The following is a 56,600-nucleotide window of genomic DNA, read 5'->3' on the forward strand; positions in this document are numbered from 1 at the left end:
GTAGGTGCTGTCGTAGTCGCTGTCACTGTCGCTGTCGGCGGTCGTCGCGGCCCAGATGATCAGACCGAGGATCGCGGCGCCGACGACGATGCCGACGGAGCCGAGGATGACTCCGGCGAGCGCCATCCCCCGGTTGGTGGCCTCGCCGCGCTTGGCCCGGCCGAGGCCGATGATGCCGAAGATCAGCGCGAGGATGCCGAGGATGATGTTGAGGCCGTAGAGACAGAAGCCGACCACCGAGATGATGCCGATCACCATCGCGGCCGTGCCCAGTCCGTTGTTGGGCGCGGGAGCCCAGCCGACCGGCCCCGCTCCGTAGGCGCCGTAGCCCGGGTAGCCGCCGTACGGCTGCGGGGGCGGAGCCGGGTAGCCGTAGTGCGCGGCGGGCGGCGGGGCCGCGTGGCCGGGGCCGTTCGGGCCGATCGGCGGCGGCGGCACGTCCGACGGCGCGGGCCCGAAGCCTCCGGCCTGGGGTATCGGCCCGGTGCCGCCCCCCGCGGCGGGTCCCGCGCTCGGCATGGACGTCACGGTCTGCTGGTCGTGGACCGCGGGCGGCGGGGTGTGCGCCCCCGGCTTGCCCAGTTCCACCTTGCTGTCCGGCGGTGCCCACGGATCGCGTGGCGCGGCCCCGCCCCCGGGCTGCTCTGTGTTGTCTGACATGGGCCTCCCCCATCGTGGTCCCGTCATGCTACGGCCAGGCCTCGGCGCCCCGGACCCCGCCTGCGATGATCGGTGGGGCCGGTACGCCCGGCCGACGTCACGCCGAACGGGAGATTTCCGATGACCGATCCGCATCCCTTCATCGCCGGGCTGCCCAAGGCCGAGCTCCATGTCCACCATGTCGGGTCGGCCTCGCCCCGGATCGTCGCCGAGCTGGCCGCCCGGCACCCGGACTCCAAGGTCCCCACGGACCCGGAGGCGCTGGTCGACTACTTCACCTTCACCGATTTCGCGCACTTCATCGAGGTCTACCTGTCGGTGGTGGACCTGGTCCGCACCCCCGAGGACGTCCGGCTGCTCACCTTCGAGGTGGCGCGGGACATGGCCCGGCAGAACATCCGGTACGCGGAGCTGACCGTGACCCCGTTCAGCTCGACCAACCGGGGCATCCCCGAGGTCGGGTTCATGGAGGCCATCGAGGACGCCCGCAAGGCCGCGGAGGCCGAGCTGGGCGTCGTCCTGCGCTGGTGCTTCGACATTCCGGGCGAGGCCGGTCTCCAGTCGGCGGAGGAGACCGTCCGGCTCGCGGTGGAGCACCGGCCCGAGGGACTCGTCTCCTTCGGCCTCGGCGGACCGGAGATCGGAGTGGACCGCCCCCAGTTCAAGCCGTACTTCGACCGGGCCATCGCCGCCGGCCTGCACTCGGTGCCGCACGCCGGGGAGACCACGGGACCGCAGACGATCTGGGACGCCCTGACCGCGCTGCGCGCCGAGCGCATCGGGCACGGCACCAGCTCCGTCCAGGACCCCCGGCTGCTGGAGCACCTCGCCGAGCACCGCATCGCGCTGGAGGTCTGCCCGACGTCGAACATCGCCACCCGCGCGGTCACCGACATCGAGCTGCACCCGATCCGGGAGATGGTGGCGGCGGGGGTTCTGGTGACCGTCAACAGCGACGACCCGCCGATGTTCGGCACCGACCTCAACAACGAGTACGCGGTGGCCGCACGGCTGCTGGAGCTCGACGAGCGGGGCATCGCGGGGCTCGCGAAGAACGCCGTGGAGGCCTCGTTCCTCGACCCGGCGGGCAAGCGGAGGCTGGCCGAGGAGATCGACACGTACACGGCGAACTGGCTCCGGACGCCGGGCCGCTGACCCGGTCGTCGACAATGGCCCCATGGCCACCACCGTCACCGGCGTCACCGCGGTAGGACACCGCGGCGACCCCTACGTCGCCCGTGAGAACACTCTGCCCTCGATCCGCTCCGCCCTCGAACGGGGGGCGGACGCGGTCGAGATCGACGTCCGCGTGACCCGCGACGGGGTGCCCGTCCTGCTGCACGACGCGACGCTGGAGCGGCTGTGGGGCCATGACCGGCGGTTGGACCGGCTGGACCACGCGGAGCTGGAGGAGCTGACGGGCGGCGGGGTGCCCACGCTCCGCGAGGCGCTGCTCGCCGTCGGGGCGCACCGGGTGATGCTGGACCTGCCCGGCTCCACGGACGCCTCGGTGAAGAGGATCGTGGGCACGGTCCGGGAGTGCGGGGCGGGCGACCGGGCGTACTACTGCGCGAGCGCGGACGCGATGCTGCGGGTGCGTGCCGCCGATCCGGCCGCGGAGATCGCCCTGACCTGGACCACGCTCGCCCCGCCGCGTCCGGAGCTGCTGGCCGCGGTGAAGCCGCGCTGGCTGAACTACCGCTTCGGCCTGGTGAGCCGGGAGCTGGCGGACCGGGCCCACCGGGACGGGCTGCTCGTCTCCGCGTGGACCGCCGACACCAGGCGCACGATGCGCCGGCTGATCGAGCGGGGCGTCGACTCGATCACCACCAACCGGATCGACACGCTGCACGGTCTGCTGGCCAACTCGCCCGGCCGCGGCGGTTCTTGATCGGTCCGGCATGATGGGAGGTCCCGCACCGCCCGCCGCCGCTCCGGGGCGCCGGGCCCTTGGGCATCGAGGAGCAGCTGTGATGGACCCCCGACCGCAGGCGGCCACCGCCCGGATACGTTCCGACGTCGCGCACAACGCCCGGGTGTGGAACTACTGGCTGGGCGGCAAGGACAACTACCCGGTGGACCGGGCGGTGGGCGACCGGGTGACCGGGATGTACCCGAGCATCGGTGAGGTGGCGCGCGCGGACCGGGCGTTCCTGGGCCGGGCGGTGCGCCATCTGGCGGGCGATGTGGGCGTCGACCAGTTCCTCGACATCGGCACCGGGCTGCCGACCGTGAACAACACCCATGAGATCGCCCAGCACACCGCGCCGCACGCCCGCATCGTGTACGTGGACAACGATCCGATCGTGCTGGCCCACGCCCGTGCCCTGCTCACCAGTTCGCTGGAGGGCGCGACCGAGTACGTCGACGCGGACGCGCACCGCCCGGAGCAGATCCTGCGGGCCGCCGAGCCCACCCTGGACCTGGGGCGGCCGGTCGCGGTGATGATGCTCGGCATCCTGAACTTCGTGCTGGACGGGGACGAGGCGCGGTCCATCGTGCGGACGCTGATGGCGGCCGTGCCGTCGGGCAGTCACCTGGTGCTGACGCACCCGACGCTGGAGCTGGGCGGCGAGGGCAACGAGGCGGCGATGCGTTTCTGGAACGAGAACGCCACCCCGCCGATCACGGCCCGCAGCCGCGAGGAGTTCGCCTCGTTCCTGGAGGGTCTGGAGATCCTGGAGCCGGGGATCGTCTCCTGCTCCCGCTGGCGGACGAGCCCGCGGGAGCCGGAGGTCGCCCAGTTCGGGGTGGTGGCCCGGAAGCCCTGATCCGTGCCGCTGCCGGCTCGGGCGCCCGGGGTACGGGCGCCTCGGGCCTCGGCGTGCGCCCGCTCCGGTGCCGTTCGGCGCTGGACCGGGCGGCGGGCGACCGGCCGGGCGGCGGCGCCGGGGTTTCCCTTCGCGGGCTTCACAGGCCGACGATGGCGTTCCACTTCTTGGCGAACCCCATGCGCTCCTCGGAGGTGATGTCGCGTGCGATGGCGAGCCGTTCCCGCATCGCGTCGTCGGGGAAGATCAGCGGGTCCTCGGCGAGCGCGGCCGTCTCCTCGTCCTTGGCGGAGGCCAGGACGTCCCGGGCGGCGGGCACGGGGCAGACGTAGTTGACCCAGGCGGCCAGTTCGGCGGCGACCTCGGGTTCGTAGTAGTGGTCGATCAGCTTCTCGGCGTTGCGCTTGTGGCGGGCGAGGTTGGGGATCATCAGGGACTCCGCCCACAGCTCGGCGCCCTCCTCGGGGACGACGAACTCGATGTCGGGGTTGTCGGCCTGGAGTTGGATGACGTCGCCGGAGTACGCCTGGCAGGCGAGCACGTCGCCGGTGGCGAGGTCCTTGATGTAGTCGTTGCCGGTGAAGCGGCGGATGTGCTTCGAGCGGACCCGCTTCTCGACCTGTTCGCACATCGTGTGGAAGTCGTCGGCCGTCCAGCGGGTGATGTCGACTCCGTTGCCCTGCATCAGCAGCGCGAACGACTCGTCGAGCCCGGAGAGCAGGGTGACCCGGCCGCGCAGGTCGTCGGCCCACAGGTCGCCCGTGGACCGGATCTCGCGGCCGAGCTTCTTGCGGTTGTACGCGATGCCGGTGATGCCGGACTGCCAGGGGACGCTGTGGCGGCGCCCCTCGTCGAAGGCGGGGGTGCGCAGTTGGGGGTCGAGGTACGTGGCGACGTTGGGCTGTTTCGCCCGGTCCATCTCCTGGACCCAGCCGAGCCGGACGAAGCGGGCGGCCATCCAGTCGCTGATGACGATGAGGTCCCGGCCGGTCTGCTGGTGGTTCATCAGCGCGGGGCTGATCTTCCCGAAGAACTCGTCGTTGTCGTTGATCTCCTCGGTGTACGTGACGGAGATCCCGGTCCGTTTCGAGAAGGCGTCCAGGGTGGGGCGCTTCGACTCGTTCTCGTCGTCGGTGTCGATGTAGAGCGGCCAGTTGGCGAAGTGCAGGGTGTGGTCGGTGGCCGAACTGTCGTGTCCGGCGCGGTCCCCCGGCTCGACGAAGGCGGCGGGCACCCCGCAGCCCGCCAGAGTGGCGCCGGCCGCTCCCGCCCCGAGGGCGCGCAGCAGGGAACGGCGGGACATGGGGTTCTTCCTGATCGCTCGCACCCGCGCAGAATGCCGGTCGGCGCTCGCGCGGACAATGGACCAAGCGTCCAGCGGGGCGGGTCCGCCCCGCACACCTTGTCCAGCGGCCACGGGCACGGAAACGGCCCCGGGCCGGAGCCCGGGGCCGTACGGCACGGCGACGATCCGTGGATCAGTCCTCGATGGACGTCATGACGTGCTTGATGCGGGTGTAGTCCTCGAAGCCGTACGCGGAGAGGTCCTTGCCGTAGCCGGACTTCTTGAACCCGCCGTGCGGCATCTCGGCGACCAGCGGGATGTGGGTGTTGATCCACACGCAGCCGAAGTCGAGGTTCTTGGACATGCGCATGGCGCGGGAGTGGTTCTGCGTCCAGACCGAGGAGGCGAGCGCGTACTCGACGCCGTTGGCGTAGGCGACGGCCTGGTCCTCGTCGGTGAAGGACTGGACGGTGATGACGGGTCCGAAGACCTCGTTCTGGATGATCTCGTCGTCCTGCTTCAGGCCGGAGACGACGGTCGGGGCGTAGAAGTAGCCCTTGTCGCCGACCCGGTGGCCGCCCGCCTCGACCTTGGCGTGGGCGGGAAGCCGCTCGATGAAGCCGCTGACCTGCTTCAGCTGGTTGGCGTTGTTGAGCGGGCCGTACGCCACGTCCTCGTCGTCCGGCTGCCCGGTCTTCGTGTCGGCGGCGGCCTTGGCGAGCTCGGTGACGAAGGCGTCGTGGATCGACTCGTGGACCAGGACGCGGGTGGCGGCCGTACAGTCCTGGCCCGCGTTGAAGAAGCCCGCCTCGGAGACGCCGGCGACGGTCTTGGCGATGTCGGCGTCCTCGAAGACCACGACGGGCGCCTTGCCGCCGAGCTCCAGGTGGACCCGCTTGACGTCCTTGGCCGCGGACTCGGCGACCTGCATGCCGGCCCGTACCGAACCGGTGATGGAGGCCATCGCCGGGGTCGGGTGCTCGACCATGGCGCGGCCGGTGTCCCGGTCGCCGCACAGGACGTTGAAGACGCCCTTGGGGAGGATCTGCCCGATGATCTCGGCCATGAGGACCGTCGACGCCGGGGTGGTGTCGGACGGCTTGATGACGACCGTGTTGCCCGCGGCGAGCGCCGGGGCGAACTTCCAGACGGCCATCATCATCGGGTAGTTCCACGGCGCGACCTGGGCGCAGACGCCGACCGGCTCACGGCGGATGATGGAGGTCAGCCCCTCCATGTACTCGCCGGCCGAGCGGCCCTCCAGCAGCCGGGCGGCCCCCGCGAAGAAGCGGATCTGGTCCACCATCGGCGGGATCTCTTCGCTGCGGGTGAGGCCCAGCGGCTTGCCGGTGTTCTCCGACTCGGCGGCGATCAGGTCCTCGGCCCGCTCCTCGAAGGCGTCCGCGATCTTCAGCAGGGCCTTCTGCCGCTCGGCGGGCGTGGTGTCGCGCCAGGCGGGGAAGGCCGCGGCGGCGGCCTCCATGGCGGCATCGACGTCGGCCTGACCGGAGAGCGGCGAGGTCGCGTAGACCTCTTCCGTCACCGGGCTGACCACATCGATGGTCCGCCCGTCCGCGGCGTCCCGGAACTCTCCGTTGATGTAGTTGCGCAGACGGCGCACCTCGGTGGTCACAACCACCCCTCCTGTCGGCTGTCCGATGGGTGAGATGTCCACCCTAATCGGTCCGGTGACGCTTTCGACATACCCACCCGCCCCCAACTTCGGATTCAGTCAGATCCGGGCACTCAGACAACGAATTTCATCGATCCGGGGTTGCGAGACAGACGAGGAGCGGTGCATGGTGGGGATGTGGCCAGTCGCAGCGCAGACTCCAGGACCGGGAACGGATCGCCGCCCGCGGTCGATGCCGTCTCCCTCGCAATCATCGAGCAGCTCCAGGAGGACGGACGGCGTCCGTACGCCGCGATCGGCAAGGCCGTGGGCCTCTCCGAGGCGGCTGTGCGCCAGCGCGTCCAGAAGCTGCTCGACCAGGGCGTGATGCAGATCGTCGCCGTCACGGACCCGCTCACCGTGGGGTTCCGGCGCCAGGCGATGGTCGGCATCAATGTCGAGGGCGACCTCGATCCGGTGGCCGAAGCCCTGTCGGCCATGGCCGAGTGCGAGTACGTGGTCATGACCGCGGGCTCCTTCGACCTGATGGTGGAGATCGTCTGCGAGGACGACGACCACCTGCTGGAGACGATCAACAAACGCATCCGGACCCTTCCCGGAGTGCGCTCCACCGAGAGCTTTGTTTACCTCAAGCTCAAGAAGCAGACCTATATGTGGGGAACCCGATAGCCGTGAGCAAGGACCTCAGCCGAACCGCGTACGACCACCTGTGGATGCACTTCACCCGCATGTCGGACTACGAGAACGCGCCCGTTCCCACCATCGTGCGTGGCGAGGGAACGTACATCTTCGACGACAAGGGCAAGCGCTACCTGGACGGTCTCTCCGGCCTGTTCGTGGTCAACGCCGGTCACGGTCGTCACGAGCTCGCCGAGACGGCCTACAAGCAGGGCCAGGAGCTCGCCTTCTTCCCGGTGTGGTCCTACGCCCACCCGAAGGCCGTCGAGCTGGCCGAGCGGCTCGCCGACCACGCCCCGGGCGACCTCAACAAGGTCTTCTTCACCACCGGCGGCGGCGAGGCCGTCGAGACCGCCTGGAAGCTGGCCAAGCAGTACTTCAAGCTCAAGGGCCAGCCGACCAAGTACAAGGTCATCTCGCGTGCCGTCGCCTACCACGGCACCCCGCAGGGCGCGCTCTCCATCACCGGCCTCCCGGCCCTGAAGGCCCCCTTCGAGCCGCTGGTCCCCGGCGCGCACAAGGTGCCGAACACCAACATCTACCGCGCCCCGCTGTTCGGCGACGACCCGGAGGCCTTCGGCCGCTGGGCCGCCGACCAGATCGAGCAGGAGATCCTCTTCGAGGGCCCCGAGACCGTCGCGGCCGTCTTCCTGGAGCCCGTGCAGAACGCGGGCGGCTGCTTCCCGCCGCCGCCCGGCTACTTCCAGCGGGTCCGCGAGATCTGCGACCAGTACGACGTGCTGCTCGTCTCCGACGAGGTCATCTGCGCCTTCGGCCGGCTCGGCACGATCTTCGCGTGCGACAAGTTCGGCTACGTCCCGGACATGATCACCTGCGCCAAGGGCATGACCTCGGGCTACTCCCCGATCGGCGCCTGCATCGTCTCGGACCGGATCGCGGAGCCGTTCTACCAGGGCGGCAACACCTTCCTGCACGGCTACACCTTCGGCGGCCACCCGGTCTCCGCGGCCGTGGGCCTCGCCAACCTCGACATCTTCGAGCGCGAGAACCTCACCCAGCACGTCCTCGACAACGAGAACGCCTTCCTCACCACGCTCCAGAAGCTGCACGACCTGCCGATCGTCGGCGACGTCCGCGGCAACGGCTACTTCTACGGCATCGAGCTGGTGAAGGACAAGGCCACCAAGGAGACGTTCACCGACGAGGAGACCGAGCGCGTCCTGTACGGCTTCCTCTCCAAGGCGCTGTTCGAGAACGGTCTGTACTGCCGGGCCGACGACCGGGGCGACCCGGTCATCCAGCTCGCCCCGCCGCTGATCTCCGACCAGTCCACGTTCGACGAGATCGAGGGCATCCTGCGGACCGTCCTCACGGAGGCGTGGTCGAAGCTCTGACCGCCACCAGGTCCCCCGGCCGATGACCGCCCGGCGGTCATTTCATCGGTCCACACGGCCCGGATACGCCCCTTCGAGTGAGAAGGGGGTGTCCGGGCCGCGTGCCGTGCGCCCGCACCGGTCCGACTATCTACGGTGCCGAGTGACCGATCGGCCGCGTCTTCGTTCCCCCGTACGGGGGAACGGGAAATCTGACCTGAACCGAGGTGTACGCCATGGTGGCCCCGCCGGACAACGACGTGATCTGGGCGCGTTCCCTGCACCACTCCCACAACGGATCGCCCGGTCTCGGCGGTGTCTCCCTCGGTGTCCGGGACGCCGAGATCCTCGCTGTCACCGGACCGCGCGGCAGCGGGAAGACCACGCTGCTGCACTGCCTCTCCGGCCGGCTGACGCCCCAGGAGGGCGAGGTCTGGTTCAACAGCGTCCCCGTCCACACCATGGCCCCCCGGGTCCGCGAACGGCTGCGCCGGGAACGCTTCGGCTGGATCGCCTCCGACCCGGAGCTGGTCCCGGAGCTCACCGTCTGGGAGAACGCCGCGCTGCCCCTGCTGCTGCGCGGCGTCTCGCACCGGGCCGCCCGGAAGACCGCCGTCGAGTGGCTGGAGCGCCTGGACATCGCCGCCTTCGCGCGGAAACGGCCGCACGCCCTGCTCCAGGCGCAGCGCCAGCGGATCTCCGTGGCGCGGGCCCTGGCCGCGCAGCCGACCGTGATCTTCGCCGACGAGCCCACCGCGACCCTGCACCGCGCCGACGGCACCCAGGTGCTGCGCACCCTCACCACGGCGGCCCGCTCGCACGGCATCACCGTCGTGCTGGCCACGCACGACGCCGAGGTCGCGGCCCTGGCCGACCGGACCGTCCCCCTGCTGGACGGCCGCTGCGTCGCCACCGTCACCCTGCCCGCGAAACCGGAAGCGGAGGGCCGCGCGGCGTGCTCGCTCTCCGTCTAGCCCGCGGTTCCCATCCCCTCGTCCTGGTCCGGCGGCTGCTGGTGGCCGCCGCTTCGGCGGGCGTCGGGTTCCTCCTCCTGTGCGCCCTCGGGTACGCCGCCGCGCACCCGGCCTCCGCCGGTTCGGTGCTGCGGCTGCTGTGGTGCTTCGTCCCGCTGGCCGCCACCGTGCAGTTCGCCGTGGCGGTGGCCCGGACCGACCCGAGCACCCGGCCCCGGCCGGGCCTCTCCTCCGTCGGCCTGGGCCCGGTCCGGCTGTCCGCGCTGGCCGCGGTCTCCACCGCCGTCTCCACCACGCTCGGCTCCATGGTGGCCCTGCTCTTCTTCCTGCACCTGCGCGGCGATCTGACCGGGATGCCGTTCGACGGCGGCGCGGCGGAGTTCCTCGGCGCGGACACTCCGCTGCCGTTGGCCGCCGCCCTGATGCTGCTGGCGCTCGTGCCGGTGGCCGCTTCGGCGGCGAGCGCGCTGGCGCTGCGGTCGCGGCCCGACCCCGTCCCGGACGCCTCCGGCTCCGAGGAGCTGCCGGAGCCCGCGCCGGCCCCGGCCGGACTCCCCTGGGGCGTGGCGCTGGTCGCGGCCGGACTCGCCGTCGAGGCGATCGCCTCCCGCGGCGCGTCGGGGAGCGCGTTCCCGCTGCCCGGACGGTACGACTCCACGCCGGTAGCGGTCCTGATCGGATGGACGCTCACCGCGGTCGGCCTGGCGACGGCGGGGCCGAGCCTGACCCATCTGTGCGGGCGGGTACTGCAGGCCGTGCGCCCCGGAGCCGTACGGCTGCTGGCGGGGCGGGTCCTGATGAACGAGGCGCGCCGGATCGGCCGCCCGCTCGGGGTGGTCTGCGCGGTGCTGTCCGCCGCGATCGCCGCCTCGGCGCTGTACGGGGGCGACGAGCGCCCCTACGGCCCGCTCACCGCACTCGGCGCGGTGCTGGTCCTCGGCTGCACGGCGGCCACGCTGCTGACCTCGGCGCTGGAGGCCAGGCACGCCCGCGCCCACACGGTCGAGGCCTTGTTGAGGATGGGCGCTCCGGCCGCCACGCTGCGCCGGGCGACGGCGCTGCGGGCGGGCGCGCTGCTGGCCCTGTTCGCCCCGCTGACCTGGGTGATCGCGCAGTTGGCGGCGCTTCCCCTGACGAAGTGAACTGGCGGGGTGCCCGGGGTGCGGGTGCCCGGGAGCCCCGGCGGTGTCAGGGGTGGGTGGCGAGCCGGGCGGCCAGCGCGTCGAAGAAGGCCTCCCAGCCGTCCTCCGCCGCCGCGTACTGCTCGGGGGTGAGGTGGCCGCCGCGCTGCTGGAAGGCCAGCTCGGTGGTCCCGTCGCCGAGGTCGCTGAAGGTGACGGTGACGGTCTCGCCCTCGGCGTCCTCGGGGGCGGAGCCGTCCTTCAGCGTGAAGACGAGCCCGTCGGGTTCGCTGACCTCGCGGTAGACCCCGTGGAAGGGCATCTCGACGCCCGGCATCACGATGACCAGGCGCCACGAGCCCCCGGGCCGGACGTCCATCGCGACCCGGTCCAGGGGGACGTCCGCCTCGCCCCCGTACCAGGCGGCGAAGTCCTCCGGCGACGTCCAGGCGGCGAAGACCCGCTGCTGCGGGGCGTCGAGGACGCGGGTGAGGTCGATGCCCTCGCGGGTGCCGGTCATGGTTCACGGTCCTTGTCGCTGTCGGTGCCCTGCGGCGTACGGGTACGGGGTCCGGACCTCCAGCTTGCCGGGCCCGGGGCGCGCTGTCGCGGCGTACGGCACGCGCCCCGGCTCCCCGGTCAGGGCCGCAGCAGTCCGGCGAGGGTGGCGTACGCGCTCTCCCACCCCCACGCCTCGCGGACCCACGCCCGGCCCTTCTCCCCCATGGCCGCGGCCGCCGCCCGGTCCCGCAGCAGCGCGACGAGCCGCTCCGCGACGGCGGCCGTGTCCCGCCCGTCGACCAGGTGGCCGGTCTCCCCGTCCCGTACGGTGTCCGGCGCGCCGCCCGAGTCGCCGACGAGGACCGGCAGCCCGGCGGCCGCCGCCTCCAGGAAGACGATCCCGAGCCCCTCCACCTCCAGGCCGCCTCTGCGGGTGCGGCAGGGCATGGCGAAGACGTCGGCCGCCGCGTAGTGCTCCGGCATCTCCGGGTGCGGGCGTCCGCCGGCGAGGACCACGGCGTCCGCGACCCCGGTGTCGGCGGCGAGCCGGCGCAGGGTCCGGGCGTACGGTCCGTCGCCGGTCAGCAGGAGTACGGCGTCGGGCACCGAGCGCAGGACGGCGGGGAGGGCGCGGATCAGGGTGTCCTGCCCCTTGCGCGGGACGAGCCGCGCCGCGCACAGGATCACCGGCCGCGCACCGAGCCCGTACCGCTCGCGGACACGGTTGCGCGTCCCGGGCTGTGCCCCGTCGCACGCCCGTTCCCGTACGGCTTCGCGCGCTCCCGGCCGTACGGCGAAGGCCTCCGGGTCCACGCCCGGTGCCAGCCGCACCATGCGGCGGGCGGCGGCCGGGCCCAGCGCGGCGGCGATGGGGGCGCGGGTGGCCGCGCCCAGGTAGGTCACCGCGTCCGTACGCTCCCCGATCCTCCGCAGCAGGGCCCGGGCGCCCGGGGTGCGGGCCCACCACACCTCGTGCCCGTGCGTCGTGGCGACGGCCCGCCGCACCCCGCTCTCCCGGCGCAGCCGGCCCGCCATCAGCCCGAGCGGGGCGGCGGCCCCGAACCAGACGCTGTCGCAGCCGTGGCGGCGGGCGAGTCCGGCGGCGCGGGCGGTGACGCGGGGGACGGGGAGCAGCGTCCGGGCCGGGTCGCGGACCACGGGGTAGGGCAGGGCCGCGTCATGGGCGGCTGCCCCGGGTTCGGCGGAAGTGTACACGACGACGGAGTCCGCGGGGAACCGGTCGGTCATCGCCCGGACGAAGGTCTCGATGCCGCCCTGGCGCGGCGGGAAGTCGTTGGTCACCACGAGGGTGCGGCGGCCGGTCATCGGGACACCTGCTTCCCCACGCGGACGAGCAAGGGGTGGCCGGGGGTCTGCCGGGCCGCCGCCCACACCGCGAGGACCAGCGGGTGCACCAGATAGCCGAACCGGCTCGCGGGCATGAACGCGATGGCCAAAAGCAGCCCGAGCGCGAGCCGCGCCGCCGCGTCCGACGCCGTCGCCGGGGGCCTGAGGAGAAGGGAGAGGGCGACGAGGAGCGCGCTCACCCCGAGCAGCAGGAGCGCGAGCGTGCGGCCGCCGGGGACGTGGGTGGCCAGCAGATGGCCGGGGAGCGGGCTCGCGGCGGACGAGACCGCGTCGGTCAGCCCGAGCGGGAAGTCGACGACATGGGCCCGGAAGGCTCCCGGGTCGCGCAGCGCGGCGGGCAGGACGAGGGCGGCGGCGGTGAGCAGCGCGACGAGCCCGCAGCGTGCGGCGGCGCGGTCCGCCGGCCGGCGGCTCCCCCCGAGGCCCTCCCGGCGGACCGCCGGGCGGCGGCTGTCCCCGCGGCCCTCCCGGCGGACCGCCGGGCGGCGGCTGTCCCCGCGGCCCTCTCCCCCGTCCGCCGGGCGGCCCGCGGACGTGGACCGGGAGGCCGCCGCCAGCAGCGCCAGGGCCACCGGAATCGCGGGCCAGGCCGTCCACTTGAGGGCGGCTGCCGCGCCGAGCGCCAGTCCGGCGGCGCCCGCTCTCCCCCGGCCGGCCAGCGCGAGCCCGAGGCACATCAGCCCGGCCACCGGCAGATCGACGCCCCCCACCGCGAGCGGCAGCGCGACCAGCGGGCAGGCGGCGATCCACCGCAGCGGCGCGCTCCGGTCCCCCGCCGGGAGGGCGAACGCGAGCGCGCCGAGGAACGCCGCGCCCATCCACAGCCGTGGGTCGGTGAACGGCCCCGGCCCGGCCAGGGCCTCCGGCAGACCGAAGACGGCCATGCCCGGGAGGTACGGGTTGAAGTCCTCGGGCGCCACGGGGTGTTGGAGGTACGGCGTCCCCTCGGCGAGCAGCAGCCCGGCCGACCGCGCGACCACCCGCGCCTCCAGCTGCGCCAGGTCCACGGCGAGAAGCCACAGCAGGGGCAGCGGCACCGCCCCGGCGAGGGCGACCGCGCCCGCGATACGGGGACTCCGGCCGCGTGCGGTGAGCAGCGCGGCGGCCAGGTAGCCGAGCGCGGCGGCGGCTCCCCAGACGCGGTGCGGGCCGAGCGCGGAGAAGACCGCGAGCCCCAGCGCGGCGGTCGCGCACAGCGCCCACCAGAGGGCGCCACCGAGCCGCGGTGGCGGCTCGCGGTGCTGGTCAGGAGGGGTGAGGGGCGTGGTCGTTGCCATGGATCCGAGGCTAGGAACGGGCCGTTCACGGATCGTCACACCACCGTCCGGTCCTCGGGGTCAACCCGTGGCATGAGCCGGCGCCGGGAATTCAACCCCTGCTCCGATGCGCCCGGACCCGGCGGTGACGAAGAATCTCCGTATGACGCGCACCATCACGCCGGACCGCCCGGCCGCCGCTCCCGAAGCCCCGCCGCCGGCCCGCGGGGTGCGGCGACGGCTGCGGCACTGGGCGGCGTCCCCCTCCTACGCCTGGCTGACCGCGGCGGGGCTGACGCTGTTCGCGGTCGTGGAGCTGGCCGTCGTACCGGGTTCGGGGGTCACGGCGTTCGGGGTGCTGGTCTGCACGGCCTCGCTGGCCCTGCGGGCGACGCGTCCCGCCGTGGGGTTCGTGACCGTGGGCGCGGCTCTGCTGAGCTTCGCGACCGACGGCAACATGGCGTACGCGACCATCGCCGGGTCCCTGATCGGCTGCTACACCCTGGGGCGGCACCGGGTCCAGCATCCGGCGATCCTCGTACTGGCCGGTTCGCTGGCGGCGCTGACGGTCAATCTGGTGCACATCGACCGGTGGGCCCGGGACGGCTCCCCCGGGCTGCCGGCGCTCCAGGGGACCGACCGGTTCAGTCTGGGCCTGTACGCCGAGACACTGGTGCTGACGGTGATGATCCTGGGCGCGGTGAGCACGGGCGACGCGGTGCGGGCGCGCGAGGAGACCCGGCACACCCGGGCCGCCGCGCAGTCCCGGCTGCTGGCGATGGAGCGGCGGCAGGCCGCCGAGGCGGAGCGTGCGGCGATCGCACGGGAGTTGCACGACATGATCGCGCACTCGGTGTCGGTGATCGCGGTGCGCGCCGAGAGCGCCACGTACACCACCCCGGACCTCTCGCCCCCGGCACGGGACGCCTTCCAGGAGATCGCGGGCACGGCCCGGGCCTCGATGGCGGAGCTGCGGCGGCTGCTCGGGGTGCTGCGGACGGGCGACGGCCCCGCGACGGCCCCGCTCACCGCCCCGCAGCCCTCGCTGGCCGGTCTCGGCGACCTCCTCGATCAGCACCGGGCGGTGGGCGGCTCGGCGGAACTCCGGGTCACCGGTGACCGGGCGCCGCTGCCCGCGTCCTGGGAGCTGTCGGCGTACCGGATCGTCCAGGAGGCCCTGACGAACGCCCGCCGGCACGCCCCGGGCGCGCACACGGTCGTGGAACTCCACCACCGACCGGGCCTGTTGACGGTCCGCGCGACGGACGACGGGCCGGGCCCCGGCCCCTCCGGCACCGTCGACGGCTCCGACGGCTCCGGGCGGCGGGGGCACGGTCTGGTGGGCATGGCCGAACGGGCCGCCCTGCTAGGCGGGCGGCTCACCGCCGGCCGGGGCCCGGCCGGCGGCTTCCTCGTGGAGGCGGAACTGCCGTGGTGATCCGGGTGCTGGTGGCCGACGACCAGGCGGTCGTGCGGACGGCGTTCTCCGGTCTGCTGAACACCCAGGACGACATCGAGGTGGTCGGGGAGGCGGAGGACGGCGAGCAGGCCGTGCTCCGAGCGGCCGAACTGCGGCCCGATGTGGCGTTGCTGGACATCCGCATGCCCAGGCTCAGCGGCATCGACGCGGCGCGTGGCATCGTCGCGGAGTCGGGCGGGGCGACGAGGGCGCTGATGCTGACGACGTTCGGGCTGGACGAGTACGTGTACGACGCCCTGACCGCCGGGGCCAGCGGATTCCTCCTCAAGGACGCCACCTTCCCCGAACTGCTGCACGCGGTACGGGTGGTGGCGGGCGGCCACGCCCTGCTGGCCCCCGAGATCACCGGGCGGCTCATCGCGGAGTTCACCCGGCAGCGGGTCAGCGCTCCCCCGCCGCGCTCGGTCGACGGGCTGACCGCGCGCGAGGTGGAGGTGCTCGTTCTGATCGCGCGGGGCCTGTCCAACGCGGACATCGCCGACCGGCTGACCATCACCGACCACACGGTGAAGACCCACATCAACCGGCTGTTCGCGAAGATGGGACTGCGGGACCGGGCGCAGGCGGTGATCCTGGCGTACGAACGCGGGCTGGTGGCGGCGGGGACGCGGCCTCCCTGAGCCCTCAGGAGGCGTGGGTCCCGGCCGCCAGCACCACCGTCTCCGCCGCGTCGAAGCGGACGCCCACGACCGCGCCCTCCTCCGGGGTGTCTCGCAGGGCGCACTCCGCCTCCAGCACCGGCGCGTTCTCCGGCACCAGCCGCACGGTCACATGGTTGCCCCGGAAGGTGCGGACGCCGACCGTGCAGCGCAGGCCGTCCTCGGGAGCCCCGATCAGGACGCCGGCGGGCCGGACCAGCAGATCCACCTCGCCCTGCGGGGAGCCCCCGGGAACCGGGACCTTGCCCCAGGCGGTGGCGGCGGCCTCTCCGGTGACGGTCGCCCCGGTCACGTTGTCGAAGCCGAGGAACCGGGCGACGAACGCGGAGGCGGGGCGCTGCCAGACGTCCAGCGGGCCGCCCTCCTGCGCGATCCGGCCGTCCCGCATCACGACGACCCGGTCGGCGAGCGCGAACGCCTCGCCCTGGTCGTGCGTGACGGCCAGCACGGTGGTGCCCAACTCCTGGAAGAGGGTGCGCAGCTCGACGACGAGCCGTTCGCGCAGGCTGCGGTCGAGCTGACCGAGCGGCTCGTCCAGCATCAGGAGCCTGGGCCGCGGGGCCAGGGCGCGGGCCAGGGCGACGCGCTGCTGCTCACCGCCGGACAGCGCGGAGACCGCGCGGCGTTCGGCCCCGGGGAGTCCGACCAGCTCCAGCAGCTCGCGCACCCGGCGCCCGGCCTCGGCCCGTCCGACACCGTGCATCCGGAGCCCGAAGGCGACGTTGGCGCCGACGTCCCGGTGCGGAAAGAGCTGGTGGTCCTGGAACATCAGGCCGAGGCCGCGCCGGTGCACCGGGACGCCGCTCTGGTCCTGCCCGGCCAGCAGGACCCGGCCGCCGTCCATGGGCTGGAGCCCGGCGACGGCCCGGAGCAGCGTGGACTTCCCGCTGCCGCTGGGACCGAGCAGGCAGACGATCCGGTGGTCGGCGACCTCCAGGTCGACCGCGTCCAGGGCCGTACGCTTCCCGAACCGCACGGTGGCTTCCCGCAAGCTCAGCATGTCGTTCAGAACTCCCCGGATCGGTCGGTGCGGATACGTTCGAGGAGCAGCAGCGAGACCGCGCACACCAGCATGAGAAGGGTGCTGAGGGCCATCGCCTGCCCGTAGTTGAGCTCTCCCGAGCGGCCCAGCAGCCGGGCGACGGCGACCGGCAGGGTCGGGTTGTCGGGCCGCGCGATGAAGACCGTCGCGCCGAACTCCCCGAGGGAGACGGCGAAGGCGAAGCCGGCCGCGACCAGCACGGCCCGCCGCACCAGCGGCAGGTCGACCTCCCGCCAGGCCCGCAGCGGAGAGGCTCCCAGCACGGCGGCGGCCTCCCTCAGCCGGTCGTCGACGGCCCGCAGCACGGGCAGCATGGTCCGCACGACGAAGGGGACGCCGACGAGCGCCTGGGCCAGCGGGACCAGGATCCAGGAGGTCCGCAGGTCGAGCGGCGGCTCGTCCAGGGTGATCAGGAAGCCGAAGCCCACGGTGACGGCGGACACCCCGAGCGGCAGCATCAGCAACGCGTCGAAGCCCCGGACCAGCGGCCCGGCCCGCCGGGTCAGGGCCGCCGCCGCGAGCCCGCCGACGACGAGCGCGATGAGCGTCGCGACGAGCGCGTACCGCAGGGAGTTGCCGACGGCCTCCAGCGGCGGGACCAGGAAGGTGGACGAGCCGCCGGAACCGGCCGACTGGAGGGCCCGGTAGTAGCCGAATCCGTAACCCCCGGGACCGTCGAAGGAGCGCTCCACCAGCACGCCGAGCGGCACCAGGATCAGCAGGAGCGCGGTGAGCAGGACCCCGCCGAGCAGCGCCCACTGCCCGGGGCCGCGCGGCCGGCGGGAGGTCCCGGCGGGGTCGACCAGCTTCAGCGCCCGCTCCCGGCGGCGTACGGTCGCGGCGTGGACGGCGAGGATCGCGCCGACCGCGGCGAACTGCACCAGGGTCAGCACGGCGGCCGTCGGCAGGTCCAGGAGCTGCGCGGTCTGCCGGTAGACCTCCACCTCCAGGGTGGAGTACGCCGGTCCGCCGAGGATCTGCACGACGCCGAAGGAGGTGAAGGTGAAGAGGAAGACCATCAGCGCGGCGGCGGCGACGGCCGGGGCGAGCGCGGGCAGCGTCACCCGGCGGAAGGCGGCGAACCGTCCGGCGCCGAGCACCCGGGCGGCCTCCTCCTGGCGCGGGTCCAGCTGGGCCCAGAGCCCGCCCACCGTCCGTACGACCACGGCGTAGTTGAAGAAGACGTGGGCCAGGAGGATCGCCCACACGGTGGTGTCGAGGCGGACGCCCCACAGTTCGTCGAGGAGCCCACCGCGCCCGAGCAGGGCCAGGAACGCGGTGCCGACGACGACCGTGGGCAGCACGAACGGCACGGTGACGACGGCCCGCAGCACCTGCTTGCCGGGGAAGTCGAAGCGGGCGAAGACAAAGGCTCCGGGCAGGGCGATCAGCAGGGTGAGCGCGGTCGAGGCGAGGGCCTGCCAGGTGGTGAACCAGAGGACGTCGAGGATGTCCGGGCGGCCGAGCACCTCGCCGATCCGCCCGAACTGCCAGTCGCCGCCCGTCCTGAGGCCGCGGCCGACGATCGCGGTCACGGGATAGGCGAAGAACAGCGCGAAGAACGCGACGGGCACGGCCATCAGGCCGAGCCGCAGCGCGGCCCCGCGCCGCCCGGACCCGCGTCGGTCCCGGGCGGCCTCGGCGGTCTTCGCCGCGGGCTCTACTTCAGGACCAGCGACTGCCACGACTGGATCCACTGCTCACGGTTGGCGGTGATCTTCTCGGGCGCGACGGTGGGAGGCGTGTCGATCTTCTCGCCGAACTTCGTGAACAGCTCGGGCAGGGTCGCGTCCTTCACGACCGGGTTCACGAACATGTTCAGCGGCATGTCCTCCTGGAACGTCTTGCCGATCATGAAGTCCAGCAGCGCCTTGCCGCCCGCCTCGTTCTTCGCGCCGGTCAGCAGCCCCGCGTACTCGGTCTGCCGGAAGCAGGTGCCGGTGGCGACCCCGGTGGGGGCCTCCTTGGGCTGCGGGTCGGCGTAGAGGACCTCGACGGGCGGGCTGGAGGCGTAGGAGACGACGAGCGGGCGGTCCGCCTTGGCCTTCTTGCCGCCGGCCGAGCCGGAGAACTCCTCGTTGTACGCCTGCTCCCAGCCGTCGACGACCTTGACGCCGTTGGCCTTCAGCTTCTTCCAGTACGCCTCGTAGCCGTCCTCGCCCTCGGCGGCGATGGTGCCGAGGAGGAATCCGAGGCCGGGCGAGGAACTGGCCGCGTTCTCGGTGACGAGGAGGTTCTTGTACGCGGGCTTCAGCAGGTCCGCGAAGGTCTTCGGCGGGGCGAGCTTCTTGTCGGCGAAGTACTTCTTGTCGTAGTTGACGCAGATGTCACCGGTGTCGACGGGGGTGACGCGGTGCTTCTCGTCCGTCTGTGTGTCCGGCGCGACGCCGTCCAGGCCCTTGGCCTCGTACGCGGTGAACAGACCGTTGTCGAGGGCCCGGGAGAGGAGGGTGTTGTCGACGCCGAAGAAGACGTCGCCGCGCGGCGATCCCTTGGTCAGGATCTCCTGGTTGAGCGCGGCCCCGGCGTCGCCGCTCTTGAGGATCTCGACCGTGTAGCCGGTCTCCTCCGTGAACGCCTTCAGCACCTTGTCCGAGACGTTGAAGGAGTCGTGGCTGACCAGGGTCACGGTCTTGGAGCCGGAGCCCTTGGACGCCCCGGAGCCCGCGGAGCCGTCGTCGCTGCCGCAGCCCGCGAGCACGGTGACGCCGAGCGCGGCGGCGAGCACGGTCGTCGCGTACTTCGTGGTGGTGTTCATGTGATTCCTCCTGGAGATGACCAGGAAGAGACGCGGCCCCGACCGCGGTCCGGCGAACCGGAAGCGGGCAGGGCGCAACAGCTTGAGTAAGGTCCGAACTTCCTACCCGGAATGACCCGGGCGAGGTTCAGAGGGTCTGCGGCCAACCTGTCCTCGGTGCCGCACTCTCAGCGCTGTGGCGCTCCCCTGTCGGAATATGAAGTTGATTTCGAGCCCAGGCTACACCGGTGGATTCCGGCCGCCCGGGGGAGGCCGGGTGCGGTCCCCGGAGCGGCGGCCCCACGGAGGCCACCGCTCCGGGGAAATAGGCCGGGGAGTGTCCGCAGCCACTCCGGCGCCTTGCGATCGCACGCACCAGGCGCCGCCCGGCCGCCCTTCGGGCGACGACGGCAGTGTGACGACAGGCCCTAGCGCTCGGCCGCCGCCAGCTGCCCGCAGGCCCCGTCGATCTCCTGGCCACGGGTGTCCCGGACGGTGACGGGCACCCCGTGGGCAGCGACGGCCTCGACGAACGCCTTCTCGTCCTCGGGCCGCGAGGCGGTCCACTTCGAGCCCGGCGTGGGGTTCAGCGGGATCAGGTTGACGTGCACCCGCTTGCCCTTGAGCAGCCGGCCGAGCCGGTCGCCGCGCCAGGCCTGGTCGTTGATGTCGCGGATCAGGGCGTACTCGATGGAGATCCGGCGGCCGGACTTGTCGGCGTACTCCCACGCGGCGTCCAGCACCTCGCGGACGTTCCACCGGGTGTTGACGGGGACCAGGGTGTCGCGCAGCTCGTCGTCCGGGGCGTGCAGCGAGACGGCGAGGCGGCACTTGAAGCCCTCGTCGGCGAAGCGCAGCATGGCCGGGACGAGGCCCACGGTGGAGACGGTGATCCCGCGCTGCGAGAGGCCGAGGCCGTCCGGCTCCGGGTCGGTGAGGCGGCGGATCGCACCGACCACGCGGTTGTAGTTGGCGAGCGGCTCGCCCATGCCCATGAAGACGATGTTCGACAGCCGCGCGGGCCCGCCGGGCACCTCGCCGTCGCGCAGGGCGCGCATCCCGTCGACGATCTGGTGCACGATCTCGGCGGTCGACAGATTGCGGTCGAGGCCGGCCTGCCCGGTGGCGCAGAAGGGGCAGTTCATGCCGCAGCCCGCCTGCGAGGAGATGCACATCGTGACGCGGTCCGGGTAGCGCATCAGGACGGACTCGACGAGCGTCCCGTCGTGCAGCTTCCACAGCGTCTTGCGCGTGGTGTCGTCGTCGCAGCTGATGTGACGCATCACGGACATCAGATCGGGGAACAGCGCCTCGGCGAGCTTCTCCCGCGATCCGGCCGGGATGTTCGTCCACTCGGCCGGGTCGTGCGCGTACCGCGCGAAGTAGTGCTGCGAGAGCTGCTGCGCGCGGAACGGCTTCTCACCGGTCGCGGCGACCGCTTCCTTGCGCTCGGCGGGCGTGAGGTCGGCGATGTGCCGCGGCGGCTTCTTGGCTCCGCGGGGCGCGACGAAAGTGAGTTCTCCGGGCTTAGGCATGGTTCATCCAGTGTCGCAGACAGACGAGCAAGGGCCCGCCGCCCTGTGGACGACGGACCCTTGCTCGCGAAACGTGCAGGTGGGACAGGGTGCCGGGGTGACGAGGCGGTCAGCCGGAGCCGACGAACAGCACCAGCAGCAGCCAGACGACCGGAGCGGTCGGCAGGAGCGAGTCCAGCCGGTCCATGATGCCGCCGTGACCCGGGAGCAAGGTGCCCATGTCCTTGATCCCGAGGTCCCGCTTGATCATGGACTCGCCCAGGTCGCCGAGGGTGGCGCTGGCCGCGACCGCGAGGCCGAGCAGCAGGCCCTGCCACCAGGCGCCGCCGTCGATCAGGAACTCCATGCAGAGCGCGCCGGCGACCATCGCGAACGCGACCGCTCCGAGCAGGCCCTCGCGGGTCTTGCCGGGGCTGATGCGCGGAGCGAGCTTGTGCGTGCCGAAGCGCCAGCCGACCGCGTACGCCCCCGTGTCGCTGACCACGGTGAGGATCAGGAAGGTCAGGACCCGCCACGACCCGTCGTCCGCCGTCAGCATCAGGGCGACGAAGGTGGCCAGGAAGGGTACGTAGAACGCCGCGAAGACCCCGGCCGTGACGTCCTTGAGATAGCCGTCCGGCGGCTCGGTCATCCGCCAGACCAGCACCGCGAGGGCGGTCAGGGCCATCGCGATCCAGGCGCCCTCGGGGCCGCGCGCGTAACCCGCGACGACCATCGCGGCTCCGCCGACCGCCAACGGCACCAGGGGCGCCTTGATGCCCTTGCGCTCCTGGAGCCGGGAGGTCAGCTCCCAGAGGCCGACGACGACGGCGGCCACTATCACGCCGATGAAAGCGGCCTTCACGATGAACAGCGAGACGCCGATGACGGCGCCGAGACCCACGCCCACCCCTATGGCGGCGCGCAGATCACGCCCCGCGCGCTTCTTCTGCGGCGGGGGCGGCAGCGGGGTGGACATGGGCTCCTGCGGCTTCTCGTCACGGAACAGGGGGCCGCTGACGTGAGCGGCTTCTCTGTCCCGGTCGTCGCGGCTCTGTGCGTCTCTACCTGCGTCGGGAACGTCCGGCACGATGGGCATGGGCCGAGTCTGCTGGGCGTCATGCACATCGTGGGCAGGACCCGCCGGGGCGGCCCTCATCTCGGGCGTGCCCCAGTAACCGGCTCCTTGCGGGGCACCCCAGGAAGAGTCGTTCATCAGACTTCGAGCAGCTCGGCTTCCTTGTGCTTGAGCAGCTCGTCCACCTGCGCGACGTACTTCGCGGTGGTGTCGTCGAGCTCCTTCTCGGCGCGGCGCACCTCGTCCTCGCCGGACTCCTTGTCCTTGACGAGCTTGTCGAGGGTCTCCTTGGCCTTGCGGCGGATGGAGCGGATCGAGATCTTGGAGTCCTCGGCCTTGGTCTTCGCGACCTTGATGTACTCCTTGCGGCGGTCCTGGGTGAGCTCGGGGAAGGTCACCCGGATGATGTTGCCGTCGTTGCTCGGGTTGACGCCGAGGTCGGAGTCGCGGATCGCCTGCTCGATGTTGCGCAGCGCGCTCTTGTCGAACGGCGTCACGACGGCCATCCGCGCCTCGGGGACCGAGAACGAGGCCAGCTGGTTGATCGGGGTCAGCGCGCCGTAGTAGTCGGCGACGATCTTGTTGAACATCGCCGGGTGCGCGCGGCCGGTACGGATCGCGGCGAAGTCCTCTTTCGCGACGACAACGGCCTTCTCCATCTTCTCCTCGGCCTCGAGGAGGATTTCTTCGATCACCACGTGCTCCTGCGTGTCTTGGGCGGGCCAGGCGTCGTCATCGCCAGGCCCTGCGGGTCCTGCGTCGCGTCCTCACCTGCACGGTGTCCGACCGGCAGGCCGTTGTCCATCCTGGGGGGCCGTCAGGCCCGGGTGCTCACGTCGCTCACGAGCGTGCCGATCTTCTCACCCTTGACCGCGCGAGCGATATTGCCCTCGGTGGTCAGCTCGAAGACGAGGATCGGGAGCTGGTTGTCACGGCAGAGCGTGATGGCGGTGGCGTCGGCGATCTTCAGATTGCGGGTGATCACCTCGCCGTACTCCAGCGCGTCGAACTTCACCGCGTCGGGGTTGGCCTTCGGGTCGGAGTCGTAGACCCCGTCCACGCCGTTCTTCCCCATGAGCAGCGCCTCGGCGTCGATCTCCAGGGCGCGCTGCGCGGCGGTGGTGTCGGTGGAGAAGTACGGCATGCCCATACCGGCGCCGAAGATCACCACGCGCCCCTTCTCCAGGTGCCGTACGGCGCGGAGCGGGATGTACGGCTCGGCGACCTGGCCCATGGTGATGGCGGTCTGGACGCGCGAGTCGATGCCCTCCTTCTCCAGGAAGTCCTGGAGCGCCAGGCAGTTCATGACGGTGCCGAGCATGCCCATGTAGTCGGACCGGGCCCGGTCCATGCCGCGCTGCTGGAGCTCGGCGCCGCGGAAGAAGTTGCCCCCTCCGATGACCACCGCGATCTGGGCGCCGTCGCGGACGACGGCGGCGATCTCGCGGGCGATGGTGTGCACGACGTCGGGGTCGACGCCGAGACCGCCGCCGCCGGCGAATGCCTCACCGGAGAGCTTCAGCATGAAGCGTCCGGAACCCTTGTCGTCGTCGCGCTTGTCGTCGGCCTGAATGGCGTCCGCGCCCTTGTCCATGGAAATTCTCCTCGTGCACATACGAAGAAGGCCATTGCCGGTGGGTCTGGTGTCCCTACAGCGGCAATGGCCTCCTCGTCAGATCTGCGGTCGTCCGGCGTGGGTGCGGCCGTCGACTGCGTCAGACCCTATCGGGTCCGACGCTGTTCGCCCGGACGGACTCAGATGCCGACCTTGATGCGCGAGAAGCGCTTCAGGGTGACACCGGCCTCGTCCAGGACCTTCTGGACCGACTTCTTGGCGTCCAGCGCGTACGGCTGGCCGAGGAGGGTGGCCTCCTTGAAGAAGCCGTTGACCCGACCCTCGACGATCTTCGGGAGCGCGGCCTCGGGCTTGCCCTCGGCGCGCGTGGTCTCCTCGGCGACGCGGCGCTCGGCCTCGACGACCTCGGCCGGGACGTCCTCGCGGGACAGGTACTTCGGGGCGAAGGCGGCGATGTGCTGCGCGATGCCCTTGGCCAGCTCGGCGTCGGCCTTGTCCAGCTCGACCAGAACACCGATCTGCGGGGGCAGGTCGGGCATGGTGCGGTGCATGTACACACCGACGTAGGCGCCGGTGAACTGGGCGAAGCGGTCCAGGACGATCTTCTCGCCGAGGTTGGCGTTGGCCTCGTCGACGTACGCCTGGACGGTCTTGCCGGCCTCGATCTCGGAGGCGAGGAGCGCCTCGATGTCGGCCGGGGAGGTGGCGGCGACGTGAGCGGCGAGGGTGTTGGCGACGGCCTGGAACTTGTCGCCCTTGGCGACGAAGTCCGTCTCGCACTTCAGCTCGAGGAGGACGCCGGACGTCTGGTCCTCGGAGATGAGGGAGACGACGGCACCGTTCTCGGCAGAACGGCCCTCGCGCTTGGCGACGCCCTTCTGGCCCTTGATACGGAGCGCCTCGACGGCCTTGTCGACGTTGCCGTCGGCCTCGTCGAGCGCCTTCTTGCAGTCCATCATGCCGGCGCCGGTGAGCTCGCGGAGCTTCTTGACGTCAGCGGCGGTGTAGTTCGCCATGAGTCTGTATGTCTCTCTCGAAGTCTGAAAGATCTACGGGTGAACGGCGGGGGCGACGCTTGTGGCGTCGGCCCCCGCCGTCAGCAGCCGTGACGGGTGTCAGGCCTGCTCGGCGTCCGCGTCGGCGGCCGGAGCCTCGGCCTCGGCCTCGGCGACGGCCTCGGCCGGCTTCTCGGCGTCGGCGACCTTCTCGGTCTCGGCGGAGGTCTGGACCTCGGCGGCGGCCGCGGTCTCGTCCTTCTTGTCGCCCTCGAGCAGGTCGCGCTCCCACTCGGCGAGGGGCTCGCCGGCGGCCTTCTCGCCCGGCTTCGAGTCACCGGTGGCGGCACCGGAGCGGGCGATGAGGCCCTCGGCGACGGCGTCGGCGATCACGCGGGTGAGCAGGGTGACGGAGCGGATCGCGTCGTCGTTGCCCGGAATCTTGTAGTCGACCTCGTCGGGGTCGCAGTTGGTGTCGAGGATCGCGACGACCGGGATGTGGAGCTTGCGCGCCTCACCGACGGCGATGTGCTCCTTCTTGGTGTCGACGATCCAGACGGCGCTGGGCACCTTCTGCATCTCGCGGATACCACCGAGGGTCTTCTCCAGCTTGGCCTTCTCGCGCGAGAGGACCAGGAGCTCCTTCTTGGTGAGGCCGGAGGCGGCCACGTCCTCGAAGTCGATGAGCTCCAGCTCCTTCAGGCGCTGGAGGCGCTTGTAGACGGTGGAGAAGTTGGTGAGCATGCCGCCGAGCCAACGCTGGTTGACGTACGGCATGCCGACGCGCGTCGCCTGCTCGGCGATGGCCTCCTGGGCCTGCTTCTTCGTACCCACGAACATGATGGAGCCGCCGTGGGCGACGGTCTCCTTGACGAACTCGTAGGCGCGGTCGATGTACGACAGCGACTGGAGCAGGTCGATGATGTAGATGCCGTTGCGCTCGGTGAAGATGAAGCGCTTCATCTTCGGGTTCCAGCGACGGGTCTGGTGACCGAAGTGGACGCCGCTTTCCAGCAGCTCCCGCATCGTGACGACGGCCATGGCCGTACTCCTTGAGGTACTCGGTTATCGCGACCGCAGGTTTGCGTTCGCGCCTGACGCCCCGACGCGCCGTGCCACGAGGGACCGAGGAGCGCGGCCATCTCCACGAAGAGGGAGGTGGCGGGGCGTGCGAAGTCGACCCGGTGACCCGGATCGCCGTAAGAAGTGTACGGGACCGGTCGGGTGCCTGGTGACGGCGCTGTCCACAACCGGGTGACGGTGGTGCCCGAGCCGGGTGGCGGCGACGTCCACGGCCGGGTGGCGGCGATATCCACAACCGGCGGGTAGTCCACAGGAACGGTCCCCTGATCCCCGGAACCCCGGCCTCCGGGCCATCGTGGCGTCATGCGCCTCCAGCCCGGCCCACGCCGCCCCTCCGCCCGCCGCCGCCCACCTCAGCTGCCCCTGGTGTTCCCGGTACTCCTGGTGCTCGTGGTGTACGTGCTGATCCCGGTGGGCCCCAGCGCCCCGGGTGGGTCCTCCCTCGCACCGGCCGGCGCCCTGGCGTCCGCACCGGCAGCGGACGCCGAGCCGACCCCCCGTGCGGGCGCCGCCGGGGACGGCGGCACGGCCGACGACAGGGACGGGGTCACGACCGGGGACGGGGACGGCGGCACGACCGGGGCCGGGGACGGGGACGGCGGCACGGCGGGCCACACCGGTGCCGACACGGGCACCGGCATCGACAGCGGCGCCCGGAGCTGGCCGTTGGCGGGGAGGCCCGCGGTGTTACGGGGGTGGGAGCCGCCCGCCGGTCCGTACGGGCCCGGCCATCGCGGCGTGGACCTCGCGGCGGGGCCGGGCGCCCGGGTGCTGGCGGCCGCCGACGGCCGGGTGTCGTTCGCGGGGCGGGTGGCGGGACGCGGGGTGGTCGCCGTCGAGGTGGCCGGCAGCGGTTCGCCACCGCTGCGCACCACGTACGAGCCGGTGCGGGCGCTGGTCGAGGAGGGCGTGAGCGTGCGGGCCGGGCAGCCGGTCGGGGTGCTGGAAGATGGGCCGTTCCACTGCGACGAGGGCTGTCTGCACTGGGGGCTCCGACGCGGGGACGCCTATCTGGACCCGCTCTCGCTGCTGCCGCCCGCCCTGCTGCGGAAGGGCCCCTCGCGGCTGCTGCCGGTGTTCGGGGTGCCGGAGCCGGTCGCCGTCCGGGTCAGCCGCGCACACCGCGCAGGACCATCGCGACGACGGTGTCCGCGATGACGCCCGGCTCCTCCGCGACACCCAGTTCGATACGGCGCACCGCGGCGTCGACCGAACCCTGCATGAGCATGGCGGCCAGCCTCGGCTGGGCGTGGCCGAGGTCGCCCAGCGCTTCGACGATCATGGCGATCAGCCCGCCGTGCGCGGCCCGGATCTTCTCCCGGGCCCCCGCGTCCAGCTCGCTCGCCGAGATCGCGACGACCGCGCGGTGGCGACGGTCCCCGACGAGGTCGAGCTGCCGGCGCACATACGCCTCGATCTTCGCCTCGGGCGTCTCGGCGCCCTGCATGGCGTTCTCGACCTCGGCCGCCCAGACGGGGAAGTCGACGGCGCACAGCTCCTCGACGACGGCGGCCCGGGAGCGGAAGTACTCGTACACGGAGGAGCGCGCGAGGCCCGTGCGCTCGGCGAGCGCGGGGAAGGTCAGCGCCTCCGTACCACCCTCGGACAGCAGGGAGCGCGCGGCGTCCAGGAGGGCGCCGCGCTGCATGGTCCGGTGCTCGGCCACGGAGGCCGCTCGAATCCTGGGCACGCCTCCACTCTACGGCGGCGGGCGTGCGGGGGAAGGGCACGGCCGCCGATCGGATGGCCGGAGAGTGCCGGGAAGAGGGCGTCAGCGGCCCGCGTCGGCCAGTTTCGCCCGGAGCTGGAGCACGGACTTGGTGTGGATCTGGCTCACGCGGCTCTCGGTCACCCCGAGGACGTTGCCGATCTCCGCGAGGGTGAGGCCCTCGTAGTAGTAGAGGGTCACCACGGTCTTCTCGCGGTCGGGGAGCGTGTTGATGGCCCGCGCGAGGAGTCTTCGCAGCTCACGGTCCTCGGCGACCTCCACCGGATTGTCGGCGGCGGTGTCCTCCAGGGTGTCCATCAGGCTCAGCCGGTCGCCGCCCTCGCCGCCGACGTGCAGCAACTCCTCCAGGGCGACCACGTTCGCCAGCGACAACTGGCTGAAAACAGCGTGCAGTTCCTCCAGCGCGATGCCCATCTCCGAGGCGACCTCGGCCTCCGACGGGGTACGCCGGAACTGCGCCTCCAGCGTGGCGTACGCGCGCTCCACGTTCCGCGCCTTCTGCCGCACGGACCGCGGGATCCAGTCCAGGGCTCGGAGTTCGTCGATCATCGCGCCGCGGATCCTGGTGATCGCGTACGTCTCGAACTTGATGGCCCGTTCGATGTCGAACTTCTCGATGGCGTCGATCAGCCCGAAGACTCCGGAGGAGACGAAGTCGGCCTGCTCGACGTTGGACGGCAGCCCCACGCTCACCCGGCCCGCGACGTACTTCACGAGCGGCGAGTAGTGCAGGATCAGCTGCTCCCGCAGTCGCTCGTCGCCCGTGGTCTTGTAGGAGCGCCACAACTCGTCGAGGGAGGAGGGGGCGGGAGGGCGCACGGTGCCACGCGCAACCGGTGGTACTGCCGCGCGGTCAGACCCGGAGGTGTGCTGGGGCATGTGGTGCCTTGAGCCGTTCTGCCGTGAAGTGCTGGGGGACTTGTGTCTGGGGCGGAATCCTTGTGAGCGTAGCGTGACTGTGACGTCGCGGTCCGCGCAGGAAAGGACATCCCTGCCGCCGGATCGCGTTCCGCCGTTCACGCCGCCCGCGCCCGTCGGAGGCCGGGACCGCCGCCGTGGACGCGGGCCGTGAACAGGTCACCGATCGATCGTGCGAGGTCACCGGCCTTACCTTTTCACCCGAATGCTCCAGGTCAAGTACCGCCTCGCCGCGCGTCGTCGTTGCGTGCCGGCGGAGGCGTCAATCGCCAGTCGTCGCCCTCGCGTTCGACGAACCCCAGTGAGTGCAGTTCGTACAGACGACCGAGTGTTTCGTCGGCGGACGTCCCCGCGGTGCGGGCGAGGTCACGGGGGTGGGCGACACCGTGGTAAGGGAGCGCGTCGAGGACCCGTGCGGTGACCGCGTCCAGGTGGTCCCTGGGCAGCACCGGGCCGCGGCGGACCGGCGGGAGGTCACCGATGTCCCCGACCAGCTCGACGACTTCGTCCGCGTCGGTGACGAGCAAGCCCTCGCCGCGCAACAGCTCGTGGACCCCGGCCGAGAGTCCGCTGGTGGCGGGGCCGGGCACCCCCATCGCGAAGCGGCCGAGCCGCTGGGCCCGGCGGGCGGTGACCAGCGAACCGCTGCGGTACTCGGCTTCCACCACGACCGTCCCCCTGGTCAGCGCGGCGATCACCCGGTTGCGCAGGACGAATCGGCTGCGGGTGGGGTGTGAGGACGGGGGCAACTCGGCCACGATGAGGCCCTGTTGCGCCAGCCGTCCGAGCAACTCGGCGTGCCCGCGCGGATAGGCGACGTCGACTCCGCAGGCCAGCACCGCCGTCGTCGCCCCGCCCGCGGCCAGTGCGCCGCGGTGCGCGGCCCCGTCCACCCCGAACGCCGCGCCCGACACCACCACCCAGCCCCGCTCGGCGAGCCCGGAACCGAGGGCCGCCGCCATGTGCGCCCCGTACGGGGTGCAGGCCCGCGCGCCGACCACCGCGACCGAGCGCAGGGACCACAGCCTCAGGTCGGGCCGCCCCCGCACCCAGAGCCCGACGGGGCGGGCGTCGCCCAGGTCGTCCAGTTGGCTCGGCCACTCCCGGTCCCCCGGGCAGACGAAGCGCCCGCCCACCGCGGCGACCGCGGCCAGGTCCCGGCCCGGCTCCGCCCCGGCGGCCCGCAGCCGGTAGCCCCCGAGCCGGGCGGCGGTCATCCCCGGCAGCCTCTCGGCGGAGCCGTCATCGACGGTGAGCCTCCGCATCAGCTCGACCGGGCCGGTCCGCCGGAGCCAGCGCCCCGCGCGCTCGTCCCCCGGCTCCAGCACCCTGGTCAGCGCGGCCCTGGCCAGCCGCTCCGCCTCCCGGCCCCGGTCCGAGCCCCGGCTCCGGTCCGGGTCCCGGCCGCCGCCCAGGTCCGGGTCCGGCTCCCGGTCAGCGTTCCGGTCCGGGGCCTGGCCATTCCCCAGATCCGGGTCCGCCTCCCGGCCACCGTCCCGGCCCGGGGCCGCCTCCCCCGTCCGCCCGGTCACCGCTGCCCCACCCCCATCGGCACCCCGCGCTGGATGCCCGTACGCAGTTCCAGGGCGACCGCCACGTCGGAGGCGTCCGGGCGGTCGGCGCCCCGCAGGTCCGCCACCGTCCACGCCACTCTCAGCACCCGGTCCAGCCCCCGGGCCGTGAGGGTCCCGCGCTCCAGATCCCGTTCCGCGGCGGCCAGGGCTCCCGGGGCCACGAGCAGCCGGGTCCGCAGCTCGTGGCCGGGCACCTCGCTGTTGGTGGTCCACGGGGTCCCGGCCAGCCGCTCGGCCGCGCGCGCCCTGGCGTCCCGCACCCGTGCGGCGACGACCTCCGTCGACTCGCCCCGGCCACCCCGCCCCAGGAGGTCCGCACGGTCGACCGGCTCCACCTCGACCCGCAGATCCACCCGGTCGAGGAGCGGCCCGGACAGCCTCGCCTGATAGCGGCGGACGACCGAGGGCGGGCACTCGCACCCCGCGCCGATGAGCGAGTGCCGGCCGCAGGGGCACGGGTTGGCGGCCAGCACCATCAGGAAGCGGGCCGGCAGCCGCACCACCCCCGCGGCCCGCGCGACCACCACATGACCCGACTCCAGCGGCTGCCGCAGCGCATCGAGGGCCTTGCCCGAGAACTCGGGGGCCTCGTCCAGGAAGAGCACCCCGCGATGGGCGAGGGACACCGCCCCGGGCCTCGGCATCCCGTTGCCCCCGCCGACCAGGGACTGCATGGTCGCCGAGTGGTGCGGCGCGCAGTAGGGCGCCCGGGAGACGAGCGGTTCACCCGGGGGGAGGAGGCCGGCCACGGAGTGGACCGCCGTCACTTCGAGGGATTCCTGCCGGGTCAGCGGCGGCAGGACCGCCGACAGCCGCTCGGCCAGCATGGTCTTGCCGGCCCCCGGCGGGCCGGAGAGCAGCAGGTGGTGTCCCCCGGCCGCGGCGACCTCCAGGGCCTGGCGCGGGCGGGGCTGGCCCGCGACGTCCGCCAGGTCGGGCCGGGGCCCGTCCCCCCGCCCGGCAGCCGGGGCGAGCCCCGTGCCGAGTCCCGTGCCCGGGATCATCAGCCCGGCCGGCAGGGCGTCGGGGCGTCCCCGCCCGTCGTCCGGCTCCTCGGGCACGGGTTCGTCGCACAGGACGGCGATGAGCTGGCGCAGGCTCCGGACGCCGAGGACCGAGACCCCCGGCACCAGGGCCGCCTCCCCGGCCGTCTGTTCGGGGACGACCACCTGCTCGTACCCGGCTTCGGCAGCCGCGAGGACGGCGGGCAGCACGCCCCGTACCGGACGGACCCGGCCGTCCAGACCCAGCTCGCCGATCATCACCACGTCGGCGATCGTGGCCGGGTCGATCCGCTCCGCCGCCCCGAGGACCGCACACGCGACAGCCAGGTCGAAACCCGAACCGCCCTTCGGCACGGAGGCCGGGGAGAGGCCGACGGTGAGCTTCTTCTGCGGCCACTCGGCACCGGAATTCACCCATTCCCTGATGATCTGATGTGTTCAAGCGCATCAGAAGGGGATCCCGTTGAACGAGTGGCATGTGGTGTGGGTACCGGATCAGGAGCGGTGGGGAACGCTGCCGGCTGAGGACGTCCTGGGGGGACAGGGCCTGCCGGAGGCAGTGGCCCGAATAGGTCTGCTGCCGGGCGACCCGGTGTACATCAGGCCGGACGGAACGGTGGACAGGGGTCTCCTGGATTTCGTACGGTCCGACGCATTCCGGAAACTGGAAAGGGAAACGAAGAGGAATTACGGAACGGATTATCGAACGCTACTGAACTCTCTCTTCTTGCGCGGGCTGTCGTGGCAACAGGCGACGCGTCAGGACCTGGCGGATTACCGGAACTGGCGATGTGACGCTCCGGGGAACCCTGAGCGGATCAGCGGGACGAAGTGGAACCGCGAGGCGGCGGCGTTCACGAAGCTGTTCAAGTGGGGGAAGGTCTACCCGCTGCCGGTGGACGTCTCCCAACGGGAGGACCGAGCTGCGGATTCGGTCAGTGCACGGGTGTCGTGGTTGACGCCACGAACCTGGGGTCTGTGGTCGGACGTCGGACTGCGTGGCCACACCCTCGCCCGGGTCGCGTCTCCGAGCTGGGAGTCGCGTACGGAGCTGCGGAACACCGCCTTCGTGCAGTTGCTGCTCAGTTCAGGGTTGCGTCGCCAGGAAGGCGGAGGCCTGCTGCTGTTCGAGTTGCCGACTCAGCGGTTGCGCCGCGGGCGGTACATGCACGGTCGTCTCGCGGGTGCGCTGACGAGGTCAAAGAACAGCCGAACGTACTACACCTCGGTGGACGCGGTGGGCCAGACCGAGGCTTACGTCCAGTCCGAGCGGGCCTGGGCGGTCCAGCGGGCCCAGGAGACGGGCCGCTACGAGCGACCCGCGGTGATGCAGCAGATGCTGCTGATCACCAAGGTGACTCACGGTTTGAAGCCGGAGGTGGAGTGGGTCGACCGCAACGGCGTGGTCAGCTCACAGGAGCTGAGCAGTCTGAAGTGGCGTATTCGGCAGTGGCTGTTCCTGGAGGGCCCCGACGGACCGGAGCCGGCATGGTTGTGGCTGACCGAGGAGGGCCTTCCGATGCTCCCGGACCGGTGGAACGGCGTGTTCAGGACGGCGAACCTGCGGTGTGAGCAGGTGCTACTCGGCGAGGAAGCTCGGAAGGCCACCCGGGACCTGCGGTTGGGGGAAGTGCAGAGCAAGAGTCCGTATGCCACCCCGCACTCGGCCCGGCACTCGTTCGCGCTCTTCATGCTGGTTCTGCTGAACGACCTGTATGAGAAGCGATACGGGCTCACCGCCAAGGACCGACGGGACTTCGCCCTTCTGTTCGGCGATCCTTGGTGGCTGGTGAAGACGCTGCTAGGGCACGCAGACGTGGAGACGACAAAACGGCACTATTTGGCTCCTGTGGCTCACCTGCAGCTGGAGTCGATCCTCGCCGCTGCGGACACCACCGATGAAGGCGAGGACATTGAGGACTTGAATGGGGTGTTCGCCCGGCTGGCCCGGGAGACGGCCGGCATCCAGGACATCGACGTAATCCTCGGGAAGACATCGTGAGCGGGCGGGGACGCAAGGCCGTCCTGCCGCCACCCAATCACCACGTCGATCTGCCGGTGGTCCCGGACGGCCTCGTGGTTACGGTCACGAACAAGGCCGGCTATATGAAGGACTGGGACTTCGCCGAACTGCCGTTGGCCGAGCCGATGCAGCGGTCGCTCGCTGCGTCGTTCGCCGTCCGGTCCCTCGGCTGGACCAGCCACAGCACGGCTAGGACCTGCTTCACCGGCCTTGAAATGTTCGCGAAGTTCGTCGCCGGTCTGGACAGTCCACCGGATGATCTCGACGGGCTCACCGTGACCGCCCTGCAGAGTTGGCGGGATCTACATATCAACACCAACAGCGGTAAGACCACACTGCGTGTCGTCCGAGGCATTCTGCAGGGGGACGCTCGGCTGGATGGCGGGCCTGTGGCAGACGAACTGGCGCGACGGATTCCGAAGCCGGTGCCGAGCAAACAGTCCTACGGGGACAGCGAGCGGGACCGGGTGGTACTGACGGCTCAGCGTCAGTTCCGGTCGGCTTGGCTGCGGATCACCGAGAATTCGCGGCTGCTGAACAGATGGCGTGCGGGCGACCTCGCCGAGGACAGCCGGGAGTGGAGGATCGGGCAGGTCCTCGACCACATCGCCCGTACCGGAGATGTTCCCCGCACAGTCCTGCCGGGCGGTCTGCGGCACGTGACACATCGCAAGTTGCTGGGCGGCTCGAGTCTGGAGAAGACCTGGGGGCGGTTGTTTCTGACCCATTCCGAGCTCACCGCACTGGCCGTGCTGCTGACTGACCGGTTCGCATGGAACCTGTCGGTCTACGACCGGATTCCGACGCCGACGACGAGCCCGTCGGTCGGCGAGACAGCCTCGGTGACCTATCAAGTCCAGGTCGAGAAGCGCAGAACCGGCTGGGGACGGTGGTTCTCCACGGAGAACGTCACGGACTCCGGGGCCGACTCTCCGGGGCGGCTGATATCTCAGGCCATGGAAGCCACCGCTCACGCACGCATGCTCGCCAACGAGCTGAAGCCGGGGACCAACCTCTTCATGGCGGCTCGCGACTATCACCTGGAGCCGGAGCACACGGATCTGGACCGTCCCGCCCCGGTGGGCCCCATATCCTTCGGCATTTCCATCGGGATGGCTCAGTACTGGGCCGAGAAGCATGGACTGGGCGGGTCGCCGTTCGGGCGGGTCCGCCGGACCACGGTGACTGATGAGGGCCGCCCCCTGCAGCACACCCAGGGCACACACGAGAGCGTCTATGTACTGCCGGACAAGCGGGTCCAGCGTGCTTCCCGGGACGTGTTCGCGGACGGTGCTGTCGAAGCATGGGAGCAAGCCCGTGCTGTCGTCTTCGGCGGGAAGATCGCGGACAAGCCAGATCCGCAGCATCAGGAGACCGCGACGGCGGACTGCGAAGACGAGGAGACCAGCCCATGGCCAGCTCCCGAGGGAGGCTGCGGGGCGGATTTCCTGCTCTGTCTGGCCTGTTCCAACGCGCATGTCCATCCCGGCCACCATCCCCGGCTCGCGCACTTGCACCAACAGATCGTGAGCCTGCGCTCCGCCACGGATAACCGCGTGTTCCGTGAACGCTGGAAAGATCCTCTGCTGCGGCTGGAGGACCTCCGCGACGACGACAAAAAGGTGGGCCCGGCCGCCTGGGATGCCGCCCTGGGCCGCGTCAGTGATGCCGACCGCGATGTTGTCCAGCTCCTGCTGAAGGGAGACCTCGCTCCGTGACCAGCCTCGCTGCCGAATACGACCCGTACATCCTGCCCATGCCCGTCCCGGACAGCCCGGTGGTGCTGGCCGAGTGGATCAGCCCCGGCAATACGCACGACAACGCCCGCTATGAGGACCCCGTCTGGCCTCTGGCGCCACTCATCGACAATCCCGGCACCATCCTGTGCTCGATCTTGTGGAGGAATTGCCCGGCACCTCTGCTGGGCGAGTTGAAACTCGTGACCTGGACGATGCTCAACGGACGACTTCGGCCCACCTACCTCAAGGGCCGTGGGGTCCAGGCGCGGGGCAGGACGTCCGCCTCCGACATGCGGGACACCTGCAATGAGTGGATGCGGCTGGCACGTTGGCTGCATGAGCGTCGCTTCACCAGCCTCGCTGACTGCACCGAAGAGGTGTGGCGTGCCTACCTGCCCGAGCGTTGGAAGGACGGCGTCTCCCGCGACTACGCAGAGAAGATATGCATTGCCCTGTCGGACCTGTGGGCTTTTGACCAGCTCAGCGCCTGCCCTGGCAATGTCACCCGACCTCCGTGGGAGGTCGAGGGTGTCGATGACTTCCTTCCCGCGGCCGACGGCTCGGCATCCGGGGAGAACAGCAGGGAGCCGCTCGATCCGCAGACCCTAGGGCCGTTGCTGATCTGGGCGATCCGCTTCGTCGATGACTTCGCCGACGACATCCTCGCCGCCTGGGCCGAGAGGCGACGTCTGGTCGCCGTGGCCGCCGCGAACGTGGCTGTCCCCGAGGGCTTGACCGCCCTTGCGGATCGCCTGCTGCCTCTCGTCGAGCAGGGTGAAGCCCTCCCGGCGATCCGGATGCACGGCAAGATGTGCCTGGCCCGCACCTACATCTCCGCGCTCACCGGTGCGAGCCTGGGCCAGGTCGGCCGCTTCTCCGAGCGGCACCGGCTCGCGGACTTGGCCGACGAGCAGCCCGGCCCGTGTCCTTTGCAGGTGCCGGTTACCGGGCGGATCGATGGGATGCCCTGGCGCACGCACATGGACTTCGATGAGGCCCCCGAACTAATGCGGCACCTGGGCACCGCCGCAATGATCATCTGTCTGTACTTGACCGGTATGCGTCCGCAGGAAGTACAGGGCCTACGTTCGGGCTGCTGCCCCGAGCCTGAACCTGGCGCCGATGGCACACACGGCCGGCACCTGATCCGCAGCTGGCACTACAAGAACGTCACCGATTCCGACGGCAACCTGGTCTCAGCAGGCGAGGAACGCGAGGTCCCCTGGGTGGCTATCAGCCCGGTCGTCCACGCCATCCGTGTCCTCGAACGGATGGTGCCGCCGGGAGAGCTTCTCCTGAGCGCCGCCCACCACGATTTCGTTCAGCAACGCGGCCACCACGGGGCACTGAAGCACCAGGGTTTGAGCACCCGGGTTGAGGACTTCGTGAGCTGGATGAACCGCGAAGCGAAGGCCCAAGGACTGACTGACCAGATCATCCCCTCGGACCCTCACGGGGCGATCGGGCTGGCCCGTTTCCGGCGCACGCTGGCCTGGCACATCGCCCGGCGCCCCGGCGGACTGGTCGCGCTCGCGATCCAGTACGGGCACATGCGGACGGTCCTGGATGCCCGGACCTCCAGCGGCTACGGATCCCGAAGCCGCGGGGGTATCCACAGTGTGCTCGATGTCGAGACCGCGCTCGCAGCGGCAGACACCGCCGCCCAGCTGCGTGACCGCATGGCGGCCGGGGAGAAGATCTCCGGCCCCGCCGCCCGGCGGGCGGTCACCGCCGCCGCGACGACGCCGCGGTTCGAGGGCCGGATCGTTACCACGAAGTTCGCGACGAAGGCCGCCAAGTTCCTCGCCCGCGACGGCATTGTGCTCTACGACAACCCGGACTCGTTTCTGATCTGCGCGTTCAAGCACGACAACGCACTCTGCGAACCCGAGCCGAGTGCGACCGCACCAAGGCAGTACGCCTGCCAGCAAGGCTGCGGCAACACCGTCCGCACCGACACCCACGCACAGCAGATGCGGGAGAAGGCCGACGAGATCGACCTCAAGGCCACCTTCGTCCCGGAAAAGCTCGCCAAGAGACTGCGTCGCAATGCCGACAACTTCCGCAAGATGGCCGACGCCCATGACGCCACCGCCCAGACCGCCGAGGCCATGATATGAACCAGCACCTGGACGAACGCACCCGCATCCGCGAGGCGATGGACCGACTGCTGGCCGAAAAGGCCACCGCCTCCAACGGCAGCTTCACCGTCGCCGCGCTCGCCGCCGAGGCCGGTGTCCACCGCATGGCCCTCTACAAGCGGCACTCGGACCTGAAGAACGAGTTCGAAGCGCGCGTCCGCACCGAAACCAAGCAAATGCCTGAGCCGGAGAGACGACTGCGGGAGAAGGTCACCCAGCTGGAGAAGACCATCACCAACCAGAACGACGAGCTCAAACACCTCCGCGAGTTGGTGACCCGGCTGACGCTCGCCCAGGCCGTCCTCACCCAGCGCACCGGATCGACCACTCGACCCACGGCAGTCCCGAATCCGACCGGAGACAACGTCGTCCCCTTCCGGCCACCCAGCACATGACATCGGCAGGCCGTTGCTCCCTGGCAGGGGCTGAAGGGGCCGAAGTCTCCGCAAAGAGAAACAGCCCGGAAAAATCCACACTGCTTTTCCTTGAATGAGCTCTCTGAGACATGCAAGGAAAGCAGAGCTCCATCACTACGAGTGACCGGAAGCTTCCCTAGCGCCCCGCCCACTCTTGCCTGCGCTGGTACTGATGCAGTTGCAGTCAGACATCGAAGCCCTCGGGCCGAACAGCCTGCCGGGCCTTGGAAGAATCAGCTTCACGCTGATTCTTCCAAGGCCCCAGCACCATTACCACGGGCCGACTACTCGTCCTCGTCAAGTTCGCTGCCAGGCGGAAGCTGGGACTGCTGGCCAGCCACTTCGATCAGCCGGTAGCGGCGCTGGCTCCGCTTGCCCGCGAGCGAGCGTAGGACAAAGCTCTCGAGTGCCACCTCGACCTCCTGGTCCAAGTGATCTCTCACGACGCTGACCAGGGAATCGTCCACGAATCCGTGGATCTCACTGCCGGTCGGAGGCTCGAAATAGAAGATCTGCCGCCGGGTCCGCAACCCATCGAGGCGCCCCTGCAGCCGGATGACCTCCCGCTCTTCACGAATGACGCCAAGGCGCTCGCGAAGCGTTACCGCCTGGCCGGCGGAGAGCACGGAGGAAATCCGTTCGCCGGTCCCTCGCTGGACAGTAAGACTGATATCGAGCTTCGGGTTCGGGAGATCCTGAATCAGATCCGCCACCGCCCGACGCATCACCGGGGACGCACTCAGCAACGAGTCCATCGACGCTTCATCGTCGTGACTCTCGGGCAGGGCCCGAACCAGCTCAACCGCACCGATCTCAGCCCAGGACACGCCAGCCGGAGCCAAATCGTCCTCGCCCTCCTCAGGCACCGCAATATGAGGCTGCAGATCCACAATGATCGAACCGGCTGCGGAAGCAGCGACATCGAGCCGGGCGAAGGCAAGATCCAACGGCTGCAACCTCACGACATCGGCGCGACGGACACGTCGGGCCTTGGCCAAACGAGCCACAGCCTTCTGCACACGCTGGAGGAAATCGCCCACCTCATGAGCGGCGATGAGCCCCCCACTGTCGGGGTTGGCGAGCCGGAAGTTGAAACCCGGTGATCCAGCATCTGTCTGCAGCAGACCAAGGCCGCTGAACTTCTCTGCCGAAGCCTGAAGGCCCGCCCTGGTGAGCCGGGAGAGCGGATCGCTGCCCTCGGTCGTCTGAAAGGCACGGACGTACTTGTCTCGAAGATCGTTACTCACCAGCTCACCTCCAGATATCCCTTAACCACCCCAGGGACGGGTTGCCCGTCGGGTCCTTTCACGCTGGACCACAGGGTGTCCCAATACTGCTCCTGCTCAGGGACACCAGCAACGACAGGGAAGCCATCTATGAGGCCGCCCATGGGCTGAACGCGCTCAGCCCACTCCACGGGCCCACCATGAACCTCCACCTGCTTCAGAGTGAGCAGAGGAACAAGCCTCTCAACGTCCTTCTCGGTCAGATTCAGGCTTCGGTCAATGAAAACCGCAAGGTCCAGGTCCGCCGGCGGGGCTTGCTTGTGGGTGCAAAATCCACCATCCACCCAAAACGTTCCCCGCTCAAGAACATCCTGGACCAAGTCTGCATACAGCTCAAAAGCTCGGAAAATACGACCGCGATGCTCGGCGTGCGGAGCCTGCTCCACGAAGATCTCTTTGATCTCGGCCAACGTCGCAGCGTGACGACCAGGCGGCAGCAAACCACCGTCTGTGAGCGCTGGTATCACAGTCCCCCCTCACGTCGGCTCGCGCCGATGTTCCCTGCCCCAGGCGATCACCCTACCTAGGGGGCTCAGCGCCAGAAATAGGAACGTCAGTATTGCGAGGTAATCAGCACCTCAGGCTCCCCCTCGGGACCCTTACGAGGTGGAGATCACACGCGGCTCGGGGGCTGCGAGGTCACGTCGAGGACCTGGCCCACCTGGTCAAGAGGGAGAGAACACCGGGAGACCGCGGTTCTCTGCATGCCCGCGAAGCCCCCCGTCGTAGGTCACGAAGCTCGTCAGAGACGGTCCCAGCATCAGTGCACTCGCGAGGTGAATCGCGTCCAACGACTTGATGTTGAACTCCTCAAGCGCCCCGGCCTCTTCGAGGAGGGCAAGGTCGAGAGTCACCAGATCAGTCGCGTTGAGGCGCTTCTCAGCAGCCTCAAGCAGTCTGGTGAACGTCAAGTCATCGATAAGAAGCTGCCCTTGAGGTCCGCAGCGTGCTCGCCGAATGACTCGCATAATCTCGGTCACAGCGAGATCCGAGGTGACCTGTCGCTGCTGGGGACGCTCTTCGAGGAAGGCAACCAGAGCATCGGTGTCCTTCTCCCGCTTGATCAGCTTGACCAACGCGCAGGAGTCCAGATAGATCAAGTGCGTTCCCCGTCGCGCGCCTCACTCAACAACTCGCTCAGCGGCCTCTCCATGCCGTCAACATCGATCGGCTCAATCGGAGCAGGCGTCCCACGTCGCAGGCGCCCTTCCCTCAGCAAAACATCAAGGTGTTGCTCAGCCTCGGTCGCCGGCATCAGCCACCCCACGACCTTGCCGTGACTAGTAACTCGGGCGACTTCCCCCCTCGCCGCCAACTCACCCAGGACCTTCCCAGGGTTCCTCAAAGCCCTGACCGGAACTTCGATGGCAGACATGATCTCTGTGATCCGAGCGCGTAGGGGTCTGAACGTCTCAGTCCCTAGCCCTTCGAGCATCGCCGCACTGACCAAGAGGTCTCTGTCAGGTGGTCCGAAGCTGCGCCCAGCAAGCTTGTCAAGGCCAGGCAGAACCGGCTGGGACACCTGCGCCGCAGCGACAGCGTCGCGGAGGCTACTCGGAAAATCCAAGCTCCAGCCTCGCTCACGCACATGCTTCGCCTGAACAAGCAGCAACCGTGCGTCCGAGGGGGTGGCATCACCATCCTCGCCCTGAGCACGCAATCCGAGCGCAAGCACCAAGTTATGCCCGCCAACCACGAAGTCATCGGGGAGCTCGCGATCGAAGCCTAGGGCCTCCATCGTCTCGGGATGGAGGTCGACAGCCAAGCTCTCTACGATACCCGCAGGAATTTGGTCGAGCGCGTCTCGCACTCTCGAGAGAAAAGCATTCCGAATTGCGCGCGCGGCTTCAGACTCGTCCGCCCTGCCCTCCAGGCGGGCGATCGATCCCGGGACACGCTCGTCCTCAGCCACGCATCCACAGTAGTCCTGTCAGACGGTTCCCGCGAGCGTCTGACAAGACGGCCATCGAGACATCGGAGATCTGAACACATCAACTTGACAGGGAAGACCACGGCGGCCCGCACCCGGTCCCGGCTCTCGACCAGGCTCTTGTCCGGCAGGCCGACCAGGGTGAAGGCCGCCACGCCCGGTTCCAGGTCCGCCTGGACCTCCACCACCACGCCCTCGACGCCGACCAGCGCCACGGAACACGCTCGGGCGAAACCCATCAGGACACCCCCCGGGCGTGCTCCGTGACCGGGGCTCCGCGCCGGGGCACGAGCACACCGACCAGGTCGATGCGGACCCCGCCGGGCGGTGGCCCGCCGTGCCGGTCGAGCCAGATCTCGGCGAGCCGTCTCAGCCGGTCGGCCTTGACCGGACCGACGGCCGCCATGGGGTGTTCGAACCCCGGTGACCTGCGCGTCTTCACCTCGCAGAAGACCAGGGCGTCGCCGTCCCTGGCCACGATGTCGATCTCTCCGGCGCGACAGCGCCAGTTGCGCTCGATCACCGCCATACCGGCTTCGGCCAGCAGCCGCGCCGCCAGATCCTCGCCGTACCGCCCGAGTGCCCCCCGTGCGTTCATATCGGCACCACCTCCGGTACCGACTGTGACCCGGCCCGCCGGAAGATGTGGATCTTGGTGGAAAACTCCGCGCATGTGGAAAACCCGGCCACCCACACGGGTGACCGGGTCGTTCCTGCGACGCGCGTATCGGGGGCCCGGCACCGGGCAGCGCGGGATCAGCCTCCCGGAAGTTCCAGATCGCTCTTGTTGAGCTCTTCGATGTTGACGTCCTTGAAGGTCAGCACGCGGACCTGCTTGACGAACCTCGCGGGCCGGTACATGTCCCAGACCCAGGCGTCCGCCATGGACACCTCGAAGAAAACCTCACCCTGGACGGAGTGCACCTGCATCTCGTAGTCGTTCGTGAGGTAGAAGCGCCGTTCGGTCTCGATCACATATTTGAACAGACCGACGACATCGCGGTACTCCCGGTAGAGCTTCAGCTCCATCTCGGTCTCGTACTTCTCGAGGTCCTCGGCGCTCATGGCATGTTTCCCCTTCAGCCGTGCGTGCCCCCCATTGTGCGTCAGCCTCCGGCGCCCTTGGACGATTAGACGATTTCGGGGGCCAGAACCAGCGGATCGCACGGGGGACCCTCGTCGAGGAGCGTGCGGAGCAGCTCGGCGAGTCTGGTCGGGTACACCGTCTCACGCGTCGCGAGCAGTTCGGCGGAAGTCCACCACCTCAGACCGGCGACGCTGCGCAGCTCCAGGTCGGTGAGGCCCTGCGGGGCCGTCGCGGTCCGTGTCGTACGGGCCAGGTAGTACCACTCGTCCTGGTCCCAGCGCCGCCCGTCGAACGGGAAGGAACAGATCCGGGTCCAGAGCAGCGGGCCCAGTGCGATGTCCGTGATCCCGGTCTCCTCCGCCAGTTCGCGGCGGGCCGCCTCCTCCCGGGTCTCCTCGCCCTCCAGGCCCCCGCCCGGGGTGAACCACCAGGTGTCGGCCGGGTCGTCCGGCTCATGGCCGTGGAGCAGCAGGACGCGGTCGTCGGGGTCCAGGAGGACCACCCGGGCGACCCTGCGGGCCCCGGAGGTCATCGGGCCACCCCGGCCGGCGCCCTCCGGCGGGCGAGGCGCGCCGCCACGGGCCCGTACACCGCACCGGCGAGGATCAGCACGACCCCCGCCACGATCGCACCCAGCTGGAAGCGCAGCGGCCCGGCCGCGGACACCCCGCCGGGCAGCTCGGCGAACGAGGAGGGCCGGTCGATCATGCCGTTCATCGGCCAGGCCACCGCGTCCACTCTGGCCCGCACCGCGCTCAGCGGCACGGAGCCCTGGCCGCCGTCCTGGAGGTGGACGCGGGAGTCCAGCGAGGTGGCCCGTTCGTCGCCGAGAAGGAAGATCTGGCCCTCGGGCACGGTGGCCGAGAAGTCCTGCGGCGAGGCCGGGGCCTTCTCGCCGGGGGCGGCCGTGCCCCGGGCGAGGTAGGGCTCGTCGACGGGGGTTCCGTTGACGGTGAGCCGTCCGTCACCGTCGCAGCAGGCCACCTTGTCGCCGCCGATCCCGACGACGCGCTTGACCATCGGTGTGGCGCCCCAGACCTGGTCGGTGAAGACCACCACGTCACCGCGCCGGACGTCGGCGCCGTCTATCCGCTCGGCGAGCACCCGGTCACCGGGCTTCACCGTGGGGGACATCGAATCGGTCGGGACCGTGTACGGCTGGTAGACCACCGCCGCCCAGACGAAACCGCCGAGGAAAAGCACACAGCCGACGGCCACGGCCAGGCCCGACACCATGGCGCCGAGCCGGCCGCGGCCGTCGTCCTTGCTTCCTGTACCGCTCATCCCAGCGCTCCCCCGTCGGAGATCGACAATCGCTGATCCGAGTCGGCACCCTACCCGGCGGTACGCCCGGCGGTCAGCCTCCGGCGGCGCCACAACACGAGGGGCACCGCTCCGGCTACGCCCAGTGCCGCCGGCGCCATCGCGGCGGCCGCGTTCAGACCGGGCTGGTCGAAGGTGTCCGGGACCGGGAGGGTCGCCCAGCGGCCCAGCGGCCAGGCGACGACGACGGCACGGCCGACGACCTCGTCGGTGGAGACCGTGCCCTGCCCCGGGAGCTCCTGGTGGTAGCGCGAGTCCAGGGAGTTCTGCCGGTGGTCGCCCATGACGAAGATCCGGCCGTCCGGCACCTTGATCGGGCCGAAGGGCTTGTCGTTGCACGGGGTGTTCCCCGGGAAGATGAACGACTTCTCGTCCAGGCTCTTCCCGTTGACCGTGACCGGTCCGTTCTCCTTGCACTCCACGGTGTCGCCGCCGACCGCGATGACCCGCTTGATCAGGTCCTTCTCCTCGGAGGACGGCATCAGACCGATGAAGCTCAGGAACTTCTGCACCGCGTTGGGCTCCGGGGTCACGGTGTCCTCCAGCCAGCCGCCCGGGTCGTGGAAGACCACGACCTCGCCGCGCTCCGGCTCCGAGCCGAACCACGGGGTCAGCTTGTCGACCAGCACCCGGTCACCCCGCTGCAGCGTGTTCTGCATGGAGTCCGAGGGGATCGAGAACGCCTGGACCAGGAACGTCTTGATCAGCAGCGCCAGAACCAGCGCGATGCCGACGAGCAGCGGAAGCTCCAGCCAGAAGGAACGTTGCCTCCTGGCCGGCCTGTCGCCGTCGCCCGGGGGGTCGCCCTCACCCTCCGGCGGGACCGCCGCCCCGCCCGCGGGAGACTCGTCGCGCTCCGGCCGGTCCTCGGGTTCGTCGCGTCCGGATCGTGCGCCGACCGCCAAATCCCCCACATCCACTCCTCAGTACGTGCCACTGCCCGCGCCGGATCCGGTGCAGGCCCACCACTCCCATAACGAGCGGGAGTTCCGCAGGGGTCGGGAGCCGGACCATTCCATCGGGATCCGGAGGTGCCACACTATTCGACGGGGCCGCAGCCGCCGCCCGCGATGCGCGCGCGTCCGGGACCCCGCCGAAGGCATCGCGTTGTTCCAGGGTGCTCCAGTGGCCGAACGGCCAGGCGATCACGACGGCCCGCCCCACGACCTCCTCCTCCGAGACGGTGCCCCGGTCGGGTCCGTCGAGGTGGAAGCGGGAGTCGGCCGAGTCGGACCGGTGGTCCCCCATCATGAACAGCCGGCCCGGGGGGACCTTCACCTCGAACGAGATGGTCGAGGGCCGGTCGTCGGGGTGGAGGTACGTCTCGGCCAGCGGTACGCCGTTGACGGTGACCCGGCCGTCCTCGCCGCAGCACTTCACGGTGTCGCCGCCGACCGCGATGACCCGCTTGATCAGGTCCTGCTCGTCGTCGGACGGCAGCAGTCCGATGAACGTCAGCAGTTCGGTGACCTGCTTGACGCCGATCGGCGGGTCCTCCTGCTCCCCGGGGTTCTCCTGCTGGAGCCAGCCTCCGGGGTCCTTGAACACGACGACGTCGCCGCGCTGCGGCTTCGAACCGAACCACGGCGTCAGCTTGTCCACGAGGACCCGGTCGCCGATCCGGATGGTCTGTTCCATCGACCCGGACGGGATGACGAACGCCTGCACCAGGAACGTCTTCAGGACGAGCGCGATCAGCAGCGCCACGACGACGAGGACCGGTATCTCCCGCACCGCGGACCCGCGACGCCTGCGCCGGACCTTCTTGGCCAGCCGGCGGCGTTCCGCCCGGGTGGGCAGGGAGCGCGGCCCGGTGGGCCCGCTGCCGGTCGGCGGGGCCGCGCCGGGGTCGGTTGCGCCGCGCGGACGCCCGCGGTTACCCATGCGCCGCGCCGGGCGCCCGTACGCGGTCGAAGGCGCCGGTCCCCTCCAGCGAACCCGCCCGGGCGGGCGGCCAGCCCAGCCAGTCCACCCGGCCCGTCACCCGCTCGACGGGGACCATCCCGCCGCCCGGCGATCCCAGGTGGTCCCGGGAGTCGCTGGAGCGGCTGCGGTGGTCGCCCATCATCCACAGGGCGCCGGCGGGCACCAGGATGTCGAAGGGCACCCGGGAGGCGGTGTCACCGGGGTACAGGTACGGCTCGTCCACCGTCACGCCGTTGACCGCGAGCCTGCCCCGCGCGTCGCAGCAGACGACGCGGTCGCCGCCCACGCCCACCACCCGCTTCACGAAGTCGGTGTCGGCGGGCTCCGTGAGCCCCAGGGAGGAGGCCGCCCCGCGGACCAGCCCGGTCAGCGGGTTCGCGTCGGGGTCCTCCCGCACGAACGAGCCGGTGCCGTCGAAGACGACCACGTCGCCGCGCTCGGGCCCGTCGCCGGAACGGTAGGCCAGCTTGTTGACGAGAACCCGGTCACCGACCTTCAGCGTGGGCTCCATGGAGCGGCTGGGGATCAGGAACGGCTGGACCACGTAGGAGCTGAACAGCAGCAGGAGGACGGCGGCCACGACCACCCCGGTGAGCACCCGCCGCCAGGACAGGACGGAGACGACACGGTCCCGAACACGCGAAAAGCGCGACCGCTCCCCGGACCCCGCGTCGGGGTCCGGGGAGCGGTCGCGCTCCGAGTGCTGTGCTTGCGTGTCCATCGCGGCCGAAGCTTATCCGGCCATGCTGTGGACGGGTCACCCCCAGGGGGATGACCGGGCGACAGCTCAGTTGTCGCGCTTCTCCTTGATCTTCGCGGCCTTGCCGCGCAGCTCACGGAGGAAGTACAGCTTGGCGCGGCGGACGTCACCGCGGGTGACGAGCTCGATCTTCTCGAAGATCGGGCTGTGCACCGGGAAGGTGCGCTCGACGCCGACGCTGAAGGAGACCTTGCGGACCGTGAAGGTCTCGCTGACGCCCGAGCCCTGGCGGCGGATGACAACACCCTTGAACTGCTGGATACGGGAGCGGTTGCCCTCGATCACGCGCACGTGGACGTTGACGGTGTCACCGGGGCGGAACGCCGGGACGTCCGAACGGAGGGTGGCGGCGTTGACGCCATCGAGCAGGGAAGCCATGGTTTCTGCTTTCTTCGCCGATGCCACAGGTCATCGACGGGATATCGAGAGGAGTTCGGAGTGCTGATCGCGTCGGGCGGGCGTCTTTCCCCCTGTGGCAGGGGCGCACACCGGACGTACAGCAGCGGCCTATTCTTCCACGGCGGTGGGCCTGCGCCAAAATCGGCCGCCGGGCTCCGGTGCGAAGCCGAGGATGGAGAGGATCTCGCGGTCCTTCTTGTCGAAGGCGCTCGCCTCGCACCGCTCGATCAGATCGGGCCGGTTGAGGGCGGTCCGGGCGAAGGCCTGGTCGCGCCGCCAGCGGGCGATCTTCCCGTGGTGACCGCTGAGCAGGACGTCCGGGATGGCGCGGCCGCGCCACTCGGGCGGCTTGGTGAAGACCGGGCCCTCCAGGAGGTTGGCCATGGCGCCGGGGGCGAAGGAGTCGTCCCGGTGGGACTCGGCGTTGCCGAGGACGCCCGGCAGCAGCCGGGCCACGGCCTCGGTGATCACCAGGACGGCCGCTTCCCCGCCGGCCAGCACGTAGTCCCCGATGGAGACCTCGACGACCCGCAGCCGGGTGGCGTACTCGTCGATCACCCGGCGGTCGATGCCCTCGTACCGTGCCGGGGTGAAGAGGAGCCACGGCTCGGTGGAGAGTTCGACGGCCAGTTCCTGGGTGAACGGCCGGCCGCTGGGCGTGGGCACGACGAGCACCGGGGAGTGCGCCCCGGCCTCGTAGCCGTCGGCCAGGGACGTGTCGAGCGCCTCGCCCCACGGCTCGGTCTTCATGACCATGCCCGGCCCGCCGCCGTAAGGGGTGTCGTCGACCGTGTTGTGCCGGTCGTACGTCCACTCCCGCAGGTCGTGGACGTGGACGTCCAGCACGCCGCGGGCGCGGGCCTTGCCGACGAGGGAGACGTTCAGCGGTTCCAGGTACTCCGGGAAGATCGTGACGACGTCGAGCCGCATCAGGCGTCGCCCTTCGGCGCCTCGGCCTCGTCACCCGAGGCCGCTTCGCCGGTCTCCTCGTCGCGGGAGGAGGCGACCACGGCCTCGCTCTCGTCGATCAGGCCGGGCGGCGGGGTGATCACCGCGCGCTGCTCCTCCAGGTCGATCTCGGTGACGATCTCCTCCACGAAGGGGATCATCACCTCGCTGCCGTCGGGGCGCTCCACGATGAACAGGTCCTGCGAGGGCAGGTGCGAGATCTCGGTGATCCGGCCGATCCCGGTGCCGTCGGCGAGCACCACGTCGAGGTCGATCAGCTGGTGGTCGTAGAACTCGTCCTCCTCCTCGGGCAGTTCGTCCGGGTCCACCTCGGCGATCAGGAGGGTGTTACGGAGGGCCTCGGCGCCGGTGCGGTCGCGTACGCCCTCGAAGCGCAGCAGGAGCCTGCCGCTGTGGACCCGGCCCGCCTCGACCGTCAGCGGGCCCGTCGCCGCCGGTTCGGTGGCCAGGACGGCGCCGGGGCCGAGCCGCAGCTCCGGCTCGTCCGTTCGTACCTCGACGGTGACCTCGCCCTTGATGCCGTGGGCGCGGCCGATCCGCGCGACTACCAACTGCACGCTGTTCTCCGATTGGTGGGTGGGGGACGTCGGCCGGTCACGGAAACGTCCGGAAGGCCCGGGTGGCCGACGACAAAGGCCGGGGACGGCCCGAAGGCCCTCCCCGGCCCTGGCCGGTGTTCAACTCGCTGATCAGCGAACCTGGTCCACATCGACGAGGTCGACGCGGATCCCACGGCCGCCGATGGCACCCACGACCGTGCGCAGGGCGCGAGCGGTGCGGCCGTTGCGGCCGATCACCTTGCCGAGGTCGTCGGGGTGGACCCGGACCTCCAGCACGCGCCCGCGACGCAGGGTGCGCTCGGCAACCTGTACGTCGTCGGGGTTGTCGACGATGCCCTTCACGAGGTGCTCGAGAGCCTCCTCGAGCATGCTCAGGCCTCGGTCGACTCGGTGGACGCGGAGGCCTCGGCCGCCTCGTCCGCCTTCTTGTCGGACTTCTTGGCCTTGGGCGTGATGGCCTCGCCCTTGGCCTCGTCACCGTCCGAGGACAGCGCCTCGAACAGCGCGCGCTTGTCAGCCTTGGGCTCCGGCTGCAGCAGCGGCGCGGGGGCCGGGAGGCCCTTGTGGGCCTGCCAGTCACCGGTGAGCTTCAGGATCGCGAGGACCGGCTCGGTCGGCTGGGCGCCGACGGACAGCCAGTACTGCGCACGCTCCGAGTTGACCTCGATGCGCGAGGGGTTCTGCACCGGGTGGTACAGGCCGATCTCCTCGATGGCCCGGCCGTCACGGCGGGTACGGGAGTCGGCGACGACGATGCGGTAGTGAGGCGAACGGATCTTGCCCAGACGCTTCAGCTTGATCTTGACTGCCACGGAAGTGGTGTCTCCTGGTCTCAGACGTGGTTGGGCACAACGTGATGCCACGTGGGGTTGCGGTACTCGGAGTGCCCGATGGACGCGTCAGCCGGAGGAGAGAGGGGTCCTGTGCGACTGTCGAGTACAGCTAGCCATTGTGCCACACCACATCGGCTCACCCCACCGCGACCGCCGCTTCCGGAATCCGGAACGGCTTGCCGCAGCCGCCGCAGACGATCGGCGCCTGCGCCAGGACCGACGGGACGACGCGGACGTTGCGTCCGCAGTCGCAGACGGCCTTGACCCGCACGCCGCCCCCGGAGGAACCGTGCCGGGCGGCAGGTCCGCGGAAGGAGCGCTTGGTGTCGGCGGCGGTGGCGACGGTGTGCGCCTTGAGGGCGCGCTGCAGCCGTTCGGTGGTCGGACGGTACCGGCGCTTGGCTTCCGGATTCAGCGTGACCAGCGAGAATCCGCTGCTGGGGTGGGGTTCCTCGGCATGGTCGAGGCCCAGCTCCTCGGCGATCGCGAGGAAGCGTCGGTTGTGGTAGCGGCCGGCGCGGGAGGTGTCTCGGACTCCTCTCGCGGCGGCGATGCCGTGGACTGCCTCATGGAGCAGTCGCTCGAAGGAGAGCTCGGCGCCACAGGCGGACGAGGACTCTCCGATCAGGGACTCGGGCGCGGCAAGATCGGGCAGCTCGGGGTGGTACCGCTGAATGTCGGCCCACGCCTGTGCCAGCTCTGCGGCAAGTACAGGTGGTGTCGTGCTCACGTCGTGACAACGAGCCCGAGGGCCCCGGTGTTCCTATTCCGGGGCATCCCAAATAATTTGCACGTACCAGTCAGTTGCCCTTGATGCGTCCGGACGCGGGCGGGTGCGCAGAACTGCGGAGAAGACGCACAGCTCACACCAAGGTGGTGCACAGGGCGCGGGGCGCACGGCGGCGCGGACGCGAGGTGCGCGGGCGGCCGGGGCTCCTGACGAATCCGCCCGCGAGACTACCCGTCCCACCGTTCGACGTGCCCGGCGCGGGGTGTCGGGTAAGACTGGTCGGAGAGCAGACGTGGGACGGGGCGCACGAACGGGGCACGCAAGCACTGCTCCACACCCTCTGGACGGAACGGCGGATGCGCAGTTCTCTGGCTACGGGGTGCGGAACACACGCACACGGGGGACGTCCACTCGGCATGACCGACCTCTTGGCGGATTGGGGCACTTTCCATGACACCCACGCTCGTCCGGAACCAGCCGGCCTCCGATGCCTCCGCGCCGGCGGACGCCGGTACCCGCGCACGCGACTGGGCCGAGATCCAGGAACGCATGCTCGCGCCGCTGTACGAGGCGGTGTACGACCGGATGGAGGTCGGGGCCGCCACCCGGATGCTGTCCCTCGGCTGTGGCTCCGGCCTGGCGATGCTCGGCGCGGCGGCCCGGGGAGCGCACGTCACGGGTGTGGACTCCGATCGTGAGCGCCTGGCGCTGGCCCGGGCCCGGCTGCTGTCCGACGCCGACTGGGACGGAACGCCCGCGCACTCCCCGCGTCCGGCGCGCCCTCGGGCCCGGCTGCTGGAGGACGGGCAGCCCGCGCCGGCCGGGGCGGACGGCGCCCCGTACGACCTGATCACAGTCTTCGAGCCGATCGGCTGCGCGGCCGGGGACTCCGAGGGGCTGGTGCCGGCGCTGCGGTCGGCCGTGCCGCTGGCGGTCAGGGGCGCCTCGGTGGTGCTGACGGGATGGGGTCCGCCGGAGCGCTGCGCCACGGCAGCGGTGCTGCGGGTGGCCGCCCGGCTGGCGGAGTCCGCGCGTCCGCCGCGTACCGACCCGGGCAGGTGGCGGCCGACGCTGCGGGACGATCTGGAGGACGTGGCGGCGCGGGCCGGGCTGAAGCCGGACGGTTCGGGGCGGGTGTCCTGCCCGTTCGGCTACGCGGACGTGAACAGCGCGGTGCGCGGTCTGCTGTCCACGGGTCTCTTCGACGCCGCCGTCCGGGCCACGGACCGCTCCCAGGTGGAGAAGGAGGTCGCGGAGGCCCTGCATCCGTACCGGCGGCAGGACGGCACGGTGTGGATGCCGAACGTCTTCCGCTATCTGGTCTGTGTGACCTGAGCGGGCGCGCTTCCGGACACGCGTAAGGGGCGCCCTTGAGAGAGGGCGCCCCTTACGCGTGGTGCTCGGTTCGCGCTACATGAACTTCTTGAACTCGTCCGGGAGCTCGAAGTTCTTGCCGTCCTGTGCGGGCAGGCCGAGCGCGCCGCCGCCCTGGGCGGCCTGCTCGCGGCGCTCCGCGGCGGCGGCCTCCTCGGCCTTGCGCTTCATGGGGTTGCCGCTCTTGCGCTTGCCCTTGGCCTGCTTGACCTGCTTCTTCTGCCGACCGGGGCCACCGCCCATGCCGGGCATCCCCGGCATCCCGGGCATGCCGCCGCCCTGGGCCATCTTCGACATCATCTTGCGGGCCTCGAAGAAGCGCTCCACCAGGCTCTTGACCGCGGAGACCTCGACGCCCGAACCCTTGGCGATACGGGCCCGGCGGGAGCCGTTGATGATCGTCGGCTCGGCGCGCTCCTTGGGCGTCATCGACTTGATGATCGCGGCGGTGCGGTCGATGTCGCGCTCGTCGATGTTGTTGATCTGGTCCTTGATCTGCCCCATGCCGGGCAGCATCCCGAGCAGCTTGGAGATGGAGCCCATCTTGCGGACCTGCTCCATCTGGGCCAGGAAGTCGTCGAGGGTGAAGTCCTTCCCACCCTTGCTCGACTGGAGCTTCGAGGCCATTTTGGCGGCCTCTTCCTGGCTGAACGTCTTCTCCGCCTGCTCGATCAGGGTGAGCAGGTCACCCATGTCGAGGATGCGGGAGGCCATCCGGTCCGGGTGGAACGCGTCGAAGTCCTCCAGCTTCTCGCCGTTCGACGCGAACATGATCTGCTTGCCCGTGACGTGGGCGATCGACAGGGCCGCGCCACCGCGGGCGTCGCCGTCGAGCTTGGAGAGCACCACGCCGTCGAAGCCGACGCCGTCGCGGAAGGCCTCGGCGGTGTTGACCGCGTCCTGGCCGATCATCGCGTCGACGACGAAGAGGATCTCGTCGGGGCTGACGGCGTCGCGGATGTCCGCGGCCTGCCGCATCAGCTCCTGGTCGATGCCGAGGCGGCCGGCGGTGTCGACGATCACGATGTCGTGGACCTTGGCCTTGGCGAACTCGATGGAGTCCTTGGCGACCTGGACCGGGTCGCCGACGCCGTTGCCCGGCTCGGGGGCGTACACCGCGACGCCGGCGCGCTCGGCGACGACGCTCAGCTGGTTGACGGCGTTGGGGCGCTGGAGGTCACAGGCGACGAGCAGCGGCGAGTGGCCCTGGCCCTTGAGCCAGAGGCCGAGCTTTCCGGCGAGCGTCGTCTTACCGGCGCCCTGGAGGCCGGCGAGCATGATCACGGTGGGCGCGGTCTTGGCGAACCGCAGCCGCCGGGTCTCGCCGCCGAGGATGGCGACGAGCTCCTCGTTGACGATCTTGACGACCTGCTGGGCGGGGTTCAGCGCCTGGGAGACCTCGACGCCGCGCGCCCGCTCCTTGACGTTGGCGATGAAGGCCCGGACCACGGGCAGGGCGACGTCGGCTTCGAGCAGAGCGATACGGATCTCGCGTGCCGTGGCGTCGATGTCCGCCTCGGACAAGCGGCCCTTGCCCCTGAGGTTCTTGAAGGTCGCGCTAAGGCGGTCGGAGAGAGTATCGAACACGGCGCTCGTCGGTCCTCAGGGTCGGGGTCAGGGGCTGGTCAATCGCCCTCCAGGGTATCGGTCCCCCGGGGAACGCCAAGCCCTCGCCCGGATACGGAGCCGGGCGAGGGCTTCGGTGGACTGTTCCGCGGGTCAGCCGAGCGCCTTCTCGACCTCCCCGGCGACCTCCGCGGCCCGGCCCGGGGACAGCGGCTCGCCGTCGGCCCCGGTGACGTAGAAGGCGTCCACGGCGTTGGCGCCGAGGGTGGAGACATGGGCGCTCCGCACCCGTACGGCACTTCCTTCCAGGGCGTTGCCGATCCGGTGCAGCAGGCCCGGGGCGTCCTGGGCGCGGACCTCGATGACCGTGGCCCGCCGGGAGCCCGCGGCGGCCACGGTGACCCGGGGCGGCGGGGCCTTGACGCCCCGCCTGCGCGGATAGGCGGCCTCGCGCTCGGCGAGGCGGGCCCGGATGTCCAGGGAGCCCTCCAGGGCGCGTACGAGGTCGGCGCGGAGGCGGGCGGCCTCCGGGAGCGATCCGTACTCGGCGGCGACCCGCCAGCTGAGCAGCAGCAGGTCCGCCTTCTCCCCCACCTCGTTGGGCAGCTCCACCGCGCGCAGGTCGGCGGCGCGCACGGTGAGGCGGTGCAGGGCGAGGACTCCGGCTGCGGCGGGCAGGACGCCGGGGCGGTCGGGCAGGGCGATGAGGAGTTCGACGCCGACGGGTTCCACTTCGCCGTCGCCGGCGGGCTCCTCGGGCTGGGTGTGCAGGGCGAGGACGGGTTCGCCGGTGCGCAGGGCCTCGATGGCGAGGCGTTCGTGCTCGGCGCTGGGGGCCTCGTCGTCGGGCTCGTCGGGGAACTCCCCGGCGAGCACGGCTCCGACCCGTTTGACCAGGTCGGTGACGAGGGAGGCCCGCCAGGCGGACCAGGCGGCGGGGCCGGTGGCGAGCGCGTCGGCCTCGGTCAGGGCGTGCAGCAGTTCCAGGGTGGAGGTGGTGGAGACGGCTTCGGCCACCGACCGCACGGTGGCGGGGTCGTCGAGGTCGCGCCGGGTGGCGGTCTCGACGAGCAGCAGATGGTGGCGTACGAGGGTGGCGATGACGCCGACGTCGTGCTTGTCGAAGCCGATCCGGGTGGCCATGTCCCGGGCGATGACCTCGCCGGCCACGGAGTGGTCGCCGGGCCAGCCCTTGCCGATGTCGTGCAGGAGGGCCGCGACCAGGAGGAGGTCGGGGCGCTGGACGCGCCGGGTGAGGAGGGAGGCTCGGACGGCGGTCTCCACGAGGTGCCGGTCGACGGTCCAGGTGTGGACGGCGTTGCGCTGGGGGCGGCAGTGGACGCGTTCCCAGTCGGGCAGCAGCCGGGTGATGATCCCTTCCGCTTCTAGTGCCTCCCAGACCCCGACGGTGGCCTCTCCCGCGCCGAGGAGGGTGACGAGTTCCTCGCGTGCCTCGGGGGGCCACGGGACGGGCAGCGGCCGGGCGGTGGCCGCCAGGTGGCGGACGAGGTGGCGGGAGAGCGGGAGTCCGGCCTCGGCGGCGGCAGCGGCGGCGCGCAGGGTGAGGACCGGGTCGCGTTCGGGGCGGGCGGCGCGGGCGAGGACCACTTCGCCGTCCGCGTCCACCACGCCGTCCGCGAGCGGGGTGCGCTCGGGGGCGGTCCTGGCGCCGAGCCCGCCGCTGAGCAGGGCGCGCAGCCTCGGGCGGGCGGAGCGGGCGCGCAGCACCCGGTTGACCTCGCGCCAGGTGACGTCGGTGGCGTAGGAGACGGTGCGGGCGGCCTCGTAGACCTGGCGCAGCAGTACGTCGGCGTCGAGGAGGCCGAGGGCCCGGGCGACCTGGTCCTGTTCCTGGAGGGCGAGGCGGTCGGTGGCGCGCCCGGTGGTGAGGTGCAGGGCGTCGCGGGCGTCCAGGAGGGTGCGGCGGGCCCGGTCGAGGCCTTCGCGGGGGGCGTCGGCGACCCAGGAGGCGGCGACCGCGCGCAGGGCGGTGGCGTCGCGGAGGCCGCCGCGGGCCTCCTTGAGGTCGGGTTCCAGGAGGAACTGGAGCTCGCCCGTCCGCTCCGCGCGCTCCTGGCAGAGCTCGTGGAGGGCGGGGAGGCGTTTGGGGGCCTGGTTGCGCCAGTCGGCGAGGACCGCGGTGCGCAGGGAGGCGACGAGCCCGAGGTCCCCCGCGACCGGGCGGGCGTCCAGCAGGCCGAGCTGGACCTTGAGGTCCTCGCCCGCGGTCTTCCGGGCCTCGCCGGGGGTGCGTACGGAGTGGTCGAGGGCCAGGCCCAGGTCCCAGACCGGGTACCAGAGGGCGTCGGCGAGGGCTCCGAGGGCCGCCGCGTCGGCGCTGCCGTCGTGCAGGAGGAGCAGGTCGAGGTCGCTGCGCGGGGAGAGCTCGCCGCGGCCGTAGCCGCCGACGGCGACGAGGGCGGCGCCGCGCACCCCGGCGCGGGTCGCGGCGGCGGTGAACAGGCCGGTGAGCCAGTCGTCGGTGAGGCCGGCGAGGGCCGCACGGCGCGGCGGCCCGGACCGCGCCTCCTGCTGGAGGAGGCGCAGCCGGGCCGCCGCGTAGCCGCTGGGTCCCGAGCCTTCGGTTTTGGTGGTCACTTCGGTACGCGTCACCCGGCTGCCTTCCGTTCGTGGGCCGTCGGTCAGAGGGCGTCCGGGCCGCGCTCGCCGGTCCGGACGCGGACGGCGGTCTCGACCGGGACGCTCCAGACCTTCCCGTCACCGATCTTGCCGGTACGGGCGGCCTTGACGACGACCTCGATGAGCTGTTCGGCGTCCTCGTCCTCGACGAGGACCTCGATGCGGATCTTGGGGACCAGGTCGACGGTGTACTCGGCGCCCCGGTAGACCTCGGTGTGGCCGCGCTGACGCCCGTAACCGCTGGCTTCCGTGACGGTGAGCCCCTGGACGCCGAAGGCCTGGAGGGCCTCCTTGATCTCGTCCAGCCGGTGGGGCTTCACGACCGCGGTGATGAGCTTCATGCGTCCACCTTCTTTGCCTTCGGTGCTGCCGTCGGGGCCGTCGCGGGGGCGGTGGTGCGGGAGACCGTGCCGCCGCCGGCGCCGCTGAAGTCGTACGCCGTCTCGGCGTGCTCGACCTGGTCGATGCCGGAGATCTCGTCGTCCTCGGAGACCCGCATCCCGATGGTCCGGTCGAGCAGGAGGGCGATGAGGGCGGAGACGACCAGAGAGTACGCGAGGACGGCGACGACGCCGATGGCCTGCTTGCCGAGCTGTTCGAGGCCGCCGCCGTAGAAGAGGCCCTTGGCGTCGGACTGGACGCCGCCGGTGGCGAAGAAGCCGACCAGGATGGAGCCGATGATGCCGCCGACGAGGTGGACGCCGACGACGTCGAGGGAGTCGTCGTAGCCGAACCTGTACTTCAGGCCGACCGCCATGGCGCACAGGACACCCGCGATGACGCCGATCGCGATCGCGCCGAGCGGGGAGACGGAGCCGCCCGCCGGGGTGATGGCGACGAGTCCGGCGACCGCGCCGGAGGCGGCGCCGAGCGTGGTGAAGGAGCCGTGGCGCAGCTTCTCGTAGGCGAGCCAGCCGAGGACGGCCGCGGCGGTGGCGACCTGGGTGTTCAGGAACATGACCGCGCCGACGCCGTCGTCGTTGCCGAGCCAGGACCCGGCGTTGAAGCCGAACCAGCCGAACCACAGGAGGGCCGCGCCGAGCATGACGAGCGGCAGGCTGTGCGGCCGCATCGGGTCCTTCTTGAAGCCGACGCGCTTGCCGATGACCAGGATGACGCCGAGGGCGGCGGCACCGGCGTTGATGTGGACGGCCGTACCGCCGGCGAAGTCGATGACGCCCATCTCGAAGAGCCAGCCGCCGGCGCCCCAGACCCAGTGGGCGACGGGGAAGTAGACGACGGTGACCCACAGGACGATGAACACCGCCCAGGCGGTGAACTTCACCCGGTCGGCGAGGGCGCCGCTGATCAGGGCCGGGGTGAGGACGGCGAACATCAGCTGGAAGACGGCGAAGACGTAGACCGGGATGGTGTAGCCGTCCCAGAGTTCGGTGACGCCGATGTCGCCGAGGCCGACGTAGTCGGAGCTCCAGCCGATGACCGAGCCGACGTCGGTGCCGAAGGCGAGGCTGAATCCGTAGAGCACCCACAGGACCGTGACGATCCCGAGGCTGATGAAGCTCATCATCAGCATGTTGAGGGTGCTCTTGACGCGGACCATGCCTCCGTAGAAGAAGGCCAGGCCGGGGGTCATCAGCATCACCAGGGCCGAGCAGATGAGCATGAACCCGGTGTTGGCGGCAGACAGCTCGGGGGCGTCTGCGGCAAGCGTCGTGATGCCTGGGGGCATCGGCGTCTCCTCGTCGTCGGTGCGGCCGCGGCGTGCGGGGGAATGCTGCGGAACCACGGGGAAGGTGCGGGACGGCCGGGTGGGTCGGTGCGGCCGGTTATGAGCCATGAGACTGACCGAGCGCCGTTTCCGGGGATGCCGCACGATGTTTCGCGAGCGTGACGAAGCGGGACGGCGTGTTACGGCGACATGAATGCGCGGTGGCACGTCCGGTGCCCTGCCCGGGTCTTTCGCCCGG

Annotated in this window: 55 protein-coding genes and 1 pseudogene; 15 read left to right on the forward strand and 41 right to left on the reverse strand. The window is 71.0% G+C overall.

Annotated features, from left to right (window positions below; genetic code table 11):
* A partial coding sequence (locus tag DTB53_RS04420) for a DUF4190 domain-containing protein (protein ID WP_146777714.1) occupies positions 1-660 on the reverse strand: 660 nt, incomplete at its 3' end.
* A 120-nt stretch (positions 661-780) separates the two neighbouring features.
* Between DTB53_RS04420 and DTB53_RS04425 the strand changes: the two genes are divergently transcribed.
* The 3 genes from DTB53_RS04425 to DTB53_RS04435 all read left to right on the forward strand — a co-directional run bounded on the left by DTB53_RS04425 (position 781) and on the right by DTB53_RS04435 (position 3,431).
* Positions 781-1,815 carry an adenosine deaminase gene (locus DTB53_RS04425; protein ID WP_003965914.1) on the forward strand — a complete coding sequence of 345 codons (1,035 nt, stop codon included), beginning with the start codon at positions 781-783 and terminating at the stop codon, positions 1,813-1,815.
* Positions 1,816-1,837: 22 nt separating this feature from the next.
* Positions 1,838-2,551 carry a glycerophosphodiester phosphodiesterase gene (locus tag DTB53_RS04430; protein ID WP_003965915.1) on the forward strand — a complete coding sequence of 238 codons (714 nt, stop codon included), beginning with the start codon at positions 1,838-1,840 and terminating at the stop codon, positions 2,549-2,551.
* A gap of 82 nt (positions 2,552-2,633) precedes the next feature.
* Complete coding sequence (locus tag DTB53_RS04435; protein WP_003965916.1) at positions 2,634-3,431, forward strand: SAM-dependent methyltransferase; 798 nt, start codon at positions 2,634-2,636, stop codon at positions 3,429-3,431.
* A gap of 139 nt (positions 3,432-3,570) precedes the next feature.
* Here DTB53_RS04435 and DTB53_RS04440 read toward each other — a convergent pair whose 3' ends face one another.
* Entirely contained in the window at positions 3,571-4,734 is a 1,164-nt protein-coding gene (locus DTB53_RS04440; protein ID WP_003965917.1) for a polyamine ABC transporter substrate-binding protein, read from the reverse strand.
* Positions 4,735-4,909: 175 nt separating this feature from the next.
* A complete protein-coding gene (locus tag DTB53_RS04445; protein ID WP_003965918.1) occupies positions 4,910-6,349 on the reverse strand; it encodes a gamma-aminobutyraldehyde dehydrogenase in 1,440 nt (479 codons plus the stop codon).
* Positions 6,350-6,526: 177 nt separating this feature from the next.
* Here DTB53_RS04445 and DTB53_RS04450 point away from each other — a divergent pair, with 177 nt between their 5' ends.
* From DTB53_RS04450 to DTB53_RS04465, 4 genes are all read left to right on the forward strand, one after another.
* Positions 6,527-7,018: an Lrp/AsnC family transcriptional regulator gene (locus tag DTB53_RS04450; protein ID WP_012378816.1), complete on the forward strand. Its 492-nt coding sequence runs from the start codon at positions 6,527-6,529 to the stop codon at positions 7,016-7,018.
* Positions 7,003-8,382 (forward strand): aspartate aminotransferase family protein, encoded by a 1,380-nt coding sequence (locus tag DTB53_RS04455; protein ID WP_003965920.1) that lies wholly within the window; start codon positions 7,003-7,005, stop codon positions 8,380-8,382. Before DTB53_RS04450 ends, DTB53_RS04455 begins: the two co-directional genes overlap by 16 nt.
* Positions 8,383-8,597: 215 nt before the next feature.
* Positions 8,598-9,335 (forward strand): ABC transporter ATP-binding protein, encoded by a 738-nt coding sequence (locus DTB53_RS04460; protein ID WP_003965922.1) that lies wholly within the window; start codon positions 8,598-8,600, stop codon positions 9,333-9,335.
* The gene (locus tag DTB53_RS04465; RefSeq protein ID WP_042495975.1) at positions 9,317-10,477 is read left to right on the forward strand and encodes a hypothetical protein; all 1,161 of its coding nucleotides are present in this window, start codon (positions 9,317-9,319) and stop codon (positions 10,475-10,477) included. The genes DTB53_RS04460 and DTB53_RS04465 overlap by 19 nt, the downstream gene beginning before the upstream one ends.
* Positions 10,478-10,523: 46 nt before the next feature.
* Here DTB53_RS04465 and DTB53_RS04470 read toward each other — a convergent pair whose 3' ends face one another.
* The 3 genes from DTB53_RS04470 to DTB53_RS04480 form a co-directional block, all read right to left on the reverse strand.
* Positions 10,524-10,976, reverse strand: coding sequence for an SRPBCC family protein (locus tag DTB53_RS04470; RefSeq protein WP_003965924.1), 453 nt, complete (start codon positions 10,974-10,976; stop codon positions 10,524-10,526).
* A 119-nt stretch (positions 10,977-11,095) separates the two neighbouring features.
* Positions 11,096-12,283, reverse strand: a complete 1,188-nt coding sequence (locus DTB53_RS04475) for a glycosyltransferase family 4 protein (protein ID WP_012378819.1) — start codon at positions 12,281-12,283, stop codon at positions 11,096-11,098.
* On the reverse strand, positions 12,280-13,602 hold the full coding sequence (locus DTB53_RS04480) for a hypothetical protein (protein WP_012378820.1): 1,323 nt from the start codon (positions 13,600-13,602) through the stop codon (positions 12,280-12,282). Before DTB53_RS04480 ends, DTB53_RS04475 begins: the two co-directional genes overlap by 4 nt.
* Before the next feature lie 142 nt (positions 13,603-13,744).
* Between DTB53_RS04480 and DTB53_RS04485 the strand changes: the two genes are divergently transcribed.
* Positions 13,745-15,019 (forward strand): sensor histidine kinase, encoded by a 1,275-nt coding sequence (locus DTB53_RS04485; RefSeq protein ID WP_012378821.1) that lies wholly within the window; start codon positions 13,745-13,747, stop codon positions 15,017-15,019.
* A complete protein-coding gene (locus DTB53_RS04490; protein ID WP_012378822.1) occupies positions 15,013-15,681 on the forward strand; it encodes a response regulator in 669 nt (222 codons plus the stop codon). The genes DTB53_RS04485 and DTB53_RS04490 overlap by 7 nt, the downstream gene beginning before the upstream one ends.
* A 4-nt stretch (positions 15,682-15,685) precedes the next feature.
* On the opposite strand, the gene DTB53_RS04495 is transcribed toward DTB53_RS04490, so the two are convergent.
* From DTB53_RS04495 to rpsB, 9 genes are all read right to left on the reverse strand, one after another.
* The gene (locus DTB53_RS04495; RefSeq protein WP_012378823.1) at positions 15,686-16,720 is read right to left on the reverse strand and encodes an ABC transporter ATP-binding protein; all 1,035 of its coding nucleotides are present in this window, start codon (positions 16,718-16,720) and stop codon (positions 15,686-15,688) included.
* A 5-nt stretch (positions 16,721-16,725) separates the two neighbouring features.
* Positions 16,726-18,342 (reverse strand): ABC transporter permease, encoded by a 1,617-nt coding sequence (locus DTB53_RS04500; protein WP_012378824.1) that lies wholly within the window; start codon positions 18,340-18,342, stop codon positions 16,726-16,728.
* 80 nt (positions 18,343-18,422) lie between these two features.
* Positions 18,423-19,520 carry a thiamine ABC transporter substrate-binding protein gene (locus tag DTB53_RS04505; protein ID WP_042495978.1) on the reverse strand — a complete coding sequence of 366 codons (1,098 nt, stop codon included), beginning with the start codon at positions 19,518-19,520 and terminating at the stop codon, positions 18,423-18,425.
* A 407-nt stretch (positions 19,521-19,927) separates the two neighbouring features.
* Positions 19,928-21,034 carry a dual-specificity RNA methyltransferase RlmN gene (rlmN, locus tag DTB53_RS04510; RefSeq protein ID WP_012378826.1) on the reverse strand — a complete coding sequence of 369 codons (1,107 nt, stop codon included), beginning with the start codon at positions 21,032-21,034 and terminating at the stop codon, positions 19,928-19,930.
* A gap of 109 nt (positions 21,035-21,143) precedes the next feature.
* Positions 21,144-22,229 carry a phosphatidate cytidylyltransferase gene (locus DTB53_RS04515; protein WP_012378827.1) on the reverse strand — a complete coding sequence of 362 codons (1,086 nt, stop codon included), beginning with the start codon at positions 22,227-22,229 and terminating at the stop codon, positions 21,144-21,146.
* The gene (gene frr / locus DTB53_RS04520) at positions 22,229-22,786 is read right to left on the reverse strand and encodes a ribosome recycling factor (RefSeq protein WP_003965937.1); all 558 of its coding nucleotides are present in this window, start codon (positions 22,784-22,786) and stop codon (positions 22,229-22,231) included. The genes DTB53_RS04515 and frr overlap by 1 nt, the downstream gene beginning before the upstream one ends.
* Positions 22,787-22,908: 122 nt before the next feature.
* On the reverse strand, positions 22,909-23,685 hold the full coding sequence (pyrH, locus tag DTB53_RS04525; protein ID WP_003965938.1) for a UMP kinase: 777 nt from the start codon (positions 23,683-23,685) through the stop codon (positions 22,909-22,911).
* 161 nt (positions 23,686-23,846) lie between these two features.
* Positions 23,847-24,683 carry a translation elongation factor Ts gene (gene tsf, locus DTB53_RS04530; protein ID WP_003965939.1) on the reverse strand — a complete coding sequence of 279 codons (837 nt, stop codon included), beginning with the start codon at positions 24,681-24,683 and terminating at the stop codon, positions 23,847-23,849.
* 99 nt (positions 24,684-24,782) lie between these two features.
* Positions 24,783-25,703 carry a 30S ribosomal protein S2 gene (gene rpsB, locus DTB53_RS04535; protein WP_012378829.1) on the reverse strand — a complete coding sequence of 307 codons (921 nt, stop codon included), beginning with the start codon at positions 25,701-25,703 and terminating at the stop codon, positions 24,783-24,785.
* Positions 25,704-26,048: 345 nt separating this feature from the next.
* Here rpsB and DTB53_RS04540 point away from each other — a divergent pair, with 345 nt between their 5' ends.
* Positions 26,049-26,903 carry a murein hydrolase activator EnvC family protein gene (locus DTB53_RS04540; RefSeq protein ID WP_012378830.1) on the forward strand — a complete coding sequence of 285 codons (855 nt, stop codon included), beginning with the start codon at positions 26,049-26,051 and terminating at the stop codon, positions 26,901-26,903.
* On the opposite strand, the gene DTB53_RS04545 is transcribed toward DTB53_RS04540, so the two are convergent.
* From DTB53_RS04545 to DTB53_RS04565, 4 genes are all read right to left on the reverse strand, one after another.
* Entirely contained in the window at positions 26,854-27,411 is a 558-nt protein-coding gene (locus DTB53_RS04545; protein ID WP_030704907.1) for a TetR/AcrR family transcriptional regulator, read from the reverse strand. The genes DTB53_RS04540 and DTB53_RS04545 overlap by 50 nt on opposite strands.
* A gap of 105 nt (positions 27,412-27,516) precedes the next feature.
* On the reverse strand, positions 27,517-28,353 hold the full coding sequence (gene whiG / locus DTB53_RS04550; protein ID WP_003965944.1) for an RNA polymerase sigma factor WhiG: 837 nt from the start codon (positions 28,351-28,353) through the stop codon (positions 27,517-27,519).
* Positions 28,354-28,607: 254 nt separating this feature from the next.
* Complete coding sequence (gene dprA, locus DTB53_RS04555) at positions 28,608-29,720, reverse strand: DNA-processing protein DprA (protein WP_078562791.1); 1,113 nt, start codon at positions 29,718-29,720, stop codon at positions 28,608-28,610.
* A gap of 200 nt (positions 29,721-29,920) precedes the next feature.
* On the reverse strand, positions 29,921-31,384 hold the full coding sequence (locus DTB53_RS04565) for a YifB family Mg chelatase-like AAA ATPase (protein WP_012378832.1): 1,464 nt from the start codon (positions 31,382-31,384) through the stop codon (positions 29,921-29,923).
* A gap of 49 nt (positions 31,385-31,433) precedes the next feature.
* Here DTB53_RS04565 and DTB53_RS04570 point away from each other — a divergent pair, with 49 nt between their 5' ends.
* Genes DTB53_RS04570 through DTB53_RS04585 form a run of 4 tightly spaced genes read left to right on the forward strand, consistent with a single transcriptional unit; the run spans position 31,434 to position 37,268 of the window.
* Positions 31,434-32,972, forward strand: a complete 1,539-nt coding sequence (locus DTB53_RS04570) for a site-specific integrase (RefSeq protein ID WP_042495982.1) — start codon at positions 31,434-31,436, stop codon at positions 32,970-32,972.
* Positions 32,969-34,711, forward strand: a complete 1,743-nt coding sequence (locus DTB53_RS04575; protein WP_012378834.1) for a hypothetical protein — start codon at positions 32,969-32,971, stop codon at positions 34,709-34,711. The genes DTB53_RS04570 and DTB53_RS04575 overlap by 4 nt, the downstream gene beginning before the upstream one ends.
* On the forward strand, positions 34,708-36,852 hold the full coding sequence (locus DTB53_RS04580) for a site-specific integrase (protein WP_012378835.1): 2,145 nt from the start codon (positions 34,708-34,710) through the stop codon (positions 36,850-36,852). The genes DTB53_RS04575 and DTB53_RS04580 overlap by 4 nt, the downstream gene beginning before the upstream one ends.
* Positions 36,849-37,268, forward strand: a complete 420-nt coding sequence (locus tag DTB53_RS04585) for a hypothetical protein (protein ID WP_012378836.1) — start codon at positions 36,849-36,851, stop codon at positions 37,266-37,268. The genes DTB53_RS04580 and DTB53_RS04585 overlap by 4 nt, the downstream gene beginning before the upstream one ends.
* 305 nt (positions 37,269-37,573) lie before the next feature.
* Here DTB53_RS04585 and DTB53_RS04590 read toward each other — a convergent pair whose 3' ends face one another.
* The 18 genes and pseudogenes from DTB53_RS04590 to DTB53_RS04675 form a co-directional block, all read right to left on the reverse strand.
* The gene (locus DTB53_RS04590; RefSeq protein ID WP_042495984.1) at positions 37,574-38,536 is read right to left on the reverse strand and encodes a hypothetical protein; all 963 of its coding nucleotides are present in this window, start codon (positions 38,534-38,536) and stop codon (positions 37,574-37,576) included.
* Positions 38,533-39,042, reverse strand: a complete 510-nt coding sequence (locus DTB53_RS04595) for a DUF6932 family protein (protein WP_372455142.1) — start codon at positions 39,040-39,042, stop codon at positions 38,533-38,535. Before DTB53_RS04595 ends, DTB53_RS04590 begins: the two co-directional genes overlap by 4 nt.
* A 198-nt stretch (positions 39,043-39,240) precedes the next feature.
* Entirely contained in the window at positions 39,241-39,675 is a 435-nt protein-coding gene (locus DTB53_RS04600; protein WP_012378840.1) for a type II toxin-antitoxin system VapC family toxin, read from the reverse strand.
* The gene (locus DTB53_RS04605) at positions 39,672-40,487 is read right to left on the reverse strand and encodes a hypothetical protein (RefSeq protein ID WP_012378841.1); all 816 of its coding nucleotides are present in this window, start codon (positions 40,485-40,487) and stop codon (positions 39,672-39,674) included. The genes DTB53_RS04600 and DTB53_RS04605 overlap by 4 nt, the downstream gene beginning before the upstream one ends.
* Before the next feature lie 95 nt (positions 40,488-40,582).
* Positions 40,583-40,744: pseudogene (locus tag DTB53_RS37265) on the reverse strand (magnesium chelatase domain-containing protein); the annotation flags it as partial.
* Positions 40,744-41,103, reverse strand: a complete 360-nt coding sequence (locus DTB53_RS04615; RefSeq protein ID WP_003965947.1) for a YraN family protein — start codon at positions 41,101-41,103, stop codon at positions 40,744-40,746. The gene DTB53_RS04615 and the pseudogene DTB53_RS37265, both read right to left, overlap by 1 nt.
* 158 nt (positions 41,104-41,261) lie before the next feature.
* Entirely contained in the window at positions 41,262-41,570 is a 309-nt protein-coding gene (locus DTB53_RS04620) for a DUF2469 domain-containing protein (RefSeq protein ID WP_003965949.1), read from the reverse strand.
* Between the two features lie 65 nt (positions 41,571-41,635).
* Positions 41,636-42,124, reverse strand: a complete 489-nt coding sequence (locus DTB53_RS04625) for an NUDIX hydrolase (RefSeq protein ID WP_003965950.1) — start codon at positions 42,122-42,124, stop codon at positions 41,636-41,638.
* Positions 42,121-42,876: a signal peptidase I gene (lepB, locus tag DTB53_RS04630; RefSeq protein WP_003965951.1), complete on the reverse strand. Its 756-nt coding sequence runs from the start codon at positions 42,874-42,876 to the stop codon at positions 42,121-42,123. The genes DTB53_RS04625 and lepB (DTB53_RS04630) overlap by 4 nt, the downstream gene beginning before the upstream one ends.
* Before the next feature lie 50 nt (positions 42,877-42,926).
* Positions 42,927-43,820, reverse strand: a complete 894-nt coding sequence (gene lepB / locus DTB53_RS04635; protein ID WP_012378842.1) for a signal peptidase I — start codon at positions 43,818-43,820, stop codon at positions 42,927-42,929.
* Positions 43,723-44,799, reverse strand: a complete 1,077-nt coding sequence (lepB, locus tag DTB53_RS04640) for a signal peptidase I (protein WP_012378843.1) — start codon at positions 44,797-44,799, stop codon at positions 43,723-43,725. The genes lepB (DTB53_RS04635) and lepB (DTB53_RS04640) overlap by 98 nt, the downstream gene beginning before the upstream one ends.
* Positions 44,792-45,562: a signal peptidase I gene (lepB, locus tag DTB53_RS04645; protein ID WP_012378844.1), complete on the reverse strand. Its 771-nt coding sequence runs from the start codon at positions 45,560-45,562 to the stop codon at positions 44,792-44,794. Before lepB (DTB53_RS04645) ends, lepB (DTB53_RS04640) begins: the two co-directional genes overlap by 8 nt.
* A 66-nt stretch (positions 45,563-45,628) precedes the next feature.
* Positions 45,629-45,979 (reverse strand): 50S ribosomal protein L19, encoded by a 351-nt coding sequence (gene rplS / locus DTB53_RS04650; RefSeq protein WP_003965955.1) that lies wholly within the window; start codon positions 45,977-45,979, stop codon positions 45,629-45,631.
* A gap of 129 nt (positions 45,980-46,108) precedes the next feature.
* Positions 46,109-46,930, reverse strand: coding sequence for a tRNA (guanosine(37)-N1)-methyltransferase TrmD (gene trmD, locus DTB53_RS04655; RefSeq protein ID WP_012378845.1), 822 nt, complete (start codon positions 46,928-46,930; stop codon positions 46,109-46,111).
* The gene (gene rimM, locus DTB53_RS04660) at positions 46,930-47,526 is read right to left on the reverse strand and encodes a ribosome maturation factor RimM (protein ID WP_003965957.1); all 597 of its coding nucleotides are present in this window, start codon (positions 47,524-47,526) and stop codon (positions 46,930-46,932) included. Before rimM ends, trmD begins: the two co-directional genes overlap by 1 nt.
* A gap of 132 nt (positions 47,527-47,658) precedes the next feature.
* Positions 47,659-47,898 carry an RNA-binding protein gene (locus DTB53_RS04665; RefSeq protein WP_003965959.1) on the reverse strand — a complete coding sequence of 80 codons (240 nt, stop codon included), beginning with the start codon at positions 47,896-47,898 and terminating at the stop codon, positions 47,659-47,661.
* Between the two features lie 2 nt (positions 47,899-47,900).
* Entirely contained in the window at positions 47,901-48,341 is a 441-nt protein-coding gene (gene rpsP / locus DTB53_RS04670; protein WP_003965960.1) for a 30S ribosomal protein S16, read from the reverse strand.
* A gap of 157 nt (positions 48,342-48,498) precedes the next feature.
* Positions 48,499-49,092 carry a hypothetical protein gene (locus DTB53_RS04675; RefSeq protein ID WP_003965961.1) on the reverse strand — a complete coding sequence of 198 codons (594 nt, stop codon included), beginning with the start codon at positions 49,090-49,092 and terminating at the stop codon, positions 48,499-48,501.
* Positions 49,093-49,542: 450 nt separating this feature from the next.
* On the opposite strand from DTB53_RS04675, the gene DTB53_RS04680 reads away from it, so the two are divergent.
* Entirely contained in the window at positions 49,543-50,427 is an 885-nt protein-coding gene (locus tag DTB53_RS04680) for a class I SAM-dependent methyltransferase (protein WP_012378846.1), read from the forward strand.
* Positions 50,428-50,502: 75 nt separating this feature from the next.
* Here the strand turns inward: DTB53_RS04680 and ffh are convergent, their stop codons facing one another.
* The 4 genes from ffh to DTB53_RS04700 form a co-directional block, all read right to left on the reverse strand.
* Positions 50,503-52,053: a signal recognition particle protein gene (gene ffh, locus DTB53_RS04685; protein WP_012378847.1), complete on the reverse strand. Its 1,551-nt coding sequence runs from the start codon at positions 52,051-52,053 to the stop codon at positions 50,503-50,505.
* 132 nt (positions 52,054-52,185) lie between these two features.
* On the reverse strand, positions 52,186-54,645 hold the full coding sequence (locus DTB53_RS04690) for a [protein-PII] uridylyltransferase (RefSeq protein WP_012378848.1): 2,460 nt from the start codon (positions 54,643-54,645) through the stop codon (positions 52,186-52,188).
* A gap of 29 nt (positions 54,646-54,674) precedes the next feature.
* Positions 54,675-55,013, reverse strand: a complete 339-nt coding sequence (locus DTB53_RS04695; RefSeq protein WP_003965965.1) for a P-II family nitrogen regulator — start codon at positions 55,011-55,013, stop codon at positions 54,675-54,677.
* Positions 55,010-56,362: an ammonium transporter gene (locus DTB53_RS04700; protein WP_012378849.1), complete on the reverse strand. Its 1,353-nt coding sequence runs from the start codon at positions 56,360-56,362 to the stop codon at positions 55,010-55,012. The genes DTB53_RS04695 and DTB53_RS04700 overlap by 4 nt, the downstream gene beginning before the upstream one ends.
* Positions 56,363-56,600: the final 238 nt, after the last annotated feature.

The organism is Streptomyces griseus, from assembly GCF_900460065.1.
Lineage (GTDB): Bacteria > Actinomycetota > Actinomycetes > Streptomycetales > Streptomycetaceae > Streptomyces > Streptomyces griseus.

Coding starts and splice junctions, on each gene's coding strand:
- DTB53_RS04515 (WP_012378827.1), bottom strand. CDS start 22,229: ATGAACGACTCTTCCTGGGGTGCCCCGCAAGGAGCCGGTTACTGGGGC.
- DTB53_RS04615 (WP_003965947.1), bottom strand. CDS start 41,103: ATGAACGCACGGGGGGCACTCGGGCGGTACGGCGAGGATCTGGCGGCG.
- lepB (WP_012378844.1), bottom strand. CDS start 45,562: ATGGACACGCAAGCACAGCACTCGGAGCGCGACCGCTCCCCGGACCCC.
- DTB53_RS04500 (WP_012378824.1), bottom strand. CDS start 18,342: ATGGCCGTGCCCGTCGCGTTCTTCGCGCTGTTCTTCGCCTATCCCGTG.
- whiG (WP_003965944.1), bottom strand. CDS start 28,353: ATGCCCCAGCACACCTCCGGGTCTGACCGCGCGGCAGTACCACCGGTT.
- rpsB (WP_012378829.1), bottom strand. CDS start 25,703: ATGGCCGTCGTCACGATGCGGGAGCTGCTGGAAAGCGGCGTCCACTTC.
- DTB53_RS04460 (WP_003965922.1), top strand. CDS start 8,598: ATGGTGGCCCCGCCGGACAACGACGTGATCTGGGCGCGTTCCCTGCAC.
- pyrH (WP_003965938.1), bottom strand. CDS start 23,685: ATGGACAAGGGCGCGGACGCCATTCAGGCCGACGACAAGCGCGACGAC.
- lepB (WP_003965951.1), bottom strand. CDS start 42,876: ATGAGCGGTACAGGAAGCAAGGACGACGGCCGCGGCCGGCTCGGCGCC.
- DTB53_RS04540 (WP_012378830.1), top strand. CDS start 26,049: ATGCGCCTCCAGCCCGGCCCACGCCGCCCCTCCGCCCGCCGCCGCCCA.
- DTB53_RS04485 (WP_012378821.1), top strand. CDS start 13,745: ATGACGCGCACCATCACGCCGGACCGCCCGGCCGCCGCTCCCGAAGCC.
- DTB53_RS04440 (WP_003965917.1), bottom strand. CDS start 4,734: ATGTCCCGCCGTTCCCTGCTGCGCGCCCTCGGGGCGGGAGCGGCCGGC.
- tsf (WP_003965939.1), bottom strand. CDS start 24,683: ATGGCGAACTACACCGCCGCTGACGTCAAGAAGCTCCGCGAGCTCACC.
- DTB53_RS04620 (WP_003965949.1), bottom strand. CDS start 41,570: ATGAGCGCCGAGGACCTCGAGAAGTACGAGACCGAGATGGAGCTGAAG.
- DTB53_RS04695 (WP_003965965.1), bottom strand. CDS start 55,013: ATGAAGCTCATCACCGCGGTCGTGAAGCCCCACCGGCTGGACGAGATC.
- DTB53_RS04480 (WP_012378820.1), bottom strand. CDS start 13,602: ATGGCAACGACCACGCCCCTCACCCCTCCTGACCAGCACCGCGAGCCG.
- rlmN (WP_012378826.1), bottom strand. CDS start 21,034: ATGCCTAAGCCCGGAGAACTCACTTTCGTCGCGCCCCGCGGAGCCAAG.
- DTB53_RS04430 (WP_003965915.1), top strand. CDS start 1,838: ATGGCCACCACCGTCACCGGCGTCACCGCGGTAGGACACCGCGGCGAC.
- DTB53_RS04625 (WP_003965950.1), bottom strand. CDS start 42,124: ATGACCTCCGGGGCCCGCAGGGTCGCCCGGGTGGTCCTCCTGGACCCC.
- DTB53_RS04700 (WP_012378849.1), bottom strand. CDS start 56,362: ATGCCCCCAGGCATCACGACGCTTGCCGCAGACGCCCCCGAGCTGTCT.
- trmD (WP_012378845.1), bottom strand. CDS start 46,930: ATGCGGCTCGACGTCGTCACGATCTTCCCGGAGTACCTGGAACCGCTG.
- DTB53_RS04475 (WP_012378819.1), bottom strand. CDS start 12,283: ATGACCGGCCGCCGCACCCTCGTGGTGACCAACGACTTCCCGCCGCGC.
- DTB53_RS04435 (WP_003965916.1), top strand. CDS start 2,634: ATGGACCCCCGACCGCAGGCGGCCACCGCCCGGATACGTTCCGACGTC.
- rplS (WP_003965955.1), bottom strand. CDS start 45,979: ATGGCTTCCCTGCTCGATGGCGTCAACGCCGCCACCCTCCGTTCGGAC.
- DTB53_RS04495 (WP_012378823.1), bottom strand. CDS start 16,720: ATGCTGAGCTTGCGGGAAGCCACCGTGCGGTTCGGGAAGCGTACGGCC.
- DTB53_RS04665 (WP_003965959.1), bottom strand. CDS start 47,898: ATGCTCGAGGAGGCTCTCGAGCACCTCGTGAAGGGCATCGTCGACAAC.
- DTB53_RS04585 (WP_012378836.1), top strand. CDS start 36,849: ATGAACCAGCACCTGGACGAACGCACCCGCATCCGCGAGGCGATGGAC.
- lepB (WP_012378843.1), bottom strand. CDS start 44,799: ATGGGTAACCGCGGGCGTCCGCGCGGCGCAACCGACCCCGGCGCGGCC.
- DTB53_RS04505 (WP_042495978.1), bottom strand. CDS start 19,520: ATGAACACCACCACGAAGTACGCGACGACCGTGCTCGCCGCCGCGCTC.
- DTB53_RS04425 (WP_003965914.1), top strand. CDS start 781: ATGACCGATCCGCATCCCTTCATCGCCGGGCTGCCCAAGGCCGAGCTC.
- DTB53_RS04680 (WP_012378846.1), top strand. CDS start 49,543: ATGACACCCACGCTCGTCCGGAACCAGCCGGCCTCCGATGCCTCCGCG.
- DTB53_RS04470 (WP_003965924.1), bottom strand. CDS start 10,976: ATGACCGGCACCCGCGAGGGCATCGACCTCACCCGCGTCCTCGACGCC.